The organism is Arthrobacter sp. Y81, assembly GCF_002929335.1.
Lineage (GTDB): Bacteria > Actinomycetota > Actinomycetes > Actinomycetales > Micrococcaceae > Arthrobacter.
Window position 1 is genome coordinate 1 of record NZ_PJIL01000025.1, and the last position, 53,766, is coordinate 53,766.

Annotated in this window: 53 protein-coding genes; 26 read left to right on the forward strand and 27 right to left on the reverse strand. The window is 66.4% G+C overall.

The genetic code is table 11. From position 1 onward, the window contains the following. Nucleotides 1–56 precede the first annotated feature (56 nt). Both CXQ91_RS21860 and CXQ91_RS21865 read right to left on the reverse strand, forming a co-directional pair. Nucleotides 57–1,121: an asparaginase gene (locus CXQ91_RS21860; RefSeq protein ID WP_104175979.1), complete on the reverse strand. Its 1,065-nt coding sequence runs from the start codon at nt 1,119–1,121 to the stop codon at nt 57–59. Between the two features lie 48 nt (nt 1,122–1,169). Next, the gene (locus tag CXQ91_RS21865; RefSeq protein WP_104175980.1) at nt 1,170–1,865 is read right to left on the reverse strand and encodes a FadR/GntR family transcriptional regulator; all 696 of its coding nucleotides are present in this window, start codon (nt 1,863–1,865) and stop codon (nt 1,170–1,172) included. A 212-nt stretch (nt 1,866–2,077) separates the two neighbouring features. Here CXQ91_RS21865 and CXQ91_RS21870 point away from each other — a divergent pair, with 212 nt between their 5' ends. Both CXQ91_RS21870 and CXQ91_RS21875 read left to right on the forward strand, forming a co-directional pair. Then, entirely contained in the window at nt 2,078–2,371 is a 294-nt protein-coding gene (locus tag CXQ91_RS21870) for a type II toxin-antitoxin system Y4mF family antitoxin (RefSeq protein WP_104175981.1), read from the forward strand. After that, nucleotides 2,368–3,597 (forward strand): type II toxin-antitoxin system HipA family toxin, encoded by a 1,230-nt coding sequence (locus tag CXQ91_RS21875; protein WP_104175982.1) that lies wholly within the window; start codon nt 2,368–2,370, stop codon nt 3,595–3,597. The genes CXQ91_RS21870 and CXQ91_RS21875 overlap by 4 nt, the downstream gene beginning before the upstream one ends. Nucleotides 3,598–3,604: 7 nt before the next feature. Here CXQ91_RS21875 and CXQ91_RS21880 read toward each other — a convergent pair whose 3' ends face one another. Together CXQ91_RS21880 and CXQ91_RS21885 are read right to left on the reverse strand one after the other, a co-directional pair. Next, nucleotides 3,605–4,222, reverse strand: a complete 618-nt coding sequence (locus CXQ91_RS21880; RefSeq protein ID WP_104175983.1) for a uracil-DNA glycosylase — start codon at nt 4,220–4,222, stop codon at nt 3,605–3,607. Nucleotides 4,223–4,572: 350 nt separating this feature from the next. Further along, nucleotides 4,573–5,946: an HNH endonuclease signature motif containing protein gene (locus CXQ91_RS21885; RefSeq protein WP_104175984.1), complete on the reverse strand. Its 1,374-nt coding sequence runs from the start codon at nt 5,944–5,946 to the stop codon at nt 4,573–4,575. Between the two features lie 91 nt (nt 5,947–6,037). On the opposite strand from CXQ91_RS21885, the gene CXQ91_RS21890 reads away from it, so the two are divergent. Next, nucleotides 6,038–6,544, forward strand: a complete 507-nt coding sequence (locus tag CXQ91_RS21890) for a hypothetical protein (protein WP_104175985.1) — start codon at nt 6,038–6,040, stop codon at nt 6,542–6,544. Between the two features lie 42 nt (nt 6,545–6,586). Here the strand turns inward: CXQ91_RS21890 and CXQ91_RS21895 are convergent, their stop codons facing one another. After that, nucleotides 6,587–8,104, reverse strand: a complete 1,518-nt coding sequence (locus tag CXQ91_RS21895; RefSeq protein ID WP_104175986.1) for an amidohydrolase — start codon at nt 8,102–8,104, stop codon at nt 6,587–6,589. A 12-nt stretch (nt 8,105–8,116) separates the two neighbouring features. Next, nucleotides 8,117–8,755 (reverse strand): hypothetical protein, encoded by a 639-nt coding sequence (locus CXQ91_RS21900; RefSeq protein WP_104175987.1) that lies wholly within the window; start codon nt 8,753–8,755, stop codon nt 8,117–8,119. A gap of 291 nt (nt 8,756–9,046) precedes the next feature. On the opposite strand from CXQ91_RS21900, the gene CXQ91_RS21905 reads away from it, so the two are divergent. From CXQ91_RS21905 to CXQ91_RS21915, 3 genes are all read left to right on the forward strand, one after another. Beyond that, a complete protein-coding gene (locus CXQ91_RS21905; RefSeq protein ID WP_104175988.1) occupies nt 9,047–9,448 on the forward strand; it encodes a hypothetical protein in 402 nt (133 codons plus the stop codon). Then, entirely contained in the window at nt 9,445–10,500 is a 1,056-nt protein-coding gene (locus CXQ91_RS21910; protein WP_104175989.1) for a zinc-dependent alcohol dehydrogenase family protein, read from the forward strand. Before CXQ91_RS21905 ends, CXQ91_RS21910 begins: the two co-directional genes overlap by 4 nt. Before the next feature lie 72 nt (nt 10,501–10,572). Next, nucleotides 10,573–12,315 (forward strand): DUF4389 domain-containing protein, encoded by a 1,743-nt coding sequence (locus CXQ91_RS21915; protein WP_104175990.1) that lies wholly within the window; start codon nt 10,573–10,575, stop codon nt 12,313–12,315. Nucleotides 12,316–12,328: 13 nt separating this feature from the next. Here CXQ91_RS21915 and CXQ91_RS24920 read toward each other — a convergent pair whose 3' ends face one another. Further along, a complete protein-coding gene (locus tag CXQ91_RS24920; protein ID WP_181039005.1) occupies nt 12,329–12,499 on the reverse strand; it encodes a VOC family protein in 171 nt (56 codons plus the stop codon). A gap of 47 nt (nt 12,500–12,546) precedes the next feature. Between CXQ91_RS24920 and CXQ91_RS21925 the strand changes: the two genes are divergently transcribed. Next, nucleotides 12,547–13,329 (forward strand): SDR family NAD(P)-dependent oxidoreductase, encoded by a 783-nt coding sequence (locus CXQ91_RS21925; protein WP_104175992.1) that lies wholly within the window; start codon nt 12,547–12,549, stop codon nt 13,327–13,329. On the opposite strand, the gene CXQ91_RS21930 is transcribed toward CXQ91_RS21925, so the two are convergent. From CXQ91_RS21930 to CXQ91_RS21950, 5 genes are all read right to left on the reverse strand, one after another. Next, entirely contained in the window at nt 13,323–13,757 is a 435-nt protein-coding gene (locus CXQ91_RS21930; RefSeq protein WP_104175993.1) for a DUF1003 domain-containing protein, read from the reverse strand. The genes CXQ91_RS21925 and CXQ91_RS21930 overlap by 7 nt on opposite strands. A 40-nt stretch (nt 13,758–13,797) precedes the next feature. Beyond that, on the reverse strand, nt 13,798–14,457 hold the full coding sequence (locus tag CXQ91_RS21935; RefSeq protein ID WP_028272403.1) for a GntR family transcriptional regulator: 660 nt from the start codon (nt 14,455–14,457) through the stop codon (nt 13,798–13,800). A gap of 132 nt (nt 14,458–14,589) precedes the next feature. Further along, nucleotides 14,590–15,612, reverse strand: a complete 1,023-nt coding sequence (locus CXQ91_RS21940) for a transketolase family protein (RefSeq protein WP_104175994.1) — start codon at nt 15,610–15,612, stop codon at nt 14,590–14,592. Beyond that, entirely contained in the window at nt 15,609–16,490 is an 882-nt protein-coding gene (locus CXQ91_RS21945) for a transketolase (RefSeq protein ID WP_258074211.1), read from the reverse strand. The genes CXQ91_RS21940 and CXQ91_RS21945 overlap by 4 nt, the downstream gene beginning before the upstream one ends. A gap of 26 nt (nt 16,491–16,516) precedes the next feature. Beyond that, on the reverse strand, nt 16,517–17,854 hold the full coding sequence (locus CXQ91_RS21950; RefSeq protein ID WP_104175996.1) for an MFS transporter: 1,338 nt from the start codon (nt 17,852–17,854) through the stop codon (nt 16,517–16,519). Nucleotides 17,855–18,040: 186 nt separating this feature from the next. Here CXQ91_RS21950 and CXQ91_RS21955 point away from each other — a divergent pair, with 186 nt between their 5' ends. The 4 genes from CXQ91_RS21955 to CXQ91_RS21970 all read left to right on the forward strand — a co-directional run bounded on the left by CXQ91_RS21955 (nt 18,041) and on the right by CXQ91_RS21970 (nt 22,048). Beyond that, a complete protein-coding gene (locus tag CXQ91_RS21955) occupies nt 18,041–18,865 on the forward strand; it encodes a sugar phosphate isomerase/epimerase (RefSeq protein WP_104175997.1) in 825 nt (274 codons plus the stop codon). Between the two features lie 98 nt (nt 18,866–18,963). Beyond that, the gene (locus tag CXQ91_RS21960; RefSeq protein WP_104175998.1) at nt 18,964–19,740 is read left to right on the forward strand and encodes an SDR family NAD(P)-dependent oxidoreductase; all 777 of its coding nucleotides are present in this window, start codon (nt 18,964–18,966) and stop codon (nt 19,738–19,740) included. Between the two features lie 32 nt (nt 19,741–19,772). Beyond that, a complete protein-coding gene (locus CXQ91_RS21965; RefSeq protein WP_104175999.1) occupies nt 19,773–21,560 on the forward strand; it encodes a dihydroxyacetone kinase family protein in 1,788 nt (595 codons plus the stop codon). Further along, nucleotides 21,557–22,048, forward strand: coding sequence for a ribose-5-phosphate isomerase (locus CXQ91_RS21970; RefSeq protein WP_104176000.1), 492 nt, complete (start codon nt 21,557–21,559; stop codon nt 22,046–22,048). Before CXQ91_RS21965 ends, CXQ91_RS21970 begins: the two co-directional genes overlap by 4 nt. Before the next feature lie 30 nt (nt 22,049–22,078). On the opposite strand, the gene CXQ91_RS21975 is transcribed toward CXQ91_RS21970, so the two are convergent. The 5 genes from CXQ91_RS21975 to CXQ91_RS21995 form a co-directional block, all read right to left on the reverse strand. Beyond that, on the reverse strand, nt 22,079–23,188 hold the full coding sequence (locus CXQ91_RS21975) for a sulfite oxidase (protein ID WP_104176001.1): 1,110 nt from the start codon (nt 23,186–23,188) through the stop codon (nt 22,079–22,081). 124 nt (nt 23,189–23,312) lie between these two features. Beyond that, entirely contained in the window at nt 23,313–24,215 is a 903-nt protein-coding gene (locus CXQ91_RS21980; protein WP_258074212.1) for an SDR family oxidoreductase, read from the reverse strand. A gap of 2 nt (nt 24,216–24,217) precedes the next feature. After that, the gene (locus CXQ91_RS21985; protein ID WP_104176022.1) at nt 24,218–25,222 is read right to left on the reverse strand and encodes an aldo/keto reductase family protein; all 1,005 of its coding nucleotides are present in this window, start codon (nt 25,220–25,222) and stop codon (nt 24,218–24,220) included. A 61-nt stretch (nt 25,223–25,283) separates the two neighbouring features. After that, on the reverse strand, nt 25,284–26,372 hold the full coding sequence (locus CXQ91_RS21990) for an aldo/keto reductase (RefSeq protein WP_104176002.1): 1,089 nt from the start codon (nt 26,370–26,372) through the stop codon (nt 25,284–25,286). Between the two features lie 168 nt (nt 26,373–26,540). Continuing rightward, a complete protein-coding gene (locus CXQ91_RS21995; protein WP_104176003.1) occupies nt 26,541–27,188 on the reverse strand; it encodes a hypothetical protein in 648 nt (215 codons plus the stop codon). Between the two features lie 228 nt (nt 27,189–27,416). Between CXQ91_RS21995 and CXQ91_RS22000 the strand changes: the two genes are divergently transcribed. Next, nucleotides 27,417–27,866 carry a YchJ family protein gene (locus CXQ91_RS22000; protein WP_258074213.1) on the forward strand — a complete coding sequence of 150 codons (450 nt, stop codon included), beginning with the start codon at nt 27,417–27,419 and terminating at the stop codon, nt 27,864–27,866. Between the two features lie 24 nt (nt 27,867–27,890). Here the strand turns inward: CXQ91_RS22000 and CXQ91_RS22005 are convergent, their stop codons facing one another. From CXQ91_RS22005 to CXQ91_RS22015, 3 genes are all read right to left on the reverse strand, one after another. Next, nucleotides 27,891–28,742, reverse strand: coding sequence for a TIGR04086 family membrane protein (locus CXQ91_RS22005; RefSeq protein WP_104176004.1), 852 nt, complete (start codon nt 28,740–28,742; stop codon nt 27,891–27,893). A 158-nt stretch (nt 28,743–28,900) separates the two neighbouring features. Next, a complete protein-coding gene (locus tag CXQ91_RS22010) occupies nt 28,901–30,886 on the reverse strand; it encodes an acyl-CoA dehydrogenase family protein (RefSeq protein ID WP_104176005.1) in 1,986 nt (661 codons plus the stop codon). Between the two features lie 64 nt (nt 30,887–30,950). After that, nucleotides 30,951–31,253, reverse strand: a complete 303-nt coding sequence (locus CXQ91_RS22015; protein WP_104176024.1) for a hypothetical protein — start codon at nt 31,251–31,253, stop codon at nt 30,951–30,953. 349 nt (nt 31,254–31,602) lie between these two features. Between CXQ91_RS22015 and CXQ91_RS22020 the strand changes: the two genes are divergently transcribed. From CXQ91_RS22020 to CXQ91_RS22030, 3 genes are read left to right on the forward strand one after another with little or no spacing between them, the layout of a single operon-like run. After that, nucleotides 31,603–33,051 carry a DUF3375 family protein gene (locus CXQ91_RS22020; protein WP_104176006.1) on the forward strand — a complete coding sequence of 483 codons (1,449 nt, stop codon included), beginning with the start codon at nt 31,603–31,605 and terminating at the stop codon, nt 33,049–33,051. 2 nt (nt 33,052–33,053) lie between these two features. After that, nucleotides 33,054–33,920: a DUF4194 domain-containing protein gene (locus tag CXQ91_RS22025; protein ID WP_258074214.1), complete on the forward strand. Its 867-nt coding sequence runs from the start codon at nt 33,054–33,056 to the stop codon at nt 33,918–33,920. Further along, a complete protein-coding gene (locus CXQ91_RS22030) occupies nt 33,917–37,375 on the forward strand; it encodes an ATP-binding protein (protein WP_104176007.1) in 3,459 nt (1,152 codons plus the stop codon). Before CXQ91_RS22025 ends, CXQ91_RS22030 begins: the two co-directional genes overlap by 4 nt. A 168-nt stretch (nt 37,376–37,543) precedes the next feature. Here the strand turns inward: CXQ91_RS22030 and CXQ91_RS22035 are convergent, their stop codons facing one another. The 3 genes from CXQ91_RS22035 to CXQ91_RS22045 all read right to left on the reverse strand — a co-directional run bounded on the left by CXQ91_RS22035 (nt 37,544) and on the right by CXQ91_RS22045 (nt 40,986). Next, complete coding sequence (locus CXQ91_RS22035) at nt 37,544–38,038, reverse strand: FBP domain-containing protein (protein WP_104176008.1); 495 nt, start codon at nt 38,036–38,038, stop codon at nt 37,544–37,546. Between the two features lie 390 nt (nt 38,039–38,428). After that, on the reverse strand, nt 38,429–39,037 hold the full coding sequence (locus CXQ91_RS22040; protein ID WP_104176009.1) for a TetR/AcrR family transcriptional regulator: 609 nt from the start codon (nt 39,035–39,037) through the stop codon (nt 38,429–38,431). Further along, nucleotides 39,034–40,986: an MFS transporter gene (locus CXQ91_RS22045; RefSeq protein ID WP_104176010.1), complete on the reverse strand. Its 1,953-nt coding sequence runs from the start codon at nt 40,984–40,986 to the stop codon at nt 39,034–39,036. Before CXQ91_RS22045 ends, CXQ91_RS22040 begins: the two co-directional genes overlap by 4 nt. A gap of 239 nt (nt 40,987–41,225) precedes the next feature. Here CXQ91_RS22045 and CXQ91_RS22050 point away from each other — a divergent pair, with 239 nt between their 5' ends. The 6 genes from CXQ91_RS22050 to CXQ91_RS22075 all read left to right on the forward strand — a co-directional run bounded on the left by CXQ91_RS22050 (nt 41,226) and on the right by CXQ91_RS22075 (nt 47,537). After that, the gene (locus CXQ91_RS22050) at nt 41,226–42,293 is read left to right on the forward strand and encodes an iron-siderophore ABC transporter substrate-binding protein (protein WP_104176011.1); all 1,068 of its coding nucleotides are present in this window, start codon (nt 41,226–41,228) and stop codon (nt 42,291–42,293) included. Nucleotides 42,294–42,303: 10 nt separating this feature from the next. Further along, a complete protein-coding gene (locus CXQ91_RS22055; protein WP_104176012.1) occupies nt 42,304–43,437 on the forward strand; it encodes an iron ABC transporter permease in 1,134 nt (377 codons plus the stop codon). 125 nt (nt 43,438–43,562) lie between these two features. Then, complete coding sequence (locus CXQ91_RS22060) at nt 43,563–44,603, forward strand: iron chelate uptake ABC transporter family permease subunit (RefSeq protein WP_258074216.1); 1,041 nt, start codon at nt 43,563–43,565, stop codon at nt 44,601–44,603. 1 nt (nt 44,604) lies between these two features. Beyond that, nucleotides 44,605–45,435 carry an ABC transporter ATP-binding protein gene (locus CXQ91_RS22065; RefSeq protein ID WP_104176013.1) on the forward strand — a complete coding sequence of 277 codons (831 nt, stop codon included), beginning with the start codon at nt 44,605–44,607 and terminating at the stop codon, nt 45,433–45,435. A gap of 119 nt (nt 45,436–45,554) precedes the next feature. Further along, on the forward strand, nt 45,555–46,562 hold the full coding sequence (locus CXQ91_RS22070; protein WP_104176026.1) for a siderophore-interacting protein: 1,008 nt from the start codon (nt 45,555–45,557) through the stop codon (nt 46,560–46,562). Between the two features lie 123 nt (nt 46,563–46,685). Beyond that, entirely contained in the window at nt 46,686–47,537 is an 852-nt protein-coding gene (locus CXQ91_RS22075; RefSeq protein ID WP_104176014.1) for an SGNH/GDSL hydrolase family protein, read from the forward strand. On the opposite strand, the gene CXQ91_RS22080 is transcribed toward CXQ91_RS22075, so the two are convergent. Then, nucleotides 47,534–47,821 carry a YciI family protein gene (locus CXQ91_RS22080; RefSeq protein WP_104176015.1) on the reverse strand — a complete coding sequence of 96 codons (288 nt, stop codon included), beginning with the start codon at nt 47,819–47,821 and terminating at the stop codon, nt 47,534–47,536. The two genes, CXQ91_RS22075 and CXQ91_RS22080, sit on opposite strands and share 4 nt — an antisense overlap. Before the next feature lie 38 nt (nt 47,822–47,859). On the opposite strand from CXQ91_RS22080, the gene CXQ91_RS22085 reads away from it, so the two are divergent. Both CXQ91_RS22085 and CXQ91_RS22090 read left to right on the forward strand, forming a co-directional pair. Continuing rightward, entirely contained in the window at nt 47,860–48,339 is a 480-nt protein-coding gene (locus CXQ91_RS22085; RefSeq protein WP_104176016.1) for a MarR family winged helix-turn-helix transcriptional regulator, read from the forward strand. A 67-nt stretch (nt 48,340–48,406) separates the two neighbouring features. Beyond that, nucleotides 48,407–49,168, forward strand: coding sequence for an SGNH/GDSL hydrolase family protein (locus tag CXQ91_RS22090; RefSeq protein WP_104176017.1), 762 nt, complete (start codon nt 48,407–48,409; stop codon nt 49,166–49,168). 12 nt (nt 49,169–49,180) lie between these two features. On the opposite strand, the gene CXQ91_RS22095 is transcribed toward CXQ91_RS22090, so the two are convergent. The 3 genes from CXQ91_RS22095 to CXQ91_RS22105 form a co-directional block, all read right to left on the reverse strand. After that, on the reverse strand, nt 49,181–49,969 hold the full coding sequence (locus tag CXQ91_RS22095) for an FAD:protein FMN transferase (RefSeq protein WP_104176018.1): 789 nt from the start codon (nt 49,967–49,969) through the stop codon (nt 49,181–49,183). A 76-nt stretch (nt 49,970–50,045) separates the two neighbouring features. Beyond that, on the reverse strand, nt 50,046–50,510 hold the full coding sequence (locus CXQ91_RS22100) for an FMN-binding protein (protein ID WP_104176019.1): 465 nt from the start codon (nt 50,508–50,510) through the stop codon (nt 50,046–50,048). Then, nucleotides 50,507–51,949, reverse strand: a complete 1,443-nt coding sequence (locus CXQ91_RS22105; RefSeq protein WP_104176020.1) for a ferric reductase-like transmembrane domain-containing protein — start codon at nt 51,947–51,949, stop codon at nt 50,507–50,509. Before CXQ91_RS22105 ends, CXQ91_RS22100 begins: the two co-directional genes overlap by 4 nt. 479 nt (nt 51,950–52,428) lie before the next feature. On the opposite strand from CXQ91_RS22105, the gene rpmB reads away from it, so the two are divergent. From rpmB to rpsN, 3 genes are read left to right on the forward strand one after another with little or no spacing between them, the layout of a single operon-like run. After that, nucleotides 52,429–52,665 (forward strand): 50S ribosomal protein L28, encoded by a 237-nt coding sequence (rpmB, locus tag CXQ91_RS22110; RefSeq protein ID WP_011693744.1) that lies wholly within the window; start codon nt 52,429–52,431, stop codon nt 52,663–52,665. Then, on the forward strand, nt 52,665–52,832 hold the full coding sequence (rpmG, locus tag CXQ91_RS22115; protein WP_011693743.1) for a 50S ribosomal protein L33: 168 nt from the start codon (nt 52,665–52,667) through the stop codon (nt 52,830–52,832). Before rpmB ends, rpmG begins: the two co-directional genes overlap by 1 nt. A gap of 5 nt (nt 52,833–52,837) precedes the next feature. Continuing rightward, nucleotides 52,838–53,143: a 30S ribosomal protein S14 gene (rpsN, locus tag CXQ91_RS22120; RefSeq protein ID WP_011693742.1), complete on the forward strand. Its 306-nt coding sequence runs from the start codon at nt 52,838–52,840 to the stop codon at nt 53,141–53,143. Nucleotides 53,144–53,766 lie beyond the last annotated feature (623 nt).

A 53,766-nucleotide genomic window follows, 5' to 3' on the forward strand; every position in this document is an offset into this window, starting at 1 on the left:
GATCGTGTTCGGAGCGGGTGTCCGGGGCGGCTTCGGCAATGGTGGTCATGGGGTCCTCACAGGGCTTCGGTGACGGGCGTGGACAGGAAATCGGCGGCCCGCAACAGACCCACGGACCGTCCGCCGCCGAGGACAGCGCCGGTGGCGATGCCGGCGAGCGGTGCGGTGTCGACGTCGAGCGCTTCCAGCGCGCGGACAGTGACCGGCATGCGGGCGCGGTCCCCGCCGTCGGAAATCTTCACTGCCACGGCGCGGCCGTCCGACAGTCCCACGAGCTGCACGCCTTCGAAGCCGTCCTTGGCAATGAGCCCGGGGGCGAGGCGCATCAGTTCGGTGACGTCGCGGCCAACGCCGGCCACCATTTCGGGGTGCTGCATCATCGCGCGGCCGACGGCGGCTTCCGGGCTGTCGGGGTCGGTCACCACTGCGGAGGTGATCCGGCCGAACGCACGGGCCATGCCGCGGAGGGTGAGGGCGAACAGGGGGGTGCCGCAGCCGTCGGTGCTGGTGCGCCCGGGTTCTTCACCGGTGAGTTCCCGGACTGTGGTGCGCACGAGCTGCTGCAGGGGGTGTCCCGGATCCAGGTAGCCGCGGACCGGCCAGCCGTTGATGACGCAGGTTGCTGCCATGGCGGCGTGCTTGCCGGAGCAGTTCTGGGTCAGCTGGGTGGCGGTTCCGCCGTTGCGGAGCCATTCCTCCCGTTCATCCGTCCCGTAAGGGAGGTCCGTGCTGTTTTCCAGGGCGTCCGCCGTGAGGCCATGCATTTCGAGGATGCGGAGGGCGCCGTCGCGGTGCATTGCGGCTCCGGAGTGGCTGGCAGCCGTGAGGGCCAGGAGATCGGCGGGAAGGTCGAGGCCGGCACTGACCATGGCCACGGCCTGCAGCGGTTTGAGCGACGACCGCGGGTAGAAAGGGGCCAGCGGGTCGCCCGCGGAGAAAAGCGTGCGGAGGCCGCCGTCGGCCGATTCATCCGGGGCGGTGGCGATCAATGAACCGTAGTGGATGCTTTCCACAAGCCCGTCCCGGGTCTGCACCGCCAAAGCGGTGTGCTGCGGCAGGGCCGTGAGGTCCGGGGCCTGAACCGGAGTCTGGGCATGGACGGGCAGGGCTGGGGAGAGCATGGGGTCCTTGGGTTTCGGTGCTGTATGTTGTGCGTCGGTTGCCGGGAGCTACTGGCTGAGGATGGAGTCGAGGGCCACGCCAACAGCATGCAGGTGTTCCCGCATGGCGGAGCTGGCCTCGGCGGCATTGCCGGATTCGATGGCGGCCAGGATCCGCTGGTGTTCGTGGTCGGAGGCATGCTGGCGGTCCGCCACCATGTTGAGCATTTCGGACTGGTGTGCCAGAGCGTCGCGGATGTCGGAGACCACGTTTTCGAACACCTTGTTGTGGCTAGCGCGGGCGATGGCTGCGTGGAAGCTGGAGTCGAGGGCCACCCAGGCTTCCGGGTCGTCCTCGGCGGCCATTGCAGCGACGATGTCCCGCAGCCCTTCAAGTTCCTCGGGGGTGCGCCGTTCCGCGGCCAGGCCGGCGGCCGGGACTTCGATGTGCGGGCGGGCCTCGGTGAGGTCCAGGGCCGAGTACTGGCCGAGCACCAGGTCCTTGGCCACCCGGTTGGCCACCACAAACGTGCCGCGGCCGGTTTTGGTCATGGTCAGGCCGAGGGCGTTACAGGAGCGCAATGCCTCACGGACCACGGAACGGCTCACCCCGTACTGCTGGGCGAGGGCGGCTTCGGCGCTCAGCTTGGCGCCGACCTCGAGCTTGCCGGATTCGATGTCCGTGCGGAGGGCATTGAAGACTGCTTCGGCCGCGCTAAGGCGGGCGAGCGGCTGTCCTGCTGTCCGGCTGTCTGACAGGTTCATCACGCTTTAAATATGGCACGGGTCACACGGAGTGTCAATTATGAAGTCAGCTTCCAGCGCGGGCGGAGGGTCGTGGAGGGCCTACGGGTGCGCCCGCGAATCCACCGTCCGGTACGTTCGTTCCGAAATCCCCTATTCACCCGGGCGCTTCCCGCCGTATTATGGGCAGCAGGCAAGAAAACGGTACGTTCGTGCCTATCAGGAGGTTCGGGATGGCGGATGCGTTCACTGACGGGCTTGCGGCCGAGGTCCGGGCTCGCCGGGCTGCCCTGCGGCTCACCCAACACGACCTGGCCCAGCTCGCCGGGGTGTCCGAGCGCTTCGTCCGCTTCGTTGAGCAGGGGAAGCGCACCGTGCAGATGGACTCACTCCTGGCGCTTCTTCAGACGCTCGGGCTGGAGCTTCAGCTGACCACGCGGACAAGTGCCGCAGCCCGGGCCATCGACGGGCAGCGAAGCGCCACAGACCGTGCCGCCGACAGGCCCCTGCCGGAGGGCGGGCCATGAGGCACCGCATCGCCGACGTTTACAAGGCGGGCGTGCTGGCTGCGCGGCTCGAACGGTATGAAGGCGGCACCAGGTTCAGCTACCTGCCGGCGTACCTCGCAGCCGGAGGCCCCGCCGTCGCCAGTTCCCTCCCCCTGACCGCCGAACCGGTGTTGTCTGCCGCGGGTGCCGCGCCGCCGTACTTCACCGGGCTGCTGCCGGAGGGCAGGCGGCTGAACGCGTTGCGGCGCTCGGTAAAAACGAGCGTGGATGACGAACTCTCGCTCCTGATCGTCGCCGGCGCCAACCCGGTGGGCGACGTGCAGATCGTGGGCCATGGCGAGCCCCTGGATCCGGACGAGCACGCCGTCGAGCTGAACCCGAAGACTCCGGTTGATTTCGACGCGCTGCTGGGCGACTCCGGGCTGATCGACCCCGTGGCCCTCGCCGGCGTGCAGGACAAGCTGTCGGCCGGGATGATCTCCATGCCGGTGGCCAGTGCCGGCCGCCGCTACATCCTTAAGCTCAACGCGCCGGAGTTCCCGCATGTTGTGGAGAACGAGTTGGTGATGTTCCGGTATGCAGCCAAGCTGCGTATTCCGCTGAGCAAGGTGCGGCTGATCCGGGACGTCGGTGGGCGGCCGGGGCTTCTGGTGGAGCGGTTCGACCGGATTCCGCTGCCGGGCGGCGCGCACGGCGCGGTGCAGCGGCTCGCTGTCGAGGACGGTGCGCAGGTGCTGCGGCTCTACCCGGCGGACAAGTACAACGTGGGTTACGGGCAGGTGTGCCATGCCTTGGCGGAATACTGCGCGGCGCCGCTGCCGGCGTTGCGGAACCTGGCCATCCAGGCCGCGTTCGCATGGCTGAGCGGGAATGGCGATCTTCATGCCAAGAATGTGTCGATGGTGCAGCAGCCATCGGGGGAGTGGTCCATCGCGCCGGTGTACGACATTCCCTCCACGGTGGTCTACGGCGACAAGACGCTGGCCCTGATGCTGGACGGCAAGCGGACCGGGATCTCGCGGAGGCATTTCCTCGGCTGGGCCACCGGGCTGGGACTGGCCGAACGCGCCGCGGTGCAAGTGCTGGAACTGGGGCTGAAGGCGTCGGGTCCGCTGGTGGCCGATCTGGAAGCGGGCACGGCCTTCGCAGGAGCGAACGACGACGGCGCCGCACCGTTTTCGGCGATGGTCACCAGATCGTGGCTCAGGGAGCTGAAGCACCGCCGCCGGCTGCTGGAAGCGTAAGCAGTGACTAGAGGTGCTGGATCCCGGCCCGCTGCATAGCGTCCTTGTAGATTTCAACGCTCTTGCTCAGCAGTTCTTCCTGCTTGTTTGCGGAGACCGCGAAGGCCCGGCCGCCGAGGGCGCTGGCTTTGTAGACCTTGATCCCGGAGTTCTTCAAGGACTGGTGGTACGTCTTTTCGAAGAGGGTCAGGAAGGTCTGGGCGTCCGTGCCGTGGGCGATGATGGCGGAGACGCGTTTGTTGATCTTGAGGAACTGGCGGAAGGGCCTGAGGCCGTCCGTCTTTTCCTGGACATTGAGGGCCGACGGCAGTTCCGGGTCGCGCACCCAGGGATAGGCGTTCCACGGCATCACGTAGCGGGGGTCGAGTTCCACGATTTCGTAGATTGAGGTGGCCCGCCGGGCTGCTTCGTCGTCGTTGAAGTGCGAAACAAAGCCGGATTCAGTGCCCTTGCCGGGGCTGACATGGAGACTGACGATCCTGCACTCGTCCTCATCGTGGACGGGGTCGATGTACGGGACTACTGAGCCCGGCTTCTTTTCCATGAGTTCGTCGCAAAGCTGGGTTACAGCAGCGATGTTCGGTTCCTGCAGCAGGGCCTTTTTTTCGTCCCAGTCAATCGTCACGATTTCTCCCTCAGCACACGGCGTCCAGAATCAGGCGTCTGGTTCCACTCTACGCTTTTGGCCGGGGTTGATGTTCTGCGGATTTCCGGAACCAGTCGATTCCGCACCGCATCCGGCCTCCACGGCAAGAGGCTCCCGACCTATTTCCTGTCGGACCGTCCGCGCGTACGCTTAAATCGCCTGCAGGTAACCGTTCAGATAACGCGGGCCGTTCGGGACATGCGAATGTCCGGGCCGTCTCATAGCGAGATCGCGAAGGTACCTGCAGGTCTTTGCTGTTTAAGCCGGTCTTTGTGATTCAGGCGCGCTGATTTTACGCGCGCGGGTCAGCCGGATAACTCGCCGCTCCCTCACGCAGCAGCCGCAGCCCTTGTCTTGCCGCGTTTGAGCGCCTTGGACTGATGCCGGAGCTCGCGCCGGTGACGGGAGGCTGCTGTTTCAGGAGGCAGATGCCCAGGTAAAGGCGGGGCGGTGGATTGGTAGCTGTGCCCAGTGGGCGTTGTCAGTCGGATCGTGTGCCGGGGTCCCGGCCGGGGGTGGGCGCTCCACCCGGGTGCTTCCTTGGTGTGGTTGCAGGCTTCGCAGAGTCCGGCGCCGTTGCTCTGCGTCGTCGTTCCGCCGCTGTGCCAAGGGAGGACGTGGTCCAGCTGCCTGATCGGGGCGTCGCAATACGGCGTATGGCAGGTCTGGTCCCGGACTTGAACAAAGCGGCGCAGTCCGGGCGGGAAGAGCCTTGCTTTCGACTCCATCGCCACCAGATCTCCGGTGCCCGGAGCGGTGTAGAGCCGCCGGAGCCAAATGTTCATCGGCCGGTCCTGGTCCGGGACGACGATCTCCCGGGCCCACCCGCCAGGGACAACGCCGTAGCCGGGGAGCCGCGCCGGTTCGCTATCTCCCTGTAACAGCGTGCGGTCGGTCATGACGAGCTGGATCTCGATGCCGCTGATTCCACCCGCCGTCCCCGTGGTGCGTTCAACGAGCGCGTCGGCCATGAGCTGACCGCGGGAGCGGGGGTCTCCGTCGGAGCGGGAGGTATCGGCATGCTTTGTGAGGGCCGCATGGACGGCCACCCCCTCGGATACTGGGAGGAACGCCGACACGTAGCACATGGTGTCGGGCGCCGGCCGAAGGCTCACGTGGCGCTCGGCGGCGGCGTGGCTGGCGCGATCCGCAACGGACCGAGGATCGCGCCGGTAGGCGGCGGCCCGTACCGCGGCGATTACGGCACGATCGCCCGCTCCACTGAACCGCCCGGCGTCGGACGCCATTTCCTCGTCGACCGCACTGCGGTCAGCGGCGGACAGGCAGGCGGTCTCACGTACCAAAAGCGTGGCGCGCCATTCATTGAGCTGGCCTGTCTCCAGGCCGGCGAGGGTATGCGGCATCTCGGTGACGAGCGCCTTAGCCAGACCCAGGAGCCGGCTACCTCTGGCTGGTGATTCCCGCCGGGCGAGGGCGAGCTGCGCAGCGATTCCAGCGCCCAGCTCTTCGGCGCGGACGCCCGAGCGTGCCCGGTCACTGCGCTGGCTTATGTCAAAGGCAACCGCGACCCTGGCCTGCAGCGCACACGCAGCGGACTTCCAGTCCTCGAGTTCGCGCAGCTGGTCAATCATCCCTGCGCTGTCCGCAGCGGGCCGCATGTCAGCCAGGGCGCGGATCATGTCCGCGATCGTCACACCTACTGCTGCTCTCGAAGCCGCTTCGGGCCCTTGCTCGCCGTCCATGCAATAAGTCTCCCTGCGACCACTGACAATAAAGCGGCCACTGAACGTGCGGATCCGTATGCTTCTAGGACGCCTTCGATCCAAGGAACCCATGCCCCTCAACAGACAGTCAATGAAACAGGACGGCTTCGCCGGTTTCAGGCCCTTCGCGGAACTGGAAATCAACCGGATTCCGCAGGCGCCGGGGATCTTCGCCGTCCTCAAACCCGAGGACTTCCACGTGCAGTTCCTGGCCAAGAGCACGGCTGGCGTGTTCAAGAAGAAGGATCCATCGCTCACTCAGGCGGCACTCGCGGCTGAATGGGTCGACGGCGCCGACGTCCTTTACGTGGGCAAGGCCGGACCCGGCAGCAAGGGCAACCGCGGATTGCGCCGGCAGGTTCAGGAATTCATGGATTTCGGCCAGGGAAAGCCCCCCGGTCACTGGGACGGGCGGCTGATCTGGCAGCTCGCGAACGCCAAGTCCCTGCTCATTGCCTGGAAGGAGCTCCCGGCCGGCGGGCTGAATCAGGCAGAGGCCAAGTATCACGCGGACTTCAGCGGGGAATTCGGCCGCCTGCCGTTCGCCAACCTGGTCCAGGCCCGGGTAAAGGGCTAGAACCGGGACAGCGTTGGGGCCATAAGTGTCCGTTCGCGCTGGTCAGCTGCCCGGCGTAGCCGGCGCGCCGCCGTCGTACGTGAACCGTCCCGCAACGAGCGTCGCCGCTACCGGCATCGACGCGAACGTCCTGTCCGTGACGCCGAGCGGATCGGCATCCAGCACGGCGATGTCCGCCGGATCTCCCACGCGGATCCGGGACCGTCCCCGGGAAGACGCAAACAGGGCTTCCGCCCGGGTGATGGCCTGCTCCGGGTGCCACGGTCCGCGGCCGTCCAGGGCGGACCTCGTGGTCGCTGCCGACATCGCAGTCCACGGATCCAGTGGAGCCACGGGCGCGTCGGAGCCGAGCGCCAGCGTGGCCCCTGCCGCCAGCAGCGACCGCAGCGGGAACGCCCGGTCGGTGCGATCGCCCCAGTTTGCGTCGGCCGCGTCCCTGTCATCAAGGGCATGCGCGGGCTGGACGCTCGCAGCCAGGCCCAGCCGGCCAAACCGGGCGAAGTCCTTCTGCCGGACAAACTGGGCATGTTCGATCCGTCCGCGGATGCCGGCGGCCTCAAACGCGTTCAGGGCCACTTTGTTCGCGGCATCGCCGATCGCGTGGACAGCGGGAACGAAGCCGGATTCATTGGCCCGGACCAGCAATGCCCGCAGTTCGGCTTCGCTGACGGTCAGCAGGCCCCGTCCGCCGTGCGGGTATGGATCCACGCAGTAGGCAGTCCGGGTATTGAGCGAGCCGTCGATCAGAACCTTGAGCGGACCCACCCGGAGCAGGCCGTTCCCGCCCGGAATGTCCTGACCTGTCCGCATGCCCTCAATCCGGGCACGGTCCAGGTGCTCCGGATAGACGCCGGCGTCCACCCGCAGTGAGCCGAAGCCGCCGCTGACGCGCCTGAGCCACACTTCGCGGTTCCAGGTCATCTCGAAGTCCACGATCCCAACCACCCCGCGGGCAGCAGCTTTCTGCGCGGCTTCGCGGACCCAGGCGTCAACTACGGAGTCCGGCAGGCGGCCGAGCTCGCGCGTCAGGGCAAACGCCGGGTCCTCGCGCAGCAGGCCGCTGGCGTCCACGTCCACCCCGTAGCGTTTCGCGGCAGCACTGTTCACCCAGACGCAGTGGAGGTCGTGGCTGATGAGCGCCGCGGGAACGCCCTGCGTCACGGCGTCGAGCATCGCCAGGCTGGGGTCGTCCGCCCAGACGGCGTCGCGGAAGCCGACGCCCACCAGCGTCGGACCGCCGTCGCCGTCGTCCCCCTCCGCGGGACGGCCACCGGTGAGATGGGAATGAACGACGTCGACGGCATCACTCGCCGACGCAGCGTGCGAAAGGTCGATGCGGTTGGCAGCCATGGCCCACTGGGTCATGTGCACATGCTCATCCCACAGGCCCGGGATGGCGTACCGGCCGCCGAAGTCAGCGGTGCGCGCGCCGCTCCGCTGCTCATCCGCCGCCGTTATCCGAGTGACCACGCCCCGGGCAATGTGGATATCCAAACAGTCCGTCCGCCCGGGCTCCCGGACGGAGGCAAGGACGAGGTCGGGCGCAGCGGGTTCAGGCATAGGGACAGGCTACTAAGAGTTCGCCTCCGCGCGGCTCCTGATCCCGTCCAGCATCCGCCGGGACATGATGAAACTGACAACCTCCACCGCTTCGACCAGGCACCGGGTCCACCACTGCCGGTAGGCGTAACGCTCCCGCACCAGCAGCCGGGTGGTGCCGTCGGGCTGCGGCTGCAGGACAAATGCCCAGCTGAAATCGAACGGCCCCGGCGGTGAACCGGGAGGAACACGCAGCACGAGCGCATTGTCCGGGTCCACCAACCCCACTTCCAGGTCAGCGGAGGCTGCCGGTGCCAGGTGAAAGCGATCGCCGACTTTGATGTCCTGCCACTCCGGGTGGATGCGGTCGGCACTGTGGATGTCCAGGCCGGCGAGGTTTTCCAGGAAGTCGTAGCTGTAGAGTCCGCCGCGTCCCTGCCCCATCTGCGCCAGCCAGGGCCACACCTCATTCGCCGGAGCCTTGATGGTGATGGCCCGCGTGGACTGCAGATCCGCAGTAGACAGGAGATCGTCGCCCGGGAGCCCGCCGTCGGCTTCGGCGTCCGTGGCACCCCAGCGCAAGTGGAAGCGCCGGAACAGGAAGCCCGATGCCACCAGCCAGGCGAGCACTGCGGGCTTGGAAATGTGCTTCACGTTCTGCGACTTGGTCATCCGGCAATTCTCCAGACCGCCGGTTCCCCTGTCACGGGCCATAAGCCCCGCCCCGGTTCACTCCGGCAGGCTCACGCCGGTCTGCCCCATGCCTTACGTATAAGGGACTTTCGTCCCTTACCCTTGCTGGGCGGAGCCGCCATCCTTGATGTGGGGCATCTCACGTCTGCGTTACTCACGCACGCACCTTGGGGAGGGGAAATGCTTCGCCGATCAGCAACCGGTCTCGCTAAAAAATTGGGGAAGGGCTGGCGCAGTGCGCCTCCCGGACATAGCAGGAGACCCGGCTTCATGAATCAGCACGCACGAACTGTCCTGGGTACCCGACCCGCCGTCCACTCCCGTCATGGAGCCCCATCCACCACGCATTACGAACATTCAGAGCACCGGCTGAAGATTGTGGTCCGCATTGAAGCGGACTTGGAGGCCGCCAGCCTTGAAGTCCGCGGCGTGGTGACAGGGGCCAGCCTTCGTGCGCTGTATGTGGTGGCGCGGCGAACAACGTCGCTGCTGCACGGCAAGGAGCTCACCATCGATCTTTCCCGTGCCAGGGTTACCGACACGGTCCTCGAGCAACTCCATGAATGTGCACGCCTGTCCCGGCTGGCCACAGGAGTGGACAGCTCGGTAGTGCCGTGCCGCGTGAAAATCGTGGATCCCGGCTTCATCCACACAGTGAAGGAGTACGCATGAAAGCGCTCGTGTACGGAGGCCCCGGTGAAAAGTCGTGGACCGACGTCCCGGATCCCAAGATCCAGAACCCCAGCGACGTGATCGTCAAAGTGGACACCACCACCATCTGTGGAACGGACCTGCACATCCTCAAAGGGGACGTGCCGGCGGTGCAGAAAGGCCGGATCCTGGGCCACGAAGGCGTGGGAACCATCACCGAGGTGGGCTCCTCGGTCACCAGCCTGAAAGTAGGGGACCGGGTCATCATCTCCTGCATCAAGTCCTGCGGCCACTGCGCCAACTGCAAGACCGGCCTTTACTCGCACTGCATGGGCGAGGAAGGGGCAGCAGGTATCGGCTGGGTCTTCGGACACCTGATCGACGGTACGCAGGCCGAATACGTGCGCGTCCCGTACGCGGAGAACTCGCTGCACCTTCTCCCCGAAGGGGTCAGCGACGACCAGGCCGTGATGCTCTCCGACATCCTGCCCACCGGCTTTGAAATCGGTGTGCAGTACGGGCGGGTCAAGCCGGGGGACACCGTGGCGGTTGTCGGCGCGGGGCCGGTCGGGTTGGCAGCAATCGCCACCGCCGGGCTGTACGGCGCTGCAACCATCATCGCGATCGACCTTGACGCGAACCGGCTGGAAAAGTCCCGCGAATTCGGCGCCACCAACGTGGTCCTCTCCGGCGACGCCGACTGGAAGGAACAGGTGCTGGCGCTCACGGACGGACAGGGCGTGGATGTGGCCATAGAAGCGGTGGGCATCCCGGCGACCTTCAGCATGTGCACGGAGATCGTGCGCCCCGGCGGCAACGTGGCCAACGTGGGTGTGCACGGCAAGTCCGTGGAACTGCATGTGGAGAACCTCTGGATCCAGAACATCAACATCAGCATGGGCCTGGTCAATGCCAACACCACGCCGATGCTCCTCAAGCTGGTGGCCCAGAAGAAGGTTCCGGCCGAGAAATTCGCCACCCACCATTTCACGTTCGACCAGTTCATGGACGCCTACGACACCTTCGCCCGCGCCGCCGAAACCAAGGCACTCAAAGTGGTGATCAAGGCGTGAAATCAGCGCCCGCTCAAAGAGCGGGCGCATAAGACTCCGGGGGGCCAAGTAAGAGGCAAGAAAGGACTGGCCATGAAACCAGGCCGGATAGTCATGCTGGTACTCGGCACCCTCGCCGCCCTGATGGGGCTTGGACTACTGACAGCTGCCGGTGCCGTCGGATGGGTCAACTTCCAGCAGCGCGACAACGGATATTTGACCACGCCCACCGAGCGCTATGACGTGGCCACGCGGGCTATCACGTCGCCCGGCCTGGACGTCCTGGTGGACGAGGAACTGCCGGACGTCCTGCCGGTGGACAGTGCGGGACGTCTGCTGTTGCGCGGCACGGCGGCATCCGGCCAGCAGATCTTCATCGGCATCGGACCCCAGGAGGACGTGGCCCGGTACCTCGACAACGTCCGGCATTCCGAAATCACCAAATTGGACTCCTACCCGTTCCGCGTCGAGTACCGTGAGGTCCCCGGCAACGCCGAACCCGCTGCCCCCGGGACGCAGCCATTCTGGTCCACCTCCGCCCAGGGAACCGGCACCCAGCAGATTGAGTGGGACCTCCGCAGCGGCCGCTGGGCAGTGGTGGTCATGAACGCCGACGGCGCCGCTCCCGTTTCCGTTGACCTGCAGGCTGGCGTTCGGTCCGATCTGTTGTGGCCGGTCTTCATCGGGCTGCTGATCGGCGGCATCGCGCTGCTGGCCGTGGGTGTGCCGCTCATCGTTGCCGGCGCCGCAGGACTCGGCAGGCACGGCCCGCCGCCGCATTACCCGGTCGCCGGTCACGTGGAACCGACGGGCGTGCCCGGAGGCCCGGAAGCACGAGCCCCGGGGGCCGCAGCACCGTACCCCGCAGCGCCATCCGCCACAGGCGCATACGCCGCAGTTCCCTACCCCACGGCGGCTGCGGCGATTCCGCCCGCAGGAGGCCGTACGCCGCTGCCCACGGATCCGCAGCCCTCGGACACCTCCAGATATCCTGTACGGCTGAACGGGTACCTCGACCCCGGGCTCTCCCGCGGAATGTGGCTGATCAAGTGGTTCCTGGCGATCCCGCACTACATCGTGCTGTTCTTCCTGTGGTTCGCATTCTTCGTGACCACCATCGTGGCCGGCTTCGCCATCCTATTCACCGGCCGCTACCCGCGCTCGCTGTTCAACTTCAACGTGGGCGTCCTGCGGTGGAACTGGCGGGTGGCCTTCTACGCCTACGCAGCCATAGGGACGGACCGCTACCCGCCCTTCACGCTGGCACGGACCGACTACCCGGCGGATTTCGACGTCGAGTACCCCGAGCACCTCTCCCGGGGCCTGGTGCTGATCAAATGGTGGCTGTTGGCGCTTCCACAGCTCCTGATTGTCTCCGCATTCTCTGGCGCGGCAAGCACCTGGGGCAACCGGCGCACCTGGGTGGATGGCAGATGGGTGGACGGCACCTGGGTTGATGGAACCTGGGTGGGCTACCAAGGCGGCGGCGGGATCTCGTTGATCGGGCTGCTGGTGATCGTGGCCGGCTTCAGCCTGCTGTTCACGGGCCGCTTCGGCCGGAGGCTCTTTGACCTGCTGATCGGCCTGAACCGCTGGACGCACCGCGTTATTGCCTACGTGGCGCTGATGCGTGACGAATACCCGCCGTTCCGCCTCGACATGGGCCCGGCGGATCCGGCCGAAGCTCCGCCAGCCGGCTACCTGCCGCCGCCGGTCCCCGCCTCGCAAACGGAAATGCCCCCGGGCCCTCCGGCGTCCCCTGCCACGGAGCCGCCTGCGGCGCCGCGCACCGAGCCCCCGCGCACCGAGCCTCCGGGTGAACCCCGCCAGCCCTAGGAGTGCGCCAACCCTAGGGGCCGGTGGCCACCACCACCAGGCTTCCGTCCGGGTCCTGCAGGTACGCCACGCGTTTGCCCCACGGCTGGTCTTGCGGTTCCTTGGTTATGGTCCGAATCTGCTCCCGGGCAGCCGTGCTGTCAAGGCACGGGGAAACGTGCCGCCCTTGCCACCTGCCGCCCACAGGAAGATAGTGGGAGGAATCGTCCACTTCGGGGCAGGAGGCCCGCAATGCCGCTGGAAAACGCTACCGGGTCGACCGGTCTCCTGCAGGGCCGAACCGCCCTCGTGTACGGCGCCGGCGGTCCCGTCGGAGGCGCTGTCGCCCGGGCCTTCGCGGCGGAAGGCGCGGACGTCTTCCTGGCCGGCCGCACAGAATCCCGCATCCTCAAAGTAGCCCGGGACATCCGCGAGGCGGGCGGCAGCGCGGACACCGCCGTCGTCGACGCCCTGGACGAAACCCAGGTGAACGCCTTCGTGGACCAGGCCGCAAAGAAGACCAAGCGCATCGACATCTCCTTCAACCTGATCTCGTACGGGGACGTCCAGCAGCCGCTGATGGACATCTCCGCGGACGACTTCAGCCAGCCCATCACCGCAGCAACACGGACGCACTTCCTCACTACCCGGGCCGCGGCGCGGCACATGGTCCGCCAGCGTTCCGGCGTCGTGTTGATGTTCGGCGGCTCCGGCCCGCAGACCCTGCACGGGCTGGGCGGGTTCAAGATCGCGCTGGACGCCATGGAGGGGCAGCGCCGGCAGTGGGCGCTCGAACTCGGCAAGAACGGCATCCGGGTGGTCACGATGGTGACGGGCGGGATCGTGGAAACCATTCCCTGGCAAGCAGAGGGCCGTGAAGAGATAGTGGAGGAAATCACGCGGACGGCGCACCTGAACCGGACGGCGACGCTGGAGGACGTGGGCAACGTGGCCGTGTTTATCGCCTCGGACCGGGCGGGCGCCATCACCGATGCCACCGTGAACATTTCCTGCGGCGCGATCGTGGACTACTGAGGCCTTGCCCCGCCGTCCCGTTCGCGGTCCGCGAGGAGCTGCCGCAGTTCCCGAAGGATCTCCAGCTGCTGGTTGTTGATGGCGGTGAGCTTCTGGATTTCGGCTTCCGCCCGTACGTCCGTGTCGAAGTCATGCTGGGCCATGGCAGCTGCGATGGCATCCTGCCGCTTGGCGGCGATGAGCAGGATGGCACCCTGCAGGCCGGCCAGCATGGACAGGAAGAGGTTCAGCAGGATGTAGGGGTACGGATCCCAAGCGTTGTTGGCAAGAACAAATGAATTAACCAGCGCCCACGCCATCATGGACGCCAGGAAGATTCCCACGAACGGCCAGCTGCCCATCCCGTTGCGGAGGACGTCAGCTGCCCGTTGCCCCCTGCTCAGCCCGGCCTTGTGCTCGGCGTGCCACGTGTTCCTGTGCTGGCTCATGTGCCCAGCGTAGGCGCAGGAGCGGGCGCAGCAACGGCTCCTAGGCCACCAGGTTGTCCGCGGCGGTGTCCATGTGTTCGCGGATGGTCTTGCGGGCCAGGGAGGCGTCCCCGGTTTCGATGGCGGCCACGATGTCGTGGTGCCGGTCCACGCTCATGTTTGAAACGCCTTTTTCCAGCCCGGCGAACATGATGGACATCCGGATGGAGCCTTCGAGTGATTCCCAGGAGTGGAGCAGTGTCTCGTTGCCGGTGAGGCGGCACAGAGTGCGGTGGAATTCGAGGTCCGATTCGATCCGCTCCTCGAGGGTGCCCTTGGTGGCTGCATCCATGGCGCCGATGGCCGCCCGCAGCGAGCCGATGACGTGCTGGCGGTCCGGAAGTTCACACAGGGTGCGGGCAGCCAGTGATTCCAGTGCGGCACGCACGGAGTAGATGTCCCGGATTTCCTTGGCATCAAGGTGCCGGACGGACAGCCGGCCCCGCGGGCCTGCTGACAGCAGCCCTTCCTGCTCCAGCTGCCGCAGCGCTTCCCGGAGTGTTCCCCGGCTGATCTGGAGCATGTCCGAGAGTTCGGTTTCCACCAGGTGCCGCCCGGGTTCCAGCTCACCGCTGGTGATGGCGGTGCGCAGCGCGGAAAGGGCCTGCTCGCGGAGGCTCCTCTTTTGCAGTCCCAGCAGGGGTGCTGTTGCTCCGGCCATCGTGGTACGTCCTCAATGTCAGTGGTCGACTGTTTACAGCCTGTGTGTTAACTGTTGATGTTACGGCAGAAGCGCGGAACCGTCTCGTGTCCGGTCCGCGCTTCCGCCGTAGGTCTCATAACCGCCCTGCGGCTAGCCCAGTTCCGCGAGGACTTTCGCCACGATCCGCTGAACGGACAGGCCGTAGCGTTCGTGGAGGGTGGGCAGGGCGCCAGCGTCCAGGAACTCGTCCGGCAACGCCACGGGAACCACTTTCTTGCCCAGGCCGGCGGTGACGACGGCGGAGGCCACGGTTTCGAACAGGCCCCCGATAACGCTGTGGTTTTCCAGCGTCACGGCCAGGCGGTCGGTGTTGATTTCGGCAAGGACAGTTTCGGCGTCGAAGGGTTTGATGGTGGGCGTGTGCACGACGGCGACGTCCACGTTGTGCTCCGCCAGTGCCTTGGCGGCCTGGAGGGCCCGCATGGTCATCAGCCCGCTGGAGATGAAGACGACGTCGTTCCCGCCGCGCAGGACCTTCGCCTTGCCGAGTTCGAAGGTATAGCCGTATTCGTCCAGGACGGTTGGGACGTTGCCGCGGAGCAGCCGCAGGTACGTGGGGCCTTCGCTGGCCGCGAGCTGGGGGACCGCCTGTTCGATGTCGATGGAGTCGCAGGGATCCACGATGGTCAGGTTGGGCATGCCGCGGAAGATCGCCATGTCCTCGGTGGCCTGGTGGCTGGGACCGTACCCCGTGGTCAGTCCCGGCAGCCCGCCCACGATGTTCACGTTGAGGTTCGGCTCCGCGCTGTCCAGGCAGAGGAAGTCGTACGCACGCCGCGCCGCGAAGACCGAGTAGGTGGACGCGAACGGCACCAGGCCGGTCTCGGCGAATCCGGCGGCGGCACCGAAGAGCAGCTGTTCGGCCATGCCCATCTGGAAGAACCGCTCCGGGAAGGCCTGCGCGAAGATGTGCATGTCCGTGTATTTGCCCAGGTCCGCGGTGAGGCCAACGATCTTGTCGTTCTCCTGCGCGGCCTTCACCAGGGCGTGTCCGAACGGTGCGGAGGCGGTCTTCTGGCCGGGATCAGCGAAGGACGCGATCATGGCCGATGTCTTCAGCTTCGGGGCGGTGCCCTTTGAGGCGGTGCCCGTGACTGCGGTGGCGGTGCTCATCGGCTTGCCCTTCCTTCGTATCCTGCGGTCAGTTGTTCGCGGCATTGCTGCCATTCGTGTTCCTCGATGCGCATGAAGTGCGCCTTCTCGCGCCCTTCCAGCAGCGGCACACCGCGGCCCACTTTCGTGTCGCACAGGATCACGGAAGGCCGTCCGACGGCGGCGGCCTGGGCGGCGGCGTTGTCGAAGGCCCGCAGGAGTTCTGCCATGTTGTTGCCGTCCACGCGCTGGGTGTACCAGCCGAAGGATTCCCACTTTTCCGTCACGGGCTCGGTGCGGAGCACGGTGTCGGTTTTCCCGTCCGCCTGCAGGGCATTGATGTCCACCATGGCGGTGAGGTTGCCCAGCTGGTGGTGGTGCGCGCCCATCGCGGCCTCCCAGGTGGAGCCTTCGTCCAGTTCGCCGTCGGAGAGGAAGTTGTACACCCTCGCCGTGGAGCCCTGGTAGCGGAGTCCGAGTGCCATGCCCACCGCGATGGTGAGGCCGTGGCCCAGGGAGCCGCCGGAGATTTCCATGCCCGGGGTGTAGGTGGACATTCCGGACATCGGCAGCCGGGAGTCGTCCGAGCCGTACGTCTCGAGTTCCTCCACCGGAACAATCCCGGCCTCGGCCAGAGCAGCATAGTGGCCGATTGCGTAGTGCCCGGTGGAGAGCAGGAACCTGTCCCGGCCCTCCCATTCGGGGTTGGCGGCCTGGAATCGGAGCTGGTCCGCATAGACGGCGGCCAGCATGTCCGCGGCACCGAGGGCCTGGCCCACGTAGCCCTGGCCCTGGACCTCGCCCATGGTCAGGGCGTGGTGGCGGATCCGGTAGGCGGCGGCTGAAACATTGTCGACGCGTTCTGTGGTGGGAGCCATGGTTTCCTGTGCGGCAGTCATGGGAGCTTCTTCTGCGGTGGCGGTCATCAGGCGTTCACTGTCTGCGGGGTGCTTTTGGTGGCCTCATCTGCCAGCTGCCGTTCGCGCTTGCCCCAGGTTTCCCGGGTCACGAGGGCGGCCCAGAGGCCGATGGCGGCGTAGAAGCTGAAGAGGAGGGCGGGGCCCATCCAGCCCAGGGATACAAAGAGGAGGGTGGTGACGAAGGGCGTGAATCCGGAGACCATGGCGGAGATCTGGTAGGCCAGTGAGGCTCCGGAGGAGCGCGTCTTGGCCTGGAACAGTTCGGGGAACCACGGGCCCTGGGCGCCGGCCAGGGAGTTCTGGCAGACGGCGTAGGAGATGACGATGGTGGCGATGATGAAGATGAACATTCCGGTGTTGACCAGCAGGAACATGGGGATGCCGAACAGGAGTGCGAAGGCAGTGGACCAGATGTACAGCGGCCGGCGGCCGATCCTGTCAGTGAGCCGTGCCCAGGCCATCGTGGCAAAGATGCCAATTGCGGAGGCGATGCAGAGGGCAACGAGCGTCTGGGTCTTGTCCGCCAGGTGCTGGGTGTGGAGGTAGGAAATCATGTAGGTGATCGATACGGCGTAGCCGGCGGTCTCGGCGATGCGGAGGCCGATGCCGCGGACGATGCTGCGCCAGTCCGTCTTGATGACCTCGATGATCGGGGACTTGACGATGGAGCCGCTCTCCTTGACCTCGTCGAAGACGGGGGATTCCGGGACCTTGGAGCGGATGATCAGGCCGACGGCGACGAGCACGATGCTGGCAAGGAACGGAACGCGCCAGGCAAGTTCGCCGCCCAGGTTCACGCTGACCAGGAAGACGAGGTTGGCCAGGAGCAGGCCCACGGGGAAGCCGGCCTGCACGATGCCGGTGTACTTGCCCTTGGATTTCCAGGGCGCGTGTTCGTAGCTCATCAGGATGGCGCCGCCCCATTCAGCACCGAAGGCGAGGCCCTGGACAACGCGGACGAATACCAGCAGGGCCGGTGCCAGCAGGCCCACCTGCTCGTACGTGGGCAGGAGGCCGATGAGGAACGTGGCGACGCCCATGAGGATCAGGGACGCTACGAGGACGGGCTTGCGGCCCACCTTGTCGCCGAGGTGGCCGCCGATGATGCCGCCGATGGGGCGGGCGGCAAAGCCGACACCCAGGGTGGCGAAGGCGGCCAGCGTGCCCGTCACCGGATCGCCGGTGGGGAAGAACGCCGTTCCGAAGTACAGGGCAGCGGCGGTGCCGAAGCCGATGAAGTCGTACGTCTCGATGACGGCGCCGACGCCGGACCCGATGGCGACGCGCTTCGCGTCCTTGGTGCCATGCACATGGCCGCGCATTTTCAGAGCTTCGTTGCTCATTGCTGAATCCCTTTCGAAGAGCGGGCAACGCTTCCGCACCGCCGCTGTCGACTGTTAACAAATGATATGCCAGTGTGACCCCGGTCATGCTGCAATGTCAACAGTCAATGTTGGAGGTTGACTGTTGACAGTGAAAGCCCCTATGGTGATACACATCACCCCCGCTCATCCAGAGGATCAACGACGATGTTCAATTCCCGCCTTGGCTGCTCGTCCATCAGCTTCCGCCATCAGGACCTGCGCACCGCCCTGCGGACCATCAGCTCCCTGGGCTTCGACGAAATCGACTTGGGCGCCCTCCCCGGCGTGTGCGACCACGTCCCCTATGAACTCGACGGGGACGCCGTCGAGGCAGTTACCGCTGACGTTGCGGCCTCGGGGCTGCGGGTCCGCTCGGTCAACGGCGATATCGGGGACCTCAATGCAGTGCTCGACGCCGGCCAACAGGCTGCCCGCGAACGGCACCTGGAAGCCCTGCTCACCCTCACGGCCAACACGGGCGCAAAGGCGCTGGTCCTTCCGTGCGGCGCCCTGGGCCACGACCCCGTACGGAGCGTGGACGAAGATCTGGACACGATCGCGGCCCAGCTCATCCACGCCGGACAGCGCGCCGCCGAATTCGGCGTCGAACTCTGGACCGAATCCCTGCACTTCCTGAGGTTCTGCTGGAACCTGGAGCGCGCGGAACTGCTGGCGCAGCGGCTGGCAGGTTCCGGCGTCGGAATTGTCATGGACTTCAGCCACATCGTCGCCGCCGGCGAGGAACCGCTCGAATACCTGGACCGGCACGACGGCCGGATTGCCCACGTCCACCTCAGGGACGCCGTGCCGGGAAACATCAACCTCAGCATCGGCAACGGCCACGCGGACTTCGCCGCCGGGCTGCGCGCGCTCGCAGACCGCGGCTACACCGGCCACTTTTCGCTCGAACTGGAAACCCGGGACGTCACCCACGACGAACGGCCCGCCGCCGCCGCCAAAGCGGCGAGCTTCATCACCGACCTCGTCTGACCACCGATTGCTCCGTAGAGGCCCTTTTGGACCCTCAAAACGGCGCTTATGGAGCAATCGATTCCATCAAAAGACACACCACCCCATCAAGGAGCATCATGACTACCACCATCCAGCGCACCGCCGTCCTCACCGGGGCCACCTCGGATCGCGGCATCGGCATCACCACCGCACGCCGCTACGCAAGCCAGGGCTGGGGAGTGGTGATCCTGGACCTCGACGGCGAGAAGTCCGCCAAGGTCGCCGCAGAAATCGGCAACGAATTCAACGTCCCGGCTTTCGGCCACGAGATCGACGTCGCCAATGAGGGCTCCGTCAACGCCGCCTACGCAGCCGTCAAGGCAGAAGTCAGCGCCGGCAATCTTCCCCCGGTGGGCGCACTGGCCAACATCGCCGGCATCACCTCCCCGGTGCCGTTCCTGGAGACCACCCTGGACTTGTGGAACAAGGTCATGGCCGTGAACTCCACCGGCACCTACCTCGTCACCAAGGCGTTCCTGCCGGACATGATCGCCAGCGGCTGGGGCCGGATCGTCAACATGTCCTCCGTTTCCGCGCAGCGCGGCGGCGGCGTGTTCGGCAAGGTCCCCTACTCCGCCGCCAAGGCCGCCATCCTGGGCTTCACGAAGGCGCTGGCCCGTGAAATCGGCGCCACCGGCGTGACCGTCAACGCGATCACCCCTGGAGCCGTGGACACCAACATCCGCGTGGGCAGCACCGAGGAGCAGGAGGCCGCCATCAACGCCGGCATTCCGCTGGGCCGGAACGCCACCACCGAGGAAATCGCCGCTGTCATCACCTTCCTGTCCTCCGAGGAATCGGCGTACCTGACCGGAACCACCATCGACATCAACGGCGGAAGCCACATCCACTAGCAGCCGTTCCCGCCGAAGGTAGAGAGCCCGCCATGACCAGAATTTTCAACGATCCCTCCGACTTCGCAGAGGAAGCCCTTGCCGGGTTCTGCGACGTCCACGCCGACCTGGTCCGCCAGGTAACCGGCGGCGCCGTGCGCTGGCGCCGCCCCGCCAAGCCCAAGGTGGCTGTCCTTGCGGGCGGCGGTTCGGGCCACTACCCGGCCTTCGCCGGCCTGATCGGCACCGGACTGGCCGACGGCGCCGTGGTGGGCAACATCTTCACGTCGCCTTCCGCGCAGCAGGCCTATGCCGTGGCCAAGGCCGCGGAGTCAGGCGCCGGAGTGGTGTTCACCTACGGCAATTACGCCGGGGATGTGCTGAATTTCGGCATGGCCAGCGAAAGGCTCGCTGCGGAGGGGATCCAGGTAGAAAACGTCCTGGTGACGGACGACGTTGCCAGCGCCCCGCCGTCGGAATCGGAGAAACGCCGCGGCATTGCGGGCGACTTCACCGTCTTCAAGATCATGGGTGCGGCGGCCGAAGCAGGTGCGGACCTGGCCGACGTCGTGCGTCTTGGCCGCAAGGCCAACAGCCTGACCCGCACCATCGGCAGCGCCTTCCACGGCTGCACCTTCCCGGGCGCCGAAAACCCGCTGTTCACCCTCAAGGACCGGCAGATGGGCCTGGGCCTGGGCATCCACGGCGAGCCCGGCCTGTTCGACACCGAACTGCCGCCCGCCAAAGAGCTGGGCCAGGAATTCGTCTCCCGGCTGCTGGCCGAGACCCCGCACGGAGCTGGCGACCGCATCGCCGTCATCCTCAACGGCCTCGGTTCCACCAAGCACGAGGAACTCTTTGTCCTCTGGCTCACCATTGCCCCGCTGCTCCGCGCCGCGGGCTACACGCTGGTGATGCCGGAAGTGGGCGAACTGGTCACCAGCCTGGACATGTCCGGTGTCTCCCTCACCATCACCTGGCTGGACGACGAACTTGAGCCGCTGTGGACCGCACCGGCCGAGACGCCGGCCTACCGCAGGGGCAACGCCGCGCTCCAGTCCGGGGAGCAGCTGGCGGAGGAAGAGTCCGACGGCGCCGCCGCACCCAATGCTTTCGAAGCAACCGAAGAGTCGCGCGGCTATGCGGCAAACTGCATGGCGGCCCTCGCTGCCGCCCGGGATTCCCTGCACGGCGCCGAAGCGCGCCTCGGGGACATGGATGCCGTGGCCGGCGACGGAGATCACGGCCGCGGAATGGTCCGCGGCATCGACGCGGCCACGGCTGCGGCGGCGGATGCCGCTGCCCGCGGCGCCGGCGCGGGAGCTGTCCTGGCAGCCGCCGGAGATGCCTGGGCGGACAAGGCCGGCGGAACCTCAGGCGTGCTGTGGGGCGCCGGGCTGAGGTCCTTCGGCGAAGCGCTCGGCAACCAGCTGGCACCGGGGCCCTCGGAACTGGCCGCCGCCGTCAGCGCATTTGCGGCAAGGATCACCGGCCTCGGCAAAGCGGAAATCGGGGACAAGACCATGGTGGACGCCCTCCTGCCCTTCGCCGAAACGTTCAGCCGGCTGCTGGCTGACGGCAGCCACCATGGTGAGCAGCGTGCTGCAACGGCGTGGGCCGAAGCGGCCGCCGTGTCCACTGCGGCGGCGGAAGCCACGGCTTCGCTGCGTCCGCTCAAGGGCCGCGCCCGGCCGCTCGCCGAAAAGAGCCTCGGCACCGCGGACCCCGGTGCCACGTCACTGGCCATGATCTTCACCGTCATGGGAGCGCACCTTACAGCGCCGGTTGCTGCCCAAGCGGCTGGGCCGGCAACCCGCCAGCCCGCAGGAACACCGTCATGACCGGGGAAGGACAGACCGTGGGCATTCGACTCATCCTGGGCGCCGATGAAGCCGGCGTGGACTACAAGGACCGGATTGCGGAGGACCTGCGCAACGATCCCCGGGTCAGCGAGATCATCGATATCGGCGTCAACCGCAGCGATGCCCCTGAGCAGTTCTCCACTCCGTACCCGTACGTGGGGATTGCCGCCGGGGAGATGATCAAAGACGGCCGTGCCGACCGGGCCATCCTGTTCTGCGGCACGGGAATCGGCGTGGCCATCGCCGCGAACAAGGTGGACGGGATCCGGGCAGCCACGGCCCACGACTCGTTCTCGGTGGAGCGTTCGGTGCTCTCCAATGACTGCCAGGTGCTCACCATGGGCCAGCGCGTTGTTGGCGTGGAACTTGCCCGCAGGCTGGCCCGGGAATGGCTCGGCTACACCTTCGACCCCTCGTCCGCCTCGGCGTCCAAGGTGAAGGTACTGACGGATTTCGAAGGCTGCTGACCCGGCTGTTTGGGGACTGGCCAGCGGCCGCTATTCGACGCTCACTTTGACGCGCTGCACCACGTTGTTGCCCATGCCCTGGTAGTTCCACGCCTGCTCCAGCGGCTGCATTGATCCGGTGGAATCGGTGGCCCGGCAGGCGAGTTCATGCTCGCCCAGGTCCGCCACCCACGGCAACGTCCAGTCGCACCACGCAAACGGACCCGCGGGATGCCCGAGATGCGCCGGCACCCACTTCCCGTCGATCCCCACCTCGACGCGAACCACGGAACCTTCGCCGGACCAGGCCCTGCCCTTGAGCATCACCGGCCCGGCGGAAAGGACCCTGCTGCGGGTGAAGAAGTCCGGGATTCCTGGCGGAACCATGAGTGACCGGACCTTGATGCGCGTGACCGGTGCACCGGCGTCGTCCGCATCCTTCTGGTAGCGATAGGCGACCGACTGCTGGAAGCCGTCATAGGCGTGGGTCACCACCTGGATGGATTCCAGCCACTTCACGCTGGCCATGCCGTACCAGCCGGGCACCACCAGCCGCAGCGGGAAGCCGTGCTGCGGGGGCAGCTCGCGGCCGTTCATCTCGTACGCGAGCACGACGTCGGGACGCATCGCCTCCTTGATCGGCAGGCTGCGCCCGTACTTTTGCCGGACGCCGCCCTGGATGCCGTCGTCGGCGCCCGTGAACACCACTTCGACCGCGTCTTCATCTACCCCCGCCTGGGCCAGCAGGTATGCCAGCGGAACACCGGTCCACACCGCGGTTCCCACGCCTTCGAGCCGCCACGGCTGGCTTAGCGGGCGCGGCCGGAGGAGCGACCGGCCGTTGCCGGCGCATTCAAGGGTGACGGGAATGCTGATGGCGGGGTCCCGACGGAGCGCCCGGAGGTTGATTTCGACGGCCCGTTGCACGGCGCCGCCGATCCGCAAATGCCAGGCATTGGCGTCAACAAACGGGATGTCGAAATGCGTCAGGACGTAGTGCAGCCCCGGTGGCGTGACGTCCTCCCGCAGGGCCTCCAGCGGCATTGAATGGTTCCTGACCGCAAGCTGCAGTTCCTCTGCAGTGAGCGGGCCGTTCGTGGGTTCTCCGGTATGCGCCGCGGGTTTTTCGGTCTGGCGGCGCCGGGAAATCTGCTTCGTCATGGCACTGCGTTTCTGGGTAGGGCCGGATTCTGGATGGTGCGGATGCTGTGGCGGGCATAGCCCGTGTTCACAGGTCTACGCCGCCTCCGCGGGTGCGTCAAGGCCAGTCTCCGGTCCTTCGCAGCTAGAGGTGGTGCGCCTCCTTGAGGAAGTCCGCCAACCCCAGGGGCTCCCTGCCCGTGAGGACATGAACGTCCGACGTCGGGCCCGAAAGTTCGCCGTTGGCGATGGCCGTGTAGGTACTGACCCAGGCATCCACTTGCCATCCGGGGGCGCCGTACGGCGCCCGCGACGCGTACGCTTCCTCCACGGTTTCATTGCGGTAGCTGATGGTTCGGCCGGTGCCTTCCGTGAGCAGTTCCGCGGCCCGCTGCAGGGAGATATCCTCCGGCCCAGTCAGATCGTAGGTGCGGCCCACGTGCAGCGCCGGGTCACGCAGCACCGCCGCGGCGCACCGGGCAATGTCCGCGCGGGCCACGGCCGCCATCACGCCGTCGCCCGCCGGGCCGCGGATGACGCCGTCTTCTCCGGTGAGCAGGGGCAGGAAGTCGAGGTAGAAGTTGTCCCGCAGGATCGTGTGGTCCAGGCCGGCGGCTTTGATCCGCTCCTCGGTGGCGTAGTGATCCCGGCCCAGTGTGAACGTGCAGTCAGCGGACGCTCCGAAAAAGGAGGTATAGACTACGTGCCGCACCCCGGCCGCGGCTGCTGCGTCCACGAACGCGAAATGAGTCCGGAGCCTGTCCTCGGCTTCGGAGGCCGACACCATGAAGAGGGTTTTCACACCCTCGAGCGAGGACCTCGCCAGCACCGGGTCCGCGTAGGCGGAGACCACCGGAACGGCGCCCGGAAGGTCAGGGGCCCGCGCGGCGTCGCGCACCAGCAGCCGCTGCGGCTGCCCGGCGCCGGCGAGGACCCTGGCCACGAGTCCGCCGAGCTGCCCGGTGGAGCCGGTGACGGCCAGCTCCGGCAGTGATCCGCCTGACCCGGTGCCCGTTCCTATGCCTGTGGTGGTTCCCGTGTCCGCCACGGCTAGGCCTCGCGGGACGCGGGCGACTTGGTCTGGGCCGGGTCGCGTTCGGCCAGCGACCCGATGACGTCGTCGATCTTGACCATGATGGCCTCGTCCAACTTCACGCCGGCGGCCGCCACGTTGCCGGCAATCTGCTCGGGACGGGACGCGCCCATGATGGCCGAGGCGACGTTCTTGTTCTGCAGCACCCATGCAATGCTCAGCTGGGCCATGGTGAGCCCGGCTTCCGCTGCTATCGGCTTGAGCCGCTGGACTCCGCTGAGCACTTCATCGGACATCCAGCGTTCGATCATCCTGGCGCCGCCCTTGGAGTCCGTGGCGCGGCTTCCCTCCGGTGCCGGCTTGCCGGGCCGGTACTTGCCGCTCAGCACGCCCTGGGCGATGGGGGACCATACAATCTGGGACAGGCCCAGTTCTTCGGACGTCGGGATGACCTCGGCTTCGATGACCCGCCAGAGCATGGAGTACTGCGGCTGGTTGGAGATCAGCTGGAATCCAAGGTCCTTGGCCAGGGCATGGCCGTCCCTGATCTGGTCGGCTGTCCATTCGCTGACGCCGATGTACAGCGCCTTTCCTTGCCGGACGATGTCCGCGAACGCCTGCATGGTCTCTTCCAGCGGCGTCTCATAGTCATAGCGGTGCGCCTGGTACAGGTCCACATAGTCAGTTTGGAGGCGCGTCAGGGAACCGTTGATGGACTCCATGATGTGCTTGCGGGACAGCCCCACGTCGTTGTGGCCCTTGGGCCCGGTGGGCCCGAACACCTTGGTGAAGATCTCCAGGGACTGGCGGCGCTCGTCCTTCAACGCTTCGCCCAGCACCGTCTCAGCTGCCGTGTTGGCGTAGACATCGGCGGTGTCGAAGGTGCTGATGCCTGCGTCCAGCGCTGCCCGCACGCATTGGGTGGCTACATCGTTCTCCACCTGGGAGCCGTGCGTGAGCCAGTTGCCGAAGGTGATTTCGGAGATCTTGAAGCCGCTGTTGCCGAGGTATCTGAATTCCATGGGTTTCACCGTAGCCCAATTGGTTGCTCGGGGTAAGGGTTTTCCGGCGGCTGCCTTCGGCTTACCGCCTACGCAGTTCGGCGTACTCGAGGGAGGGGACCACGGCGCCGGCGTCCCGCTCCACGAAGTTGGTTCCGGGCGGCACCAGCTCGTCAATGGAATCCAGCACGGTTTCGTCCAGCACCGTGTCCGCGGCCCTCAGGTAGGCCTGCAGATGTTCCTCGCTCCGGGGACCCACAATCACGCTGCTGACAGCCGGGTGGTTCAGTGCGAAACCGACCGACAGGTCCACGAGCGGCAGTTCCAGCTTGTCCGCCAGCCGGGCCAGGGAATCCGCGGCAAGCAGCTTGCGCTCGCTCGCCGGGCCGGAGATGTCGTACCGCCCAGGAAGGGAGTGGACCCGCGTGGGCGGTCTGCCGGCGTCCAGCACAAAGCTTCCGGACAGCCAGCCGCCGGCCAGCGGACCGTAGGCCAGCACGCCCAGACCGTACTGCTGGGCAATCGGCAGGACATCGCGTTCATTGCCGCGGACCAGCATCGAATACGGAACCTGGTTCGCCACGGGCGGGATGAGATGGTTCGTGGTGGCCAACCACTGGGCCTCCACCAGCTGCGCCGGAGTGAACACGGACGTTCCGTAGTAGAGGATCTTGCCTTGGCGGATGAGGTCGTTCAGGGCCGTGATGGTCTCCAGGACGTCCGTGTTGTAGTCCGGACGGTGCGCCTGGAAGAGGTCGATCCTGTCCGTCTGCAGCCGGCGGAGGCTGCCCTCCACTGCCTGCATGATCCACCGCCTCGAGTTGCCGGAATGCGCGGGGTTGGCGCTCATCTGGCCGTGGAATTTGGTGGCGATGAACACGTCGTCGCGGCGGCCCCTCAGGGCGCGCCCCACTACCTGCTCGCTCTGTCCCTGCGAGTAGACGTCCGCGGTGTCCACTGCGGTGATGCCGGCGTCCAGTGCCGCGTTGATGATGCGGATGCTTTCCTCCGCACCCGTGGGCGCATAGCCCTGGGCGGCGCCGTGCGCTGCGGCAGCGTTTGCTGCGGACGAGCCGGCCGGCGCGCCTTCGCCGAAATTCATGGTGCCCAAAGTGAGCGGGCTGATCAGCGTTCCGCTGCGCCCGAACACCCGTAGCTGGTTGAGGCTCATCCCGGTTTTCCTCACGTTTGACTCCCACGCTGATTGCTGTGGATCGTCACGAGGCTATACAAAATCAGCCGTGCGCAGGCCGTTCGCGAAGCACTTCTTAGCTTTCCGTAGTCCGGGGTAACGCAGGAGCTGCCAATGACGGTTTGTGAACGGGTTCCTGGCAGCCAATCAGCCGGCGCGGCGCTGTTCCACCGGCAATGTGCCCCGCAAAGCGGCAGGGTGGCCGGCCAGCGAGACCAGGGACCCGGTATCCAGCATGGCCAAAGGACCAGGTCCGGGAGGCTTCTCAAATGAACGCGGGATGGCCCTGACGGTGGCGTGCTGGTCCGTGGCGGACTCCACGAGGGGAGCCACGGCCCTGACTTCCTCGACCGGGGCGTCCGGGCTGGGAAGATCGCGGACCGTGACTTTCACTTCGGGCGCCGCTGCAGCCCTGGCCCTGGCGGCCGCCCGAGCATCGGCCCGGGCAACGGCTGCCGCCCAGTCTTCGGACAGTGCAGGCGCTTCCCTGCGCGCGGCGCGTTTCTGCGCCGCTTCTTCCCTTGCGGTGCGCAGCTTGGCCCGGAGGGAGGAGGGCGCCCAGGACGTCTTCAGGTTGAACGTCCGGCGTGGGACGCGGGCAGGGTTTTCAGTTCCGGCTGTTTTGCCGGGGCGGCGGCCAAACAAGGCCATAACCGCGACCCCGACCAGCCGGCCGAGGCCGGCAATCAGAAGGGTGGCCACAAAAACCAGGAAGAGGCCGATGAACATGACGAACGCCACACCCAGCGTGCCGAAAAATGTCAGGTTCAGGGCAATGGTGTTGGGATCTTCCATTTACCTCTCCTCAGGGCCTGCTGCGCCCGTGTGCCGGCAGTAATCCGCCGACAATAGGCACCCCTTAACAATACGGACTTTTGCGGTGCAACACGCCCGCATTACAGGTCCGCGGCCGGGTTGTGTCGAACCTGTTATCCGATATGACACAGCCGTTTCCGTCTGGCCTGCGCATATAGTCGGAAGCAGCCAAGTTGGCGCCCACCGACAGCCCCGAAAGGACGCTCCGTGCCCCAGCAGACCGAGCCTGAAAACCCGCGCCCGGGAGGCCGCGAAGAAACCAGGGACAGCAGTTCCCCTGCGTTCAGCGGGAACTGTCCGTGCCTGTCCGGTGAGCAGTACGCGGACTGCTGCGGCCGGTTCCACCGCGGTGACGAGGCCCCGACGGCGGAACAGCTGATGCGCTCCCGGTACAGCGCCTTTGTGGTGCGGGATGTCGCCTACCTGTTCCGTACCTGGCACCCGGACACCCGGCCGGCGGAGCTCGAGCTGGACCCGGCCATGGAGTGGCGCCGGCTGGACATTGTTTCCACCAGCCGCGGCGGTCCCTTGGACTCGGAAGGGACGGTGGAGTTCAAAGCCCATTTCCGGCACGATGGCGAGCGGGGAGTCCACCACGAAAAGAGCCGGTTCCTGCGCGTGGACCGGCGCTGGTACTACCTCGACGAGGCCTCCTAGCGTTCCGCTGTGGCAGCCCCGGTTTTAGCGTTCCGAGTCAGCTTCCACCGGGGTGAATCCGGCACGGTCCACCTTGCGGTGGAAGCGCATACCGGCCATGCCGCCCACCACTGCGCCGACCAGGGCGACTGCGGCCACCACGACGGCGGCAATGATGCCTGTGGTGGTCAGCTGCCCTTCATTAACGGGAATGCGCGGGAAGCTGTTCAGGTTGGCCAGGATGTTGAAGCGTTCTCCGGCGATCATGGCCAGCAGGGCGATGATCACTGCGAAGATCACGGCCCAGACCCACACCATGAATCCCTGCTTCGCACCGCTGAATCGTGCCATGCGGCCGGCAACGTAACCGCCGCAGTAGTACGCCACGAAGAGGATGACCAGCAGCACGATGACTCCCGTCAGGCCCACGGTCTGGTCGGAGGAGGCCTGATTGACGGCCTCGTTCACGTCGGTGCTGGTGGCAAGCCCAACGGCCGTTCCGGCCGCAGCGACCAGTGCGGTTAACAACACGGCCGTGCCCGTAGCAGCCAGCCAGCCAAAGAAGGCGGAGCCGATCTTGATGCCGCCGAACTGCTCCTTCTCGCGGGCCACTACGGTCTCGCGGGTCGCGGCATTCGGGTCCGCAAGCGCAGCGGACTCGGCGGTGGGCGTCACCGCATAGGCGCGGGTGTCGTCGTCGTCCGTTCCGGCGTCGTATTTCCGGCTGGCCCGCGGTGCGTCAGTAGGGCTGCGCCGGCCCTCCAACCTGTCTTCGACATTCCTGTTTTCAACGTTCCCGGTGCCGACCTCACGGCCGGCGCCGTCCACGCGGTTGGCGTCCTCGCCACGGGCGGCGCGGCGCGACTGTCTGTCTTCGGGCCCTACTGTGCTGCTCATCAGGCGTTCTCGCTTTCATCGATTGAACCGGACCCAGCGGTTGGGCCGGCCACCGCTATGCGGAGACCTGCATGATGGTCTCTTCTCCACCTAACCACGGCGCAACGGCGGCAGCAAGGATGCTTAGCATCGGCGGCGGGGCGAAAAACCCCTATGAATCAGCGGTATTTGCGGTGCAGGTCCTCCTTCGCGGTGGCCCGGGGGGCTGCGTCGGCGATCCATGGTCCGGTGCCTTCGGACTGGTCCAGCACCCCCGCCTCCAGCCACGTGTAGTCCCCGGCGAGGACCTTTTCCGTGAGTCCGCGGTCGGCGTCGTCCGTATTCCGCCACAGCTGGTCGAAGTACTCGTCAACGCGGACCCTCGCCTGCTCGCAGTAGGCCTCGGCGAGTTCGTAGGCGGTGGCGGCCCGCTCAGGGTTCGTGTGGAGCATTCCTTCGGCTCGCGAGCAGCAGGCCGCCATGGCGAACAGCTCGGCGCCGATATCCACGATCCGTCCCAGGAATGCCTGCTTGTGCTCCAGTCCGGCCTGCCACCGGCCCATCCCGTAAAACGTCTGCCGGGCAAGCCGCCGCGAGGACCGCTCCACGAACCGCAGCTGCTTGGCGAGCCTGCCGAACTCCGAGTAGGACCGCGGGTCCATGCCTGCGCCCGCCACAAGCTTGGGCAGCCACTTAGCGTAGAAACCTGAAGCGCCGACGGCGGCCCTGGCCTTATCGGACAGGCTGGCATCCGCGGAGGCAAGGTCCCCGGCGGCAGCGAGGTGCGCATCCACGGCCTCGCGGGCAATCAGGAGCCTCATGATTTCCGAGGAGCCCTCGAAGATCCGGTTGATCCGGAGGTCCCGGAGCTGCTGTTCGGCCGGTACGGCCCTCTCACCGCGGGCCTCCAGCGAATCGGCCGTCTCGAAACCGCGCCCACCACGGATCTGCACCAGTTCGTCCGCGATCCGGCAACTGATCTCCGTGGACCAGAGTTTGGCCAACGCGGCCTCGATCCGGACGTCCTTCTGGCCGGCGTCGGCCATTTCGGCGGACAGCTCGAACACGGCGTCCAGTGCGAAGGCGCTTGCGGCGATGAATGCGATTTTCTTGCCCACGGCCTCATGCTTCCCCACGGGCCGCCCCCACTGCGTGCGTGCGTTTGACCATTCGCGGGCGATCTTCAGGCTCCACCGGCCGGATGCCACGCAGAGGGCGGGGATGGACAGCCGTCCCGTGTTGAGGGTGGTGAGCGCGATCTTCAGGCCCTGGCCTTCGCGGCCGAGCCGGTTGGCCGCCGGAACCCGCACCTGGTGGAAGCGGGTCACGCCGTTCTCAATGCCGCGCAGCCCCATAAAGGCGTTGCGGTTTTCCACCGTGATGCCGGGGGAGTCCATTTCCACCACGAACGCGCTGATGCCGCCCTTGTGGACGGTTCCGTCGGAATCCGTGTGCCCCGGAACCAGGGCCATCACCACCACCAGTTCGGCGATCACGCCGTTGGTGGTCCAGAGTTTCACACCGTCCAGGATGTAGGCGTCGCCGTCGTCCGTGGGAACGGCGGTGCTGCCCATCCGGGCGGGGTCGCTGCCGACGTCGGGCTCGGTCAGCAGGAACGCCGTGATGGCGCCGGCGGCGCAGCGGGGCAGGTACTCCCGCTTCTGTTCCGGAGTGCCGAACACCTTAACCGGCTCCGGGACGCCGATGGACTGGTGGGCGGACAGCAGCGCCCCGAGGCTCGGGTGCACCGAACCCAGAAGGGCCAGCGCCCGGCCGTAGTAGACGAGGGAAAGGCCCAGGCCGCCGTATTCGCGGGGGATCTTCATGCCGAAGACGCCCAGGTCGGCCAGTCCGGCAAGGTATTCATCCGGGATTAAGGCGTTCCGCTCGATCAAGCGGCCGGACATGGTCCGGCAGTAGGCAGTGAGACGGGCCATGAACTCCTCGCCGCGTTCCACATCCTCGGTTCTGGCTTCGGGCCAGGGGTGTATCAGCGAGAGGTCGAAGTTCCCCAGATACAAACCCTTGGCGAAGCTAGGCCTGTCCCAGGCGGTTTCCCGGGCGGCCTCCGTGATGGCCCGGGCATCGGCCTCGGTGGCGCCGGGACCGATCTTTTCCGGGGCTACGGGAACATCGGCGGCGGGACTGTCAGTGGCAGAGCTCACGGGGCATCTCCTCTAACCGGGGTGGCCGGTTCGAGCCCTGGGTCCGCCTGGGGTGGGGAACCCTTCAGCTGTCCCTCAATGCTACCCGCGGGTAAGTTCCCGTGCTAGGGGCTGGCTGCCCCTGAAAGTCGCCGGGGAGTTCCACGGTGGAGGCGTGGTGCACCAGGCGGTCCCAAAGATGGTTGATGCCGTGGACCAGTCCCAGCAGGGTGCCGGCTATGACGAACCACGCAAAGCGGCCCACCCCCACCATCACCATTGCCACGAAAGCGGCCGACATCATGAAACCCACGATCAGCAGGCCAAACACGAGCGTTCCGATGAACACGAAAGTGCCTGTCTCTACTGCGCTGAGATCGAACTGCATGGTTTCCCCCTGCGTCATTGCCTGGTTGGATCAAGTAGCACGAGCGTAGGGTGCGCCGCGTCCGTCAACCAGAGTCCGACGCCGTGGCGGGGGCCGTTGATACGGGATCGCAATGCTACCGGTCCGTAGGTCACGGTGCGGTCACTGAAACCCCACCAGTAACACCCGTAACAGGGCTTCGACGGCGGGGCGTCGCCGCGGGGAGGGCATGGGCGCCAACCGCGGCGGGTGCCTGCGGCCGGGCCGGGCCAACCGGACCAGCCCCACGGGCTACTGCGTTAACCTTGTAGTTGGCAGTTTTCGGGTTTTCCGCTGCCCAACGAGTTCCGAGGCACCTGAAGGAGAGTGTGTGTCCCGATCCGCCCCGTCCTCCGCGGACGCGATCAGTGCCCGGCTCCGGGACCTCGAACTCCTCACCAAAGGGCCGGCCTGGGCGCTCACCCGGTCCGCGCCGTGGGTTATCGCCGTCCTGCAGGCATCCTTTACCCGCGCCCGTCCGCAGCTTCCGCTGGAAGAATTCCACGCCGACGTCGACGCCTTCCTTGAGCAGCTCCGCCGGCAGGACCCGGGACTGGGTGGCGCCGCCAACGGAAAGTCCTTCGGCGACGAATGGACCCGCAAGAGTTTCCTGACCCGCCGCAACCAGTCGGGGCAGATCGTCTACGAAGTCACCGAGCCCGCGGCCCGCGTCCTTGCCTTCCTCGATAGCCTCTCCAGCGAACGCTCCACCCTGAACGGATCCCGGCTGGGGACGCTGCTGGGCGATGTCGAAAAGCTCGCCAATGAGACCAATCCGGACCAGACCGCGCGGCTGGAGTCCCTCGAGGACGAGATCGAGGAACGGCAGCAGCTCATCGAGGACATCAGTTCCGGCGACTTCGACGGGCTCCTGGACGACGACGAGGCCGTGGAGGCCGCCGGAAACATCCTGGACCTCGCGGCCAGCCTCCCGGCGGACTACAAGAAAATGCGTGACCGGATCGAGGAACTGGTGGGCGAACTCCGCAACCAGATCATCGAGGAGTCCCTCAGCAAGGGCGCCACCATGGCGCAGGTTCTGGAGGCGGACAAACGGCTCCGGCAAAGCCCCGAGGGCAGGACGTTCCGTTCATTCACGGCGTTCCTGGAGGACCCCCAGCAGCAGCTGCGGTTCCGTTCCGCGATCGGCGAGGTGCTCAGCCGCCAGTTCGCGGACGACCTCAGCCACGAGGACCGCGAAACCCTCAAGAACCTGGTGGCCGAACTCCGCACCCAGCACAGCCAGATCCAGCGGATCTACGGCAAGCTCAGCGAAAGCCTCAACACCTACGTCCAGAGTGACGATTTCCGCCAGTCCGTGAGACTCCGCAAGGTGCTCCGCGAGGCTGAACAGGCCATCCGCTCCCTGCCCTACGAGCGGGAACGCCCGGGCCTGGTGCCGGGCCCGGTGCTCTTCAATGCCGGCTTCGAGTCCCTGTCCATGGTCAAGCTCTTCGACCCCGACGAGTTCGCGGCGCCGCCCAAGCTCGCCGACCCCATCGCCTTCAGCGACTCCGACCGCGTGCGCTCGCCGCGCACGGGGAAGGCCAAGCCGGCGGCCATCCGCGCCGCGCTCGCCGGAGCCGCCTCCCTGCCGGAGGCATGGGAGCAGCTTCCGCCGGAGGAACGCCACATCAACTCCATCCGCGCGCTGCTGTCCCACGCACTGCACGACGGCGCCGGCTTCGACCGCGCCGGCTGGGACGCCATCGACTTCGAACAGATAGACGGAACCACCCGCAAGGCATTCCTGCCGGTGGTCACCCTCAAGAAGGATTGACGATGACTGAAGAGATGACGACGACGGCAGCCCCGGTGGTCGAGCCCGTCGAAACCCCGGAAACCCCCTCAGCGCCTGAACACACCTACGCAGACCCGTTTACGGTCACCCCGCGGGACACCTTCGTGGACGGCGCCGCGCTGTTCCCGGGAGATACGGGCGTGCTGCCGATGAAGGTCCGCCAGGCCTTGGTGAAGCTGCTCAAGGGGCCGTACATCGACGGCGGCCGGGACGAGAAACTGTGGACAACGCTGCTGGACAACCAGCTGATCCTCCGCAGCCGACTGTCGGAGCTTTTCCTGACGCTCCAGCTTGACCACGAACGGAAGGTGGCAGTGCTGCGCCCGGTGGATCCGGACGCCATCGGCGGCAGCACCCGCTCCAGTATCCTTCGCCAGCAGCGTGCGCTGAGCCGGGTGGAGACCATCGTGCTGCTGCGCCTGAGGCTCCTGCTGGACCGCCACGTCACGGCGCAGACGGATCCGACAATCACAAAAGAGGAGATCGCCGAGCTGGTGGCCCACTACCAGCCGTCCGGCCAGCAGGACGCGCTGCGGGACTCCGACGTGGTCAACCGCGCCATCACCAAGCTCCTGGCCCGCCAGCTCCTCATCACCACCGGCCTCGACGACGTCTACACCATCTCCAACGCGCTCCCGCTGGCCCTCCCCTTCGAAAACATCGGCGACATCCCCGCCCAGATAGAGGCGCTGGTAGCAGCCACGGCAGACCCCACCGGTACGGAAGCACTCATAGAGCTCGACGCGGACCCCGTGGCTGAGGACGACGACCCCGATGCCGCTCCGGGGGCGGCATCGCCGTCGTCGTCACCTGAGCCTGCAACCAACGAAGCGGAGGACACCAAGTGAGCATCGCAACCATGCTGCCGATGGGCGAGCTCACCAACCCGGGCCAGATGCGGCTGGCGCTGGTTCAGGTGGTCAACTGGGGCACGTTCCACGGGGCCCACACCATGCACGTGGACCGCAACGGCACGCTGCTGACCGGTAATTCGGGCGTGGGCAAATCCACGCTGTTCGACGCCATGCTGCGCGTGTTCGACGCCCGGCCGCGCTCGAACGAGGCCGCGGCGCAGCGCTCCGGTGCCGTGGAGGACAAGAGGACCACGTTCACGTACATGCGCGGCAAGGTGGGCGACAAGGCCGTGGGCGAGGGCTCGGCCAGTGCGTTCCAGCGCCCCGGAGCCACGTGGTCCGCCGTCGCCCTGACGTTCGATAACGCAGCGGGCACGAAGGTGACGGTGTCGGCGCTGTTCGACCTGCCGAAGAACGGCACGGAGTCGAGCGTCGGGCGGTATTACCTGATCGACAATAAGCCGCTGGACCTCGCCGCGATCGAGGCTATTGCGGAGAAGCGCTTCACCAAGGCCGCGCTGGACGTGATCTTCCCCGACGCGCAGGTCTTTGATGTGCACAAAGCATTCGCGGAGCGTTTCCGCCGGCTGCTGGGCATCAACTCGGACCAGGCATTGCCGCTGCTCCGCGTGATCCAGGCCGGCAAGGGGCTGGGCGGGAGCGTCAACACGTTCTTCCGCGACCAGGTGCTCGATGCGCCCGCCACCCTGGCCGCCGCGGACGACGTCGTCGAGGAATTCAGCAACCTGATGTCCATCCGGCAGCGGCTGGAGGATGTTCGGCAGCAGCGCGACCAACTGGCTCCGGTGCCCGGCCTGAACAAGGAGTATGCGCAGTCCCTGCTGGACGCGAACCGCCTGCGGGAGCTGGCCGGCGAAGAGTTCGATGCCTACAAGCAGCAGCTCGCAGTCACGGTCCACGAGAAGACCCTGGTCCGGTACAAGGACTTCGCCCAGGCAAAGGCCAAGGAGCTGGCCGCGGAGCGTGCGGTCCGGGACGGCCTGGCCAAGGATCTGCGGCAGCTGGAAGCGGACTACAACAACCAGGGCGGCAACGCGATCTCGGCGATCGAGCAGTCCCTGGAAAACGCCCGGGTAGGGCTCAAACTACGCCAGCAGGTCGAGGAAGCCGCGCGCCAGGCCCTGGCCGAGGCCGGACTGGACCTCGAGTGGACAGCGGAGGGCTGGGAGCAGGCCCACACACACGCCGCCGCACGTACGGCTGAACTGCAGGGCGACTCGGAGGCGCTCAAGGAGCTGCGCTTTGAGGCGTTCGACGGCCACGCCGCGAAGAAACGTGAACTTGCGGCGGCCCAGCAGGAGCTCGTCTCGCTGAAGACGCGCAAGTCCCTGCTGCCGCCGTCGAGCATTGAAAACCGGGCCGCGATCGCCGCGGCGACCGGCGTGCCCGAAGAGCAGATGCCGTTCGGCGGCGAGCTCATCGACCTCGCCGAGGGGGAGGATCAGTGGCGGCCGGCCGCCGAGCGCGCGCTGCGGAACCTGGCCACCACACTGCTGGTTCCCGGCGAACACTTCGGCGCCGTCACCCGCTACCTCAACGGCAACTCCGTCCGCGGTGCACTCCGCGCCGTTGACGTGTCCAAGCCGCTGCCCGGAGGTGCGCTGGCCGTGGAGGACGTGGCAGACGGCGAGCTGCTGACCAAGCTGGACATCCTCACCACGGGGCCGGCCGCCGACGCCGGGCAGTGGATCCGTGAGCGGATCGCCGTCGACTTCGCGTTCCCGTGCGTCGAGGACCCGGACGAACTGGCCAGGCTGGACAAGGGCCTGAGCCTTGGCGGCGTGGTCAAGCGCAACCGCCACACCGTGGAGAAGGACGACCGTTTCACCAGCAGGCAGGATTACGTCCTCGGCTTCGACAATGCCTCGAAACTGGAACTCGTGGCCACCCAGGTGGAGGATCTGCAGCAGGAACTCGCGAAGACCGCCGAGCTCGCGCGAAGCCGCGAAGAGTCTCACCAGGGCATGACCCGGCAGTTGGAGGCGCTGCGCCGGATCGCCGAGGACCACCGGCCGTGGGAACAGGTTTCCGCGGCAGTGGCGGAGGACGAACTCGGAAAGATCGAGCAGCGCCTCAAGGATGCCCTCGCTGCGCAGGCTGACCTGGAGCCCCTGCGGGCCAACATCGAAGTGGCCCGGCAGAAGCACCAGGCCAGCACGGAAGCCGCAGCCGTTCTCCAGAGCGAATACAAGGCGCTGGACCGGCAGCTCACCGCCGGGGATTCGCTGCTGGAATCCGCGCGCACGCGCCTGGGCCAGGCACCGCCGTCGGAGTCCACCGTGACGGCGCTGGAACCGTACTTCGCCGCGTTCGGCGACGTCTCCGAGATGCATGAGCTGGACAACCTGGCCAACGAGGTACGGACCCGGCTCCTTGCCGAGCTGCACACCGCCGAGTCCCGAGGCCAGGCCACCTCGGAGCGCCTCACCCGCATTTTCGAGGGCTTCGTGCGTGAATGGGGCACGGCGATTTCCGCGGACCACGGCACGTCCATCGGCGCCGCTGGGGAGTTCGAGGCCCGCTACCACGCCATTGTCAGCGACGGCCTGCCCGCGCAGGAGGCCGAGTTCCGTCAGTTCTTCAACCAGCGCACGCACGAATCGTTCAGCACGCTGCTGCACCTGCTGGATGAGGAGCGCCGCTCAATCACCAGCCGTATCCTGCCGCTGAACGGCATCCTGTCCGAGGTCAATTTCCATGAGGGCAGCTTCCTGGAACTCGACATCAAGCAGACCCTCCCACCCACCGCGAAGCAGTTCAAGGACGCCATCCAGAACGCGCTGAGGATACGGCACACGCGGCACGCCAAGACGGCAACCGCCGGGGCAGAAACGGACGACGACGCCGAGCTCACCAACCGCTACAAGTCGCTGGAAACGCTCGTCAAGCGTTTGGGTTCGCAGACCCCGGAGGACCGGCGTTGGCGAGCCGAGGTGCTTGATGTGCGCGGGCACCTGTTCATCCAGTGCAAGGAGCACCGCGAAGTGGTTGGTCCGGCCTCGGGCAAGAAGCGCGGCAAGCGGACCGACGTGTTTATGCACGCGGACACAGGCTCCATGTCCGGCGGCGAGCGGCAGCGCTTCACTGCGTTCATCATGGCCGCGGCCCTCAGCTACCAGCTGGGCATCGCCGAGCAGGGCTTCACCACGTACGGCACCGTGATGATGGACGAGGCGTTTGTCCTTGCCTCGGAGGAATTCGCGGGCGCCGGCATCAAGGCACTGCACGAATTCGGCTTCCAGCTGCTCCTGGCCGCCCCGGAGAACGTGATCGACCTGTCCCGGCACCTCGGCTCCGTCACGGAGATCCTGCGGGACAAGCGCACCAACCGCTCCGGTGTCCTGACTGCTCCCGTGATCGGGCCGCGCGTAGGTGCCGAGGGGCAGTGGAGGTCCGAGGCGAACCCCGTGGACATCGTCCTGCGCTAACCCCGCCCGGCTTGACCCGGGACCTCAACCCGGCCCGCCCATCAGGACGCTCTCTCACTTCCTGCAGCGAACCGGCCGACGCTCTCTCACTTTTCGCAGGGTTTCCACGGACGCTCTCTCACTTGAGGTGAGGGAGCGTCCGCGGCTGAGGCGGACGTAGCTGCGTCGCTAGCGTCCCTGCACCCGGTCCAGGAACAGGCCGGTCCGGGCTGTCAGTCCGTCGATCTGGCGAAGTACGACGGCGGCAGGGTCCAAGTTGATCTCGTTGGCCGGTGGCTCCACGCGGACGTTGTCGCAGCAGAGGAAATCGGCGCAGATGAGCGTCCCCACGGTGTTGCCGTCCCTGCCGGACTGTCCGGCACGCTTGGCAACCCACATCAGCACGTCATCTTTGGAGAACACGTCGCGGCAGAGCTCGCAGAGCACGGACCGCCTTTTCTTTGCTCCGCCTTCAGGCGCACGAAGCATGATCCCGGTGAGGCCTCCGGGCCGAGGCAGAACGAGATACCCGCGCAGCGGCAACTTGGGGTCCCGCCACCCGAGGAAGTCCAAGCTGTCCCACTTCAGCGTGTCGTAAGTCCGGGGCAAGGTCAGCTTGGCAGCCTCGGAACGGCTCGCATTTACAAAGGATGAACGGATCTGCTGGGCAGTTATTTTTTGCATGGTGGTGAGCCTTCGAAGTCGTGTGGTCCCCGTGGGGGGAAATGACGGTCCGTGTCAGCAGAATCCGCGCACACTAAAGAAGGCCCATTCGTGGGCATTGTTTGTCGGGTCGGCTACTGGCAGATCCGGTGCGGGAAGGCTGACGTCGATGCGGACGCAAAGCAGGCCATGGCGGCCGCCCCGCTTCCCGCGGCTGCGATGACCTCAACGGTCTTCAGCATGCTCATCCCCTCGTTCCCGGCGGTCCGATCCGAACCGCCTCTTGGCCGGCGCCACTGGCCCGCCTCGCCATCCTCCCAAATCCACGACATCTCGGCAACGCCGCCACACGCAGGAAGTGAGAGAGCGTTCGGGGAAAGGGCGGCAGGAAGTGAGAGAGCGTTGGGGGTGTCAGGGGCAGGCGGCCCTGCAGGCGTCGATCTGCGCCTGGACGATCGCCCCGTAGTGGGCCACCAGTTCGTCGAAGTCCCAGCCTTCGAACATGCCTAGCGTGCGCACCGCCTCGCCGAACCCCGTCATGAGCGCCACCACTGTGGAAGCGTAACGCCGCTCCGGCGTCGTGTCCTTCAGGAGGCCGGCAATGCTGGAAAGGTACCGTTCGCGCGTTTCCGCACGGGCGTCGTCGGGCGTGGGGGAGTCCTGGATGATGAACGGAAGCATGGCCCACGGCTCCTTGAGCCCGCGTTCCCGGCGCATCAGCACGCGGAACACGAGGGCGCTGCCCAGTTCTGCGGCCGGCACGTCGAGGTCGGACAGCAGCGATTCGTCCGGCTTGGCCTGGGCGAACAGCTTTTCCTTGGAGCTGTACAGCTTCATTACCAGGGCTGCGGAAACACCGGCGCCGGAGGCGATATCGCGGACGGTCACGCCGCGGTAGCCGCGCTCACCGAACAGCCTGCCGGCGGAATCGAGGATGGCGTCGCGGCTGGAAACGCCGTCGCGGCCGGCGCCGGCGCCTCCCGAACCACCGGCACGACCCGCTGGACTGCCCGCGCTCATGCGTCCACCAGCTGTCCGGCCGGAGCGTCCATCGCCAGGTCCGCCGTCACGGAGCGGTTGTCCACAGCGAGTTTCCGGGCCATGGCCTGGTGGGTCTCCGGATGCAGCAAGGTCACGATGTAGCGGCCGGCCAAGGGCAGCGGCAGCGCATACCGGCCCCGGGAGTCCGTGGTGGTGGTGCCCACGTGTTCGCCGGAGGCCTGCAGCAGCGTCACCACGGCGTCCGGAAGGACTGCGCCTCCCACGGTGGCAGTTCCGGCCAGCTCCAGGCGGTGGTCCAGATGGAAATTCTGCTGAAGCGTGCGGCCGTCGAAATCGAAAACCTCCGCCATCGGCGCCCAGCCGGCGGCGTTGGCCACCATCAGGTATTTGCCGGCGCCGGGCAGTGCCACCGAATAGTTGCCGTCGCTGTCCACCCGGCTCCAGTCCACCGGATCGCCGCTGGTCTGCAGGACGGTGACGACGGCGGGAGTCACGGTGCGGCGGTCGGACGTGAGGACACGGCCCTGCACCACCAGTTCGGTGGCAGCTGGCACAGGGACCACGGCCTTCGCGGCAGCCGCGGCCCGCGGAATGAACACCGCAGCCACCATTGACGCCGCAGACGCGAGGGCAGCCAGCCAAAAGACATCCTTGAACGCCTCGAAGGACGGCAGCCGGGTGGATCCCACGGTGATGGTCACGGACGTGAGGACCGCAGCGACGGCTGCACTCGACGTCGAAGTTCCGATGGACCGTACCAGGCTGTTGAGGCCGTTGGCCGAGGCTGTTTCGGTGATGGGAACGGCACCCATGATCAGGGTGGGCATTGCCGCATAGGCGATTGCCGTGCCGATGCTGACCACCGTGGAGCCGATGATTACCGAGGTGATGGAATCCCAGAAGAAGACGCGGCCCACGTAGCCCACCACCATGACGGCCGCGCCCGAGATCAGAGCTGACTTCCCGCCGAACCGCCTGATGATGCCTCCGGAAACGGGTGCGAAAACCACCATAGCCAGGCCGGAGGGAACCATGCAGAGGCCTGCCGTGATGACGCTCAGCTGGAAGCCGTAGCCGGTGGAAGCGGGCAACTGGAGCTGCTGGGTGGTGAGCAGCATGTTCGCGAACATGGCGAAGCCCACCAAAAGGGACGCCAGGTTGGTGAGGAGGACGGGGCGCCGGCCGGACGTGCGGAGGTCCACCATCGGCTGGCTGACCTTCAGTTCGTACGGCAGCCAGGCGGCCAGGAGGACTGCGGCGGCAAGGAACAGCAGCAGCACCGGCTCGGAACCCCAGCCCCACGATCCGCCCTTGGAGATGGCCAGCAGTAGTGCCGCCAGGGCCGCGGACAGAACCACGGCGCCGAGGTAGTCGAACCGGCCGGGGGTGCGCACCTTGGATTCGGGGACCACCAGTACGACGGCGGCGAGCAGCAGAGTGCCGGCGGCGCCGGATACCCAGAAGATGGATTCCCAGCCCAGGCTTTCGTAGAGCAGTCCGGCGAGCGGGAGTCCCAGGGCGCTGCCGATGCCCAGCGTGGCGCTCATCAGGGCGACGGCGGACCCCATTTTTTCCTTGGGAAGTTCGTCACGCATGATGCTGATGCCCACCGGAATCAGGGCCGAGGAGAATCCCTGCAGCGCCCGCCCGACGATGAGCCAGAGGAAGCTGCCGCCGACCGCCGCAACGATGGAGCCGGCCACCATGATGGCCAGGCAGATCACCATCATTTTCCGCTTCCCGTACATATCCGCACTCCGGGACACGATCGGGGTGGCCACGGCGCTGGAGAGCAGGGTCGCCGTAACAAGCCAGGATGCGTCGTCGGCTGTCACGCCAAGGATCTTGGGAAAATCCGGAAGGAGCGGCACCACGAGGGTCTGCATCAGCGCCACCACGGTGCCGCTCAGTGCTAGGACCGCCGTAATGGCGCTGGGGGATAGGGATCTGCTGCGGGGTTGGGACATGGGGCGGGACCTTCTGGGCGTGGAGGCGGCCACAAGGGGTGAACGCGCGTTTACTCTCCTAAAAGTGAACCATCGTTCACCCTGCGGCATCAACCAATTTCACCGTGTGACGCGCCACTTTTGCCCGCCAATGCGGTCCCGCGGGAGGATTGAGACAATTACGTTACGCAAACCTTGCTTAATTCACAGAAGGATAGGCTAGCCTTACTCGGGTTCGCATCACTTACTTAAGGAGTCCCGTGGCTACCCTTCTCCCACGCCGCGCCCTGCTGAAGACCGCAGGCACCGCGACGGCCGCCCTGGCCGCCGTCGCCCTTTCACTCACCGGCTGCTCCACTGGGCCCGCCACCACCGCTCCGGCGTCGACCGGGGCCGCCTCGGCTGCTTTCCCCGTCACCATCAAGCACGTCTTCGGCGAGACCACCATCAAGTCCCAGCCCCAGCGCGTGGTCACGGTTTCCTGGGTCAACGACGACGTTGCCCTGGCCCTGGGCGTTGTTCCCGTGGGCGTCCCCAAGAACGAATGGGGCGGCAACGACAAGGGCTCCACGCCGTGGAAGGACGCCAAGCTGGAAGAGCTGGGCGCCGGCTTCGGCACCGAGAAGGCTCCGGTCCAGTTCTCCGAGGCTGACGGGATCAACTTCACCGAGATCGCCAAGCTCAACCCGGACGTCATCCTGGGCGCCTACTCCGGCCTGACGGAGGAGGACTACAAGAAGCTCAGCGAAATCGCACCGGTCGTGGCCCACCCCGAGATCGCCTACGGCACCTCCTGGCAGGACTCCACGAACATCATCGGCAAGGCACTGGGCAAGGAAGCCGAGGCCACCAAGCTGGTCTCCGACACCGAAGCCACCATCAAGGACAAGGTCTCCAAGTACCCGCAGCTGGCGGACAAGAGCTTCATCTACGGCAACCTGGAACCGGCCAAGAGCGACGGCGTCAACGTCTACACCGCCAACGACAACCGCCCCCGTTTCCTGAGCGAGATCGGCATGAAGCTGGCCCCGGTCGTTGAGGACAACTCGAAGGGCTCCAAGGAGTTCTTCATCCCGTGGTCCGCTGAGAAGGCCAACGAACTCGAATCGGACATCTTTGTCACCTGGGTTCCGGATGCCGCCACCACCGATTCCATCAAGGCCGACCCCCTGCTGGGCCAGATCCCGGCCATCAAGAGCGGCGCCCTCGTTGCTGACTCGGACAACACGCTCACGCTGTCCATCTCGGCTTCCTCGCCCCTGAGCCTGCCGTGGTCGCTGGACACGTTCCTGCCGCAGCTGGCGAGCGCAGCGGACGCAGTGAAGTAACAGCCTTTCCATGACGAAAAGTACGACGACGGCCGCCGGCTGTGCGCCCGGCGCACCCCCGGCCCCCGGCACCACGCGCGAACGGGCAGTTGAGGCCCTCAAAACGCCTGGACAGGGGCCGCAACTGCCCGTTCGCGCCGGGAAGAGCGCAGCAGGCAAGCAAACCGCCTGGCTGCTGGCCGCCGTCGTCGTACTTGTTGTCGTTTCCGCAGTGTCGCTGGCCGTCGGTGCCCGCGGGCTTCCCCTGGAAACCGTGTGGCAGGCGCTGACGCAGTTTGATCCCGCCAACGGTGATCACGCCGTGGTCCATGCGCGCATCCCGCGCACCGTCCTGGGCCTGCTTGCCGGCGGGGCCCTTGGCCTGGCCGGCGCCGCCATGCAGGGCGTTGCCCGCAATCCGCTGGCCGACCCCGGCATCATGGGGGTCAACGCCGGAGCCGCGCTGGCCGTGGTCACCGGCATTTATGTTTTTGGAATCTCTTCCCTGACCGGCTACATCTGGTTCGCATTCATCGGCGCCGCGGCCGCTGCCGCCCTTGTCTACCTGGTCGCTTCGCTGGGCCGGGACGGTGCGACGCCGGTGAAGCTCGCCCTTGCGGGCGCCGCCCTGAGCGCGGGACTCTACTCGCTCATGAACGTCATCCTGGTCTCGAGCCAGGACACCCTGGACCGGTTCCGGTTCTGGCAGGTGGGCGGAATCTCCGGGCGCGACTGGTCCGTGGTGCTGCCCGGCGTGCCGTTCCTTATTCTTGGCGCGGGCATTGTGCTGGCCACTGGCCGGATCCTCAACAGCCTTGCCCTGGGTGACGACATCGCCCGCGGCCTGGGACAGCGGGTAGGACTGGTCCGCGGCGTCACCGCCCTCGGCATCGTCCTGCTGTGCGGAGCCGCCACAGCCCTCGCCGGCCCCATCGGCTTCGTGGGTCTCGTCATCCCGCACGCCGTCCGATTCCTGACCGGGCCCGACTACCGCTGGATCCTGCCCTTTTCCCTCGTCCTGGCCCCGGTGCTCCTGCTGTCTGCCGACATCCTGGGCCGCGTGATCCTCCTGCCCGGCGAAGTCCCCGCGGGAATCATGACTGCCCTCGTGGGCGCCCCCGTCTTTGTGTGGCTGGTCCGTCGCGGGAAGGGGGCCGGGCTGTGAGCAAGTCAGACCTCGCCTCCCTTGAGCGCGAACTGGGCGAAAACGCACCCGGCACGGGGCGCGAACGGGCAGATAATGCCCTCAAAGCCCGGAAAACAGGGCATTACCTGCCAGTTCGCGCCAGCATGCTGAGCCGAACCGTCCTGAACCGGACCGCCATCCTGGCGTTCGCCGTCGTGGTCCTTTTCGCCGTCAGTGTGCTGCTGGGCAGCTACACCGTGACGATCCCCGACTTCTTCAAGATCCTGCTCGCCCACCTCACCGGCGGCCAGAAAATCCCCGGCGCAAGCTTCATTGTGATGGAAAACAAGCTCCCCCGGGCGGTGATCGGCACCATGATCGGTGCCGCGTTCGGCCTCGCCGGCGGCCTCTTCCAGACCATGCTCCGCAATCCGCTGGCCAGCCCGGATGTCATCGGCATCAGCTACGGGGCCAGCGCCGCCGCCGTCACGGCAATCGTGGTTTTCGGTGCGTCCGGCGCCGTGGTCTCCGGCGCTGCCCTCGCCGGCGCCCTGGGTGTCGCCGCGCTCATCTATGGCATCTCGCGGGGCGGATCACTGGGGTCGGGCGGCGGGAACAGCGGCAACGCGGCCGGCAGCCGGCTGATCCTGGCGGGCGTGGGCATCGCCGCCGCGCTCCACGCCGTGGTCAGCTTCCTCATGACCCGGGCGGACATCCGCACGGCGGCCGACGCCCTGGTGTGGCTCAACGGCTCCCTCAACTCCGCCAGCTGGGACCGCGCCGGAGTCCTCAGCCTGGCCCTGCTGGTCCTCGTCCCTGCCGTGGCAGCACTGTCCGGCCCCCTCCGCATCCTGGAGCTCGGCGATGACGCTGCTGCCGGGCTCGGCATCCGGGTCGGCTTTACCCGGCTGGCCGTGGTGGTCGTCGCCGTGGCCCTCGCGGCAGTGGCGACGGCGGCAGCCGGCCCGGTCGCGTTCGTCGCCTTCCTGGCCGGGCCCATCGCCCGCCGCTTCACCGCAAAAGCCAGCCTCCCGGCGTCGGCCTTCGTCGGAGCACTGATCGTGCTGGCCGCGGACTACTTCGCCGCGAACATCGCCCCCGTGCTGCTGGACGGCACCGTCCTGCCGGTAGGCGTGATCACCGGCGCACTCGGCGCCCCGTTCCTGCTGTGGCTGCTGGTCACTTCCAACCGAAAGGATGCCTGAGATGGCTGTTCTACGCGCCACGGACCTCACCCTTAAGTATGCCCAGCGCACCGTGGTTGAAGGGCTGCACGCGGAGATCCCCGAAGGCAAAGTAACCATGATCGTGGGCGCCAACGCGTGCGGCAAATCCACGCTGCTCCGCGGACTGTCCCGGTTGCTGAAGCCGGCCGCCGGCGTTGTGACACTGGACGGCAAGGACATCCACGCCCGCTCCGCCCGCGACGTTGCTCGGACCCTGGGCCTCCTACCCCAGCATCCCACCGCCCCGGACGGCATCACCGTCCGCGATCTGGTGGGACGCGGGCGCTACCCGCACCAGGGCTTCTTCCGCAGCTGGTCAGCGGACGACGACGCCGCCGTGCAGCGCGCGCTCGAGGCTACCGAAACGCTGGAACTCGCCGGGCGCAACGTGGACGAACTCTCCGGCGGCCAGCGCCAGCGGGTGTGGATCGCGATGGCACTGGCCCAGGAGACCGATGTGCTGCTCCTGGACGAACCCACCACCTACCTGGACCTCGCCCACCAGGTGGAAGTACTGGACCTGATCACGGACCTCAACCGCAAGCGGGGCACCACCGTGGCCATCGTCCTGCACGACCTGAACCTCGCGGCGCGCTACGCGGACCACGTGATCGCCATGAAGGGCGGCAGGATCGTGGCCGAGGGCGCCTCCACCGACGTGGTCACCGAGGACCTGGTCCGGGACGTGTTCGGCCTGGACTCGCGGGTGCTTCCCGACCCCATTTCCGGCACGCCGCTGATCATTCCGCTCGGCCGGCACCACACTGATTTCCCAAAAGCCGAAACCACAACCCTGGAGTTGGTCCTATGAGGGCAGTTAACAGCAATGCATCCGACGGCAAAGCAGTAGACATCAGCCAGGCACGGGCACGACGTGCAAACGGGACCCGTGCGAATTCGGCGGTCAGGGACCAGCCGGCCACCGAACCCATGACCCTGGCGTTCGACGTGACGGTCTCCGCCGTGCAGGAACTCAGCCCCAACTTCCGCCGCATCACCTTGGGCGGGTACTCCCTGCGTGACTTCGGCGTCCACGGCGGAACCCTGGACCTTCGGGTCAAGCTGATGATCCCGTCCCTTGCCGAGGACGGCTCCCAGTTGCCGCTTCCGGTTTTCCAGATGGAGCAGTCCGGCTGGTACCGCGAATGGCTTGCCATGGACCCCGCAACCCGCGGTTCCATGCGCACCTACACCGTGCGCCAGGAACGGCTCGACGCCGTCTATCCCGAGATCGACGTGGACTTCGTGATGCATTTCGACTCCGCGGGCAACGGCGGTCCCGCGGCAAACTGGGCACTGAACGCCAAGCCCGGCGACGCCCTGACCCTCATCGGACCCAACAACCGGGCCGCGCACTGCGTCACGGCCGAGATCTACTCCGGCATCGAATGGCGGCCGGGCCTGGCCCAGCGGGTGCTGCTCGCAGGTGACGAAACCGCTGTTCCCGCCATCAGTGCCATCCTGGAAAGCCTCCCGGCCTACATGAGCGGGCACGCGTTCCTTGAGGTCCCCGAGGCCGGCGACTTCCTGGACCTGAAGTCGGACGCCGACGTCGAGATCACCTGGCTTGCGCGCGGCGCCTCCATCGGGCGCTCACGTCCGCACGGCGAACTCCTGCAGGAAGCCGTCCGCGCCGCTGTTCCCGAGCCGGGCTGGGTCGGCATCAAATCAGCCCCCGGCGGGGCCGGCCCGGAACCGGAAGACGTGGACGTGGACCAGGACATCCTCTGGGAGACGCCCGCGAGGATGGAAACCGCAGCCATCGCCGCCACGAAGAACCCCGGGATGCCCGCAGGCGCCATGCCGTTCTACGCCTGGATTGCGGGCGAAGCAGGAGTCATCAAGGACATGCGCCGGTACCTGGTGCGCGACGTCGGGATCGACCGCAAGCAGGTCGCCTTCATGGGCTACTGGCGGCAGGGGAAAGCAGAGCTGTAGGTGGGTTCCTGCGCGTTTTCTTGGCACGCTCTCGCACTTCCTGTCGCTCGATCGCAAACGCTCTTGCACTTCCTGTGGCTGGCCGTTAACCCTGTCGTTTCTTTCGGTGGGTAGGGTGCCGGGGTGGGTTCATTTCCTTTGCTTCCGGACCGGGAAGGGCGACGGCGGTTTGTTGCCTTGGGGGATTCGTTCACCGAGGGCGTGGGGGACCGCAGCAAGCGGCTGCCCAATGGCGTGCGCGGCTGGGCTGACCGGGTCGCCGAGAAGCTGGCCAAGGCCGAACCGGGGTGGCAGTACGCGAACCTTGCCATCCGCAGCAAGAGGCTTCGCCACATCATCGACGAGCAGCTGGAGCCGGCGCTGGCGATGGAGCCCACACTGGTGACCCTGTATGCCGGCGGCAACGACATCCTCGACTTCGGAACCGATGTGGATGCGCTCATGGCCGACTATGAAACCCTGGTGTCCCGGCTCGCCGCCACGGGTGCCACGGTGGTGCTGTTCACAGGTTTCGACGTGAAGGTGTCCGCTGTCCTGGAGCCCCTGAAGAAGCGCAACACGGCCTACAACCGCCGGGTTCGGGAAATCGCGGCCAAGTACAACGCCGTGCTGGTGGATTACTGGTGCTTCGATGCGTTCCACGACCGGCGGATGTGGGATTCGGACCGTCTACACATGTCCAAGGCAGGCCACAAATACCTTGCCGCGCAGGTCCTGGACCATCTGGGCGTGCCGCACAAGATCAGTCCCCTGGAGTGGGACCCGCCAGCGAGGCTGAGCCTGCGGGAGTGGGAACAGCTGCAGCGGCGCTGGGTGCACGACTGGGTGTTGCCGCTCTTTGGCCGCAAGCTGCGCGGCGTCACCCTCGGGGACAGCCTCAGTCCGCGCTGGCCGGAACCGGTGAAGGTGCCGCGGAAGGGCGGACTGAAGAAGCTGACGGCAAAGTCGCCGGAAGCGGCGCCGAAGAAGAGCTAGCTATCGAGCAGGTTCTCGTAGCCCGGCGCCACTCTGCCGGCGTGGAATTCCTCGACGTCGAACTCCGCCACCCCGTTGGTGTAGAAGGGGTCCTTGACCAGCGACTCATCCAGGCTGGCACGGTCCGCATTGGACAGCAGCAGAGCACCGGTGCGGGGGATCTTCCGGCCGGCGACGATGAAGATGCCCTGGTCGAAGGCGTCCTGCAGCCACTCGACGTGCGCCTTCAGATGGAAATCGACGATCTCTTCGGGAACCTTGTAGGTCAGGGAGACTACGTACATGCGGTCAGCCTACCGGTTCCGCAATCTAGGATGTATCCATGACCGAACCGCGCTGGCTCAACGCCGACGAACGCCGTGCCTGGCTGGCCCAGCTCAGCATTAATACCTTGTTACCGGCAGCGCTGGACACGAAGCTCCACGCGGCGGGCAAACTTTCGCTCTTCGACTACAACGTGCTCGCCATGCTCTCCGAAGCGGAAGGCCGCTTCCTGCCCATGAGCGAACTGGCTGCCCGCACCAGCGCCTCGCTGTCGCGCTTGTCGCATGTGGTTACCAAACTGCAGAACAGGGGCTGGGTGGAACGCCAGCCGCATCCGCGCGACGCACGCGTCACCACCGCCCACCTGACCGACGCCGGAATGGCCACCATCGTGGAGCTCGCGCCAGGTCATGTGGAAGCCGTCCGTTCCCTGTTCCTCGACGCCCTGTCCGAACGCGATGTCGCTGACCTCGCCCGCATTGGCGAGAAGATCGTGGGCCGCCTGGACTCTGATCACTGGATCCTGCGCGAGTCCTGACTTTCCTGCCCGGAGCCCCCGGCCGTCCCGCTTTGTTGCTCCCGGCAACAGGTGGCAGACTATCGATATGGATTTTGCCGCCCGCTACGTAGCCCTTGGAGATTCGTTCACCGAAGGCCTCGGCGACGACGAACCGGACCGGCCCAACGGTGTGCGCGGCTGGGCGGACCGGGTGGCGGAGCAACTCGGCGCGGCTGACCCTTCCTTCGGCTACGCCAACCTGGCCATCCGCGGGAGGAAACTCCGGCAGATCATGGCCGAGCAGGTGGACGCCGCCGTCGAACTTAAACCCACCTTGGTGACCATTTACGCGGGGGCCAACGACATCTTCCGCCCCAAGATCGATATTGACGGCCTTTTGGAGGAGTACGACGCCGGCATCCGCAAGTTGAGCGCCACCGGCGCCACTGTGGTGATGTTTACGGGCTTTGACGCCCGCGGTTCCAAGATTTTCGGCACCATGCGCGGCCGCACTGCCATCTACAACGAGTTGGTCCGCGGGATCGCAGGTGACCACGGCGCGCTGCTGGTGGACTACTGGCGTTTCAGCGAGTACTACGACTGGGGCATGTGGGCAAAGGACCGGATGCACATGTCCGCGGCCGGTCACGCGAACATGGCCAAAAGGGTCCTGACCGTCCTTGAGCACGACCACTCCATCGAAGTGCCGCCGATGACACCCGTGCCCGAGCTCAGCCGGGCCGAAGCAATCCGCTCAAATGCGCGCTGGGTGCGGGAGCACGCGGGTCCGTGGGTGATGCGCCGGGTCACGGGCAAGTCTTCGGGCGACGGCCTCGAGCCTCGGTACCCGGCGCTTACCCGACTGTAGCGCCACCGCAAGCTAGCGCCGGAAGCCCGGCGTCGCGAGCAGTTCGCCGCCGGCGCGCACGGCCAGCACCTCAATGTCCCACCCGTCCGTGGCACGGTCCAGCATCGGCAGCCCGCCGGCCACGATCGCCGTCGCCAGCACGTCGGCCGTGACGATGTCCGCCGCAGCCACTGATACCTGGCGGAACACGGACGCCGCCGATCCTGTACGGAGCAGGCTGCCCGCTCCCGCGGTCCAGATGTGGTCTCCCCGTTCAGCTGAGCCGGAAGTTGCCAGTGCCAGTTTCGCACCGGCCTGGCCGCCCAGCCGGTAGCCGGCAATCAGCGTGCGGCGGTCCTCCGGATCCACAATCCCGGCCCGCCACGGCTCCCTGCTCCCGGGCGCCACGCCTGCGGGCACCACGCTCGAGGACCCGGGCGAGCCGCTGACCAGCACGTCGCCGCCGGCGTTCAGGCAGAAGCCGCGCAGGCCCAGCGCCAACAGGGATGTTCCGGCCTCCTGGATGGCATGTCCCTTGACGATTCCGGAAAGGTCCAGGACGCCGTCGGGCCGCTCAGGATTGAAAGCGCCTTCAGTTGCCAGCCTCCAGCCGACCGCGTCGGCATAAAGCCGGCGCATGTCTTCCGAGGTGTCGGGCAGTTTGATCTCTGCCCGTGCCAGCCGGCTCGCCTCCGATTCGGGACGGTACAGGCTGAACGTCTCGTCCAGGCCCGCAAAGAGCCGTTCGACGACGGCGGTGGCGGCCACCAGCTCGTCTTCACCCGAGGCTGAGGGCAGGGTCAGGCTGATGACCGTTCCCATGCAGTTGAATGTCCTCGCCTGCAGCGTCGGCCGGCTCTCTTTCGGAACCGACTCCTGGAGCGCGGCGCCCGGGAGATCAGAGGTTCGCAGCATCGATGGCCGCCTGGAGGGAGTTCAGGTAGGCGTCACTGGTCACGGTGGCGCCTCCGATCGTCTGCACGTCGGCTGACTGGGCAGCGAGCACTTCGGCCCTGAGGAGGGGTGCTGCCCGGTTGCTGATCTGGATGGACTTGCGGTCGTCGTCGGTCAGCTGCAGGGCTTCGACGTCGGTAATGGACCCTGCCTTCACGGTGATCTGCACCTGGACGGCACCGAATCTGGTCTTCACCACACTGCCCGCGTAGGTTCCGCCGGCCTTCGCCGCGGCGCCGGCACCCGCTGAGCCAGCAGTCGACGAACCGGAAGACCCCGCCCCGGCTGTCCCCGCGGATGTGCTGGCCGCGGCGCTCCCGGTGTCCTCCACAAAGGTGCCCGACTGCCAGCCGGCCAGGAGGATCCCGGCCGAGGCAAGTGCTGCGGATACTGCTGCCCGTATTCTCACCAGTCAAACCTTTCGTAGTGGAGCTGGTCTTCCTTGACGCCCGCGGCGCGGGCGTCCATGAGCACGTTCAGTGCCCACGCTGCCGGCCCGCAGACGTAGACGTCCGCGTCCGCGATGCCGGGGACGTAATCCGTCAGCCGATGGCCGGCGTCGGCGGCATGGGCCGGAAGCCAATTGTCAGCGTGCCGGGCCGAGCGGGCACCGGTCAGGTGGAACAGGGTGGCGCCGCGGTGCCGGGCAAGGTCCAGGATTTCGTCGCCGAGGTAGAGTTCCTGCTCGCTGCGGCCCCGGAGGATCACGGTCGCCTGCCCCGGCGTGAACGGCGTTGACTCAAGCAGCGCGCGCAGCGGCGTGATGCCGATGCCGGCGCCGATCATCACCACTTTGTCCCGGCTCCGGGCCGCCGTGCTGAAGATTCCGTAGGGCCCCTCCAACGCCACCTTGGTTCCAGGCTTCAGCCCGGCGAGTTGGGCCGATCCCCGCCCAAGATTGCGGACGGTGATCCTCAACAAGCCGCGCCCCGAAGCATCGAACTGGAGCGGTTCGGCGGAGAGGCTGAACGGATGCGGATGCCACCACAGGCCGCGGGCCAGGAACCGCCAGATGAAGAACCTGCCCCCGGTTCCGGCCAGTTCGTTGAGGTTTAGCCCGTGCATCTCAATGCTGACCACACCGGGCGCCACCGTCACCACGCGACTGACCGTGAGCTGGTGCCGGAACGTTGCAATGACGGGTTCCAGGACACGGTAGTGCAGCAGGGCTGCGCCTGTTGCAATGCACACAGCCAGCCAGTACCAGCGCTGCCACGTCCCTTCAGCGAACAGCGCGCCCACGCTGAACTGGTGGGGAAGGGAGGTTGCGACGGCGGCATACGTCAGCAGGTGCACCGCGTACCAGAACTCGTAGGGAAAACGACGGCGGACGGCCACGAGGGATGTCACCACGACGGCGATGAACAGCGCCATGGAGATATAGGCAAGCCACATATCCGGCACCAGCACCCAAAGGGACACGGCTTCGCTGACGGGATCCAGCCCTTCGGCCATCCCGTAGCCGATGGCGATCAGGATTCCGTGCGTCAGCAGGAGGTAGAGTGACGGTTTGCCGAGCTTCCGGTGGAATTCCAGGGCGCGGTCGTGACCAACGGTCTGGTCAATGAGCGGAATCCGTGCCGCGAGCAGCAGCATCAGCAGGACCAGGTCAATGCCGGCCAGCCCGGCCACAATGCCCAGGGCGGTAAATGATCCGGCGAGCGTCGAGAATCCTGTTGCTCCGCCGTCGGCCAGCCACAACGCCACCGCAGCAGCCACGGACGCCCAAGCAACAGTTACCAGCAGGTCGGCGTGAAACAGCCGACGGCGGTGCCTGGCTTTGATGGTGCCCCGGGCATCTGCGGCCCGGGGACTGGCGGCCAACGCCGGCAGGAGCTCTGTGTTCATGCCTCAAGACTCCGGCGGCACCCTTTCATTCTGCTGTGAAAAGACTGCGGTGCCGATGTGACTTCGGAACGGTGAGGGCGGCGGGCTTATACACCCGTGGGCGGCATTGACGGTTACCCGATTGGCCTTTAATTAGTCAAGCTCGTAGACTTGGTAGGCGCTAGGTGGCGCGGAGCGTGTGCAATTGCTCCGGTTGGCGGGATCTGTCCTCAATGATGGCAGTCCTCAAGGCCGGTAGTTAGGGGCTCAAGTTGCGTGCACTCCTGTATTCGCCCAGCATCCCGGTACTTCGCAGTGGATTCCTCTGCCCGGTACTTGTGGCCAATCATCTTCGCCGCAGTGCGGAAAACAGCCGGCTTTCGCCGGATGTCCACGCCTGCGGAACACGGGAGATGTGAACGCTGGATGCGGACGCCCCCTGTCGCACGGTACGCGGAACGCTGCGGACCGTTTCATTTATTTTCATGAGGAGAGTCGTCATGGCAGCACACTGCCAGGTGACCGGAGCCGAGCCGGGCTTTGGACACAGCATTTCGCACTCGCACCGCCGCAACAAGCGCCGGTTCGACCCGAACATCCAGAAGAAGCGCTACTGGGTTCCGTCCCTGCGCCGTAATGTCACCCTGCAGGTCTCTGCACGTGGCATCAAGACCATCGACGTGCGTGGCATCGACGTAGTCGTAGCCGCCATCCTGGCACGAGGAGTGAAGCTCTAATGGCTAAGGACAAGGACGTACGTCCGATCATCAAGCTCAAGTCGACCGCTGGCACGGGTTACACCTACGTCACGCGCAAGAACCGTCGTAACGACCCGGACCGCATGGTTCTGAAGAAGTACGACCCCCGCATCCGTAAGCACGTCGAATTCCGAGAGGAGCGCTAAGCACTATGGCTAAGAAGTCAATGATCGCTAAGAACGAACAGCGTAAAGTCATCGTCGAGCGCTATGCTGCAAAGCGCCTCGAACTGAAGAAGGCCCTGGTTGACCCCGCGTCGACCGACGAGGCACGCGAAGCTGCACGCCTCGGCCTGCAGAAGCTGCCCCGCAACGCCTCACCGGTACGTCTGCGTAACCGCGACATCATCGATGGCCGCCCGCGCGGTACCTTCCAGAAGTTCGGTATCTCCCGTGTTCGCTTCCGCGACATGGCTCACCGCGGTGAGCTCCCGGGCATCACCAAGTCTTCCTGGTAATTCAACACTGCTGCTAAGCCAGCACTGCTGATTCCAGTGGTCTCAGAAGGGCCGGCAACCTCACGGTTGCCGGCCCTTCTTGCATTTAACCTTGGCGGGCGCTGCCGGGCAGGGGTTCTGGGGCGACGCTGGTACAGGTTTCCGCCGCCGGGTTCCTGCGCCGGGTCCCGGCGCGGTGACACAGCCCACACAAACCAAGAACGGCGCCGACGCGGCGGAAAGTGCCTCCGATGCCTGTTTTGGCCCGGATTGGCGGGGGCTGGCACCCATACCGGGGAGGGTTTGCGGTGGGGCCAAAGTAGGTGTATTGTTTTCTAAGTCGCCGAGAGGGGGCCGGCGAGATGCTGGTTACCGAAGGCGGCCAAATCCCCTTCTAAACAGCCTGAAAAACGGTTCGCCACTCGGCGTGCTGTGTGACGGCGGGGTTGGTCTTGATGACCGGCAGATCGCGGAAACGCTGATTTGCTTTGAGTCTTGAAACCGGGTAAGTTTGGAAAGTTGCTCCGGAGCGATCCTTGACTGTTTGTTGGTTGTGGTGGTGCCGGGTGTGTCTGTTGTTTGAGAACTCAATAGTGTGCCAAGTTTGTTGATACCAATTTATTTATATGGATTGGTTGGATTTG

Coding starts and splice junctions, on each gene's coding strand:
- CXQ91_RS21860 (WP_104175979.1), bottom strand. CDS start 1,121: ATGCTCTCCCCAGCCCTGCCCGTCCATGCCCAGACTCCGGTTCAGGCC.
- CXQ91_RS21865 (WP_104175980.1), bottom strand. CDS start 1,865: ATGAACCTGTCAGACAGCCGGACAGCAGGACAGCCGCTCGCCCGCCTT.
- CXQ91_RS21870 (WP_104175981.1), top strand. CDS start 2,078: ATGGCGGATGCGTTCACTGACGGGCTTGCGGCCGAGGTCCGGGCTCGC.
- CXQ91_RS21875 (WP_104175982.1), top strand. CDS start 2,368: ATGAGGCACCGCATCGCCGACGTTTACAAGGCGGGCGTGCTGGCTGCG.
- CXQ91_RS21885 (WP_104175984.1), bottom strand. CDS start 5,946: ATGGACGGCGAGCAAGGGCCCGAAGCGGCTTCGAGAGCAGCAGTAGGT.
- CXQ91_RS21890 (WP_104175985.1), top strand. CDS start 6,038: ATGCCCCTCAACAGACAGTCAATGAAACAGGACGGCTTCGCCGGTTTC.
- CXQ91_RS21895 (WP_104175986.1), bottom strand. CDS start 8,104: ATGCCTGAACCCGCTGCGCCCGACCTCGTCCTTGCCTCCGTCCGGGAG.
- CXQ91_RS21900 (WP_104175987.1), bottom strand. CDS start 8,755: ATGACCAAGTCGCAGAACGTGAAGCACATTTCCAAGCCCGCAGTGCTC.
- CXQ91_RS21905 (WP_104175988.1), top strand. CDS start 9,047: ATGAATCAGCACGCACGAACTGTCCTGGGTACCCGACCCGCCGTCCAC.
- CXQ91_RS21910 (WP_104175989.1), top strand. CDS start 9,445: ATGAAAGCGCTCGTGTACGGAGGCCCCGGTGAAAAGTCGTGGACCGAC.
- CXQ91_RS21915 (WP_104175990.1), top strand. CDS start 10,573: ATGAAACCAGGCCGGATAGTCATGCTGGTACTCGGCACCCTCGCCGCC.
- CXQ91_RS21925 (WP_104175992.1), top strand. CDS start 12,547: ATGCCGCTGGAAAACGCTACCGGGTCGACCGGTCTCCTGCAGGGCCGA.
- CXQ91_RS21930 (WP_104175993.1), bottom strand. CDS start 13,757: ATGAGCCAGCACAGGAACACGTGGCACGCCGAGCACAAGGCCGGGCTG.
- CXQ91_RS21935 (WP_028272403.1), bottom strand. CDS start 14,457: ATGGCCGGAGCAACAGCACCCCTGCTGGGACTGCAAAAGAGGAGCCTC.
- CXQ91_RS21940 (WP_104175994.1), bottom strand. CDS start 15,612: ATGAGCACCGCCACCGCAGTCACGGGCACCGCCTCAAAGGGCACCGCC.
- CXQ91_RS21945 (WP_258074211.1), bottom strand. CDS start 16,490: ATGACTGCCGCACAGGAAACCATGGCTCCCACCACAGAACGCGTCGAC.
- CXQ91_RS21950 (WP_104175996.1), bottom strand. CDS start 17,854: ATGAGCAACGAAGCTCTGAAAATGCGCGGCCATGTGCATGGCACCAAG.
- CXQ91_RS21955 (WP_104175997.1), top strand. CDS start 18,041: ATGTTCAATTCCCGCCTTGGCTGCTCGTCCATCAGCTTCCGCCATCAG.
- CXQ91_RS21960 (WP_104175998.1), top strand. CDS start 18,964: ATGACTACCACCATCCAGCGCACCGCCGTCCTCACCGGGGCCACCTCG.
- CXQ91_RS21965 (WP_104175999.1), top strand. CDS start 19,773: ATGACCAGAATTTTCAACGATCCCTCCGACTTCGCAGAGGAAGCCCTT.
- CXQ91_RS21970 (WP_104176000.1), top strand. CDS start 21,557: ATGACCGGGGAAGGACAGACCGTGGGCATTCGACTCATCCTGGGCGCC.
- CXQ91_RS21975 (WP_104176001.1), bottom strand. CDS start 23,188: ATGACGAAGCAGATTTCCCGGCGCCGCCAGACCGAAAAACCCGCGGCG.
- CXQ91_RS21985 (WP_104176022.1), bottom strand. CDS start 25,222: ATGGAATTCAGATACCTCGGCAACAGCGGCTTCAAGATCTCCGAAATC.
- CXQ91_RS21990 (WP_104176002.1), bottom strand. CDS start 26,372: ATGAGCCTCAACCAGCTACGGGTGTTCGGGCGCAGCGGAACGCTGATC.
- CXQ91_RS21995 (WP_104176003.1), bottom strand. CDS start 27,188: ATGGAAGATCCCAACACCATTGCCCTGAACCTGACATTTTTCGGCACG.
- CXQ91_RS22005 (WP_104176004.1), bottom strand. CDS start 28,742: ATGAGCAGCACAGTAGGGCCCGAAGACAGACAGTCGCGCCGCGCCGCC.
- CXQ91_RS22015 (WP_104176024.1), bottom strand. CDS start 31,253: ATGCAGTTCGATCTCAGCGCAGTAGAGACAGGCACTTTCGTGTTCATC.
- CXQ91_RS22025 (WP_258074214.1), top strand. CDS start 33,054: ATGACTGAAGAGATGACGACGACGGCAGCCCCGGTGGTCGAGCCCGTC.
- CXQ91_RS22035 (WP_104176008.1), bottom strand. CDS start 38,038: ATGCAAAAAATAACTGCCCAGCAGATCCGTTCATCCTTTGTAAATGCG.
- CXQ91_RS22040 (WP_104176009.1), bottom strand. CDS start 39,037: ATGAGCGCGGGCAGTCCAGCGGGTCGTGCCGGTGGTTCGGGAGGCGCC.
- CXQ91_RS22045 (WP_104176010.1), bottom strand. CDS start 40,986: ATGTCCCAACCCCGCAGCAGATCCCTATCCCCCAGCGCCATTACGGCG.
- CXQ91_RS22055 (WP_104176012.1), top strand. CDS start 42,304: ATGACGAAAAGTACGACGACGGCCGCCGGCTGTGCGCCCGGCGCACCC.
- CXQ91_RS22060 (WP_258074216.1), top strand. CDS start 43,563: ATGCTGAGCCGAACCGTCCTGAACCGGACCGCCATCCTGGCGTTCGCC.
- CXQ91_RS22065 (WP_104176013.1), top strand. CDS start 44,605: ATGGCTGTTCTACGCGCCACGGACCTCACCCTTAAGTATGCCCAGCGC.
- CXQ91_RS22070 (WP_104176026.1), top strand. CDS start 45,555: ATGACCCTGGCGTTCGACGTGACGGTCTCCGCCGTGCAGGAACTCAGC.
- CXQ91_RS22080 (WP_104176015.1), bottom strand. CDS start 47,821: ATGTACGTAGTCTCCCTGACCTACAAGGTTCCCGAAGAGATCGTCGAT.
- CXQ91_RS22085 (WP_104176016.1), top strand. CDS start 47,860: ATGACCGAACCGCGCTGGCTCAACGCCGACGAACGCCGTGCCTGGCTG.
- CXQ91_RS22090 (WP_104176017.1), top strand. CDS start 48,407: ATGGATTTTGCCGCCCGCTACGTAGCCCTTGGAGATTCGTTCACCGAA.
- CXQ91_RS22095 (WP_104176018.1), bottom strand. CDS start 49,969: ATGGGAACGGTCATCAGCCTGACCCTGCCCTCAGCCTCGGGTGAAGAC.
- CXQ91_RS22105 (WP_104176020.1), bottom strand. CDS start 51,949: ATGAACACAGAGCTCCTGCCGGCGTTGGCCGCCAGTCCCCGGGCCGCA.
- rpmB (WP_011693744.1), top strand. CDS start 52,429: ATGGCAGCACACTGCCAGGTGACCGGAGCCGAGCCGGGCTTTGGACAC.
- rpmG (WP_011693743.1), top strand. CDS start 52,665: ATGGCTAAGGACAAGGACGTACGTCCGATCATCAAGCTCAAGTCGACC.
- rpsN (WP_011693742.1), top strand. CDS start 52,838: ATGGCTAAGAAGTCAATGATCGCTAAGAACGAACAGCGTAAAGTCATC.